Consider the following 57,671-nt stretch of genomic DNA (forward strand, 5'->3'; position numbering starts at 1 on the left):
GAAGAAATGTTTGACTTGCTCATTTGCTTTTTTGATAGTGTGTGCTCACTTAAAATTTAACGTTGGCGCTTTGTTTTGTTCAGTTTTCAAAGAGCGATTCGTTGTCGTTTCTCTCAGAAGCGACCTCTATAATGTAACACATTCCGTCACGTTTCGTCAACAACTTTTTTTAAAAATGTTTTTCACAGCTTGTTAGCTGTTTAAGTTGCTGTCTTAGCGACAAGAAATAATATACCATGTACTAAAAATGTTTGCAATATGTTTTTTAAAACTTTTTCAAAAAAAACGTTTCACCTATTTTCTTCTATATATTCTTTACACCAACACACCCTTATCCCTGCTTTCTGGGCCAAGCTAATTGTTTATGAATAAACGAAGCATATTTCCAAAGAAACACAAATAGTCATATATAGATATCTTTTTCCATGAGGTGAAGCAATGAATCTGCCATTAATCGGATTACTCATTTCTTACAGTATGACCCTTTACTTATTCAGTACCGCTTATTATGAAGCCATCAAGTTCAGCAGAGAAAAAGGCAAGGTGAATGGTACGACGTTTTTATTCAGCTTTACTTTCGCTTTGGTTTTCACACGGATCACCTATTTGTTTCACCCCTATTAAATAAAAGCAGTAAGTCGGGAGACTTACTGCTTTTATACGGAAACTTGCGCTTCTTCAAGTACCTTGCTTTTCTTTTCATCTTTTAAGAACATCATCAAACCACCCAATATGATGGTACCTCCCAGGACCTGCGTCCAGAGTATCGGTTCATCTAATATGAAGTAAGCCAGAATTGTCGCTCCCACCGGTTCAAGTAAGATTCCCATCGAAAGCGTCGAAGTGCTTAACCACTTTAGTGACCAATTGAATAAAGAATGCCCTAATAAAGTCGGGAAAATCGCAAGCAAAACGAAATAGACCCAATCGGAAGCAGGATAAGGCGCCAATGCCTCTCCCTTGAAGATCACATAGAAAAACAATGCGGCAGCACTGATTGCATACACGACAAATGTATATGTTATAGAAGAGATACGTTTTCGAACATTTTGACCAAACAGTAAATAACCGGTTACCAGCGCACATGCAATAAGCGAAAGAATATCTCCCCAAAGCGCCATACCGCTAATTCTCAAATCGCCCCAGCTAATGACGAGGCTGCCTGCTATCGCAATGATGCCGCTCAATATCGCCTTCATTGAAAATCTTTCTTTAAAAAACAGGTAAGCTCCGGCAAAAGCGAATAAAGGCTGGAGGGTGACAAGCACAGTTGAACTCGCGACCGATGTGTAATTAAGCGATTCAAACCATAAAATAAAATGAAAAGCCAAAAACACTCCTGCCGCAATCGAATACAGCCAATCCTTTTTTTCAATGAATTTAAGTTCATGACGGTATTTCATCAAGAAAACCGGCAACATAAGTAGGACGGTAAATAATAAACGGTAAAAAGCGATAACACCCGATGGAGCGGTCGCCAATTTAACAAGGATGGCCGAAAACGATACGGATGCCACACCGATTGCCAATGCTACATAGGGATTCACTTTTGGCATTTGCACTCAAATTCCTCCTTTCAAACGGAATTACATTTCATTGAACTCTATTCTACTATGTTAAAATCATTAGGGTAGTTTTTTTTGAAAAACGGGTATATGGCAACAGACGATCTTATTCTTCGATAATAATTCGGAAGTGGTGAAACAAAATGGAATGGACATTCGACCCTCAATCGGAACTGCAAATCCTTATCAAATTGGGAATTTCAGCTCTCCTTGGACTAATTATCGGACTCGAGCGAGAAATGAAACGAAAACCCGTAGGATTAAAAACAAGCCTGGTCATTTCAATCGTGAGCTGTTTATTAACGATCGTTTCCATGGAATCCGCTTATAAGTTCCCGGGGAGCGATGACGTAAATATCACAATGGATCCCTTGCGTCTAGCGGCCCAAATCGTTTCTGGCGTAGGCTTTATCGGTGCTGGCGTCATTCTCCGGCGGGACAACAACAGCATATCCGGTTTAACGACAGCCGCCATCATCTGGGGAGCTGCGGGAATCGGAATCGCCGTTGGAGCTGGATTTTTCCTCGAGGCCATAGCGGGCGTCTTCCTATTGATCATAAGTGTCGAATTGGTGCCCGCAATCGTCACCTGGCTCGGACCGATGAAGTTACGGCAAAAAGAAATCTTTCTGCAGCTGGTCGTACAAAATAAAGATGACATTGCCGTCGTACTGAAAAAAATCAAAGACGAAAAAATATTCATCAAAAACCTCAGAATCAAAGATGTCGCAAATGACAATCACCTTTTGACACTTAAAGTTCTGGTCGATCATAAAGTCAGAACATCGGAAGTGTATTACACCGTTTCCAACCTTAAGGAGATTGAAAGGGTAGAGATCGAAAATGCATAATTAAAAAACCGTTTGATTACCCTCAAACGGTTTTTTTATCATTTTTGCAAAAATCTCATATTTTATATTGACTTTTCGCCAAAATCCGATAAAATAATTATTGTACCTCAATTCGGGGCATTAGCTCAGCTGGGAGAGCGCTACGCTGGCAGCGTAGAGGTCAGCGGTTCGATCCCGCTATGCTCCATATCCGAAAACCCTTGCGTAGCAAGGGTTTTTTTCTTTGGCTTTAAAAAAAATACTTCATTGCGATCATATGAATCATCATAATCTACATAACATATTATAGGTTGTGTGCTTCAGCAGTGGGCTTTATCTACGGTGCTTAACCTTTCCGAAAGTATGAAACAATTTGCGATAAAATCATCGCGAAGGAGTTAAAGAATCCTTTCATTAACAAAGTGCCTACCTCCTTTAGAAAGTAGGCTCATTCAAATCCATTTTCAAAAAAGCATCGAAATAACTTATAGTGTTAACCATTGCAATGATTAATCAACTAACAATCCTTCAGGACAATCTATTCAAAAAGATGCGATAAGCTGTCCTAGTCTTCGAATTCCCTCGAATATTTCTTTCTCATTGGCATAACTGAACGAAAGCCGAACAAACTCGGTTCCATCGTTTTGATCCAAGAAAAAGTATTTCCCTGGAACATATGAAATACCCTCAGACAGAGCTTGTGATAATAAATGCGACGTATCCACACCTGGAATTCTCACCCATACAAAGTAACCACCATCTGGCACATACCATGAAACGGATTCTGGAAGAAATTGTTCCATCGAACGGATTAACGCATTACATTTAGAACGATACACATCTTTTAGTAGGTCAAGCCGTTTATCAAAATCGGCGTTTTCTAAGTATACAGCCATTGTACTTTGAGAAAATGGATGGTCTAAATCTTTTTTAAACCACTCTAAAGCCTTAATGAATTCACTTTCTCCTGCTATCCATCCAATCCGCATTCCTGGCGCAACAACCTTGGATAAAGACCCAACGTGGAGGACCCGCCCGCGTTCATCAATAGATTTTATCGGCACCGGATTTTTATCGAAGGATAATTCTCCGTACGCATCATCCTCTAGAATGAGAAAATCAAACTCGATGGAAAGTTCCAATAAATGCTTCCGGCGCTCAATTGTCATAGTCGTGCCAGTTGGATTTTGAAAGCTAGGGATAGTATAAAGAAAACGCGGGAGGGTTAGACCTGTACGCTTCCTTTCATCCAGCATTTCTTTTAATCGGCATGTTTGGAGCCCCTGTTCATCTATAGGTATACTGATAATCTGCTTCGTATAGTTCTGAAAAATCTCTAAAGCCTCCATATAGGTGGGAGACTCGACCGCAACGACCGCTTTATCATCAAGAAGAATGCGGGCAATGAGATCAATCCCCTGGCAAGCTCCTGATGTAATCAAAAGCTGTTCTTCCAAAATACAAATTCCACGCTCTGCCAATCTTTTCTGGATTTGCTGCTTCAGTTTTGCAATTCGTGGACTTCCAAGATAATGGAGCGGCAAATCCTGCTCCTCATCAAGAAGTTTTGCTACAGCTGCCTTGAGCTCCCCAGCAGGAACGAGTGCAGGATCAGGATAGCCTGAACTCAAGCGAATACAACCATCCGGCAGATCTGGCATCCATGCACCGGGCGGATCATTCTTAAGTGCCGCTTTAATGTTTTCAGAAAAAAAAGATTCAACATTCACTTCAACCATACACCTTTCCGTCAATGAAATCTTAATTGATACTCGTGATTTTTGAAGATAGCTCCCTTATTTTATATAAGCATAAATCTTTTGTAGAAACACTCTAAATTAATTTTAAATTTTCTCTAATGAGAGACAACAATCACTCTTTGCAAATTCCGGTGTCCCTTTTACAAAGACTTTCTTGGTCGCTCCAATGCAATCATAAATTATGTGTGTATGGATGAGGTCGTTATTTTTGTCATCAGTATCTGTTAAGCTGATTAAAAGAACGAAAAAATAAAGAAAGGCAGATCGTCCGCCTTTCTTCACTTTTTATGCAACTCATTGCATTTCTTAACCAATCGCTTCGGTGGCCGCACGTAAATAGGGCATTGCGACCTTGCCGCCATTCTCAATAATTTTAGCTTCCGTTAAATCGTAATTTTCCACTCCCATGGTACAAGCAAATGCATTTAACGCTTGGTGTGTTTCCGGCGGAGCACTATGACGCTGCATCAAAGCACCATCGATCCCAGGTTCATTCTCATCGCCAGTTACTGCTCCAAAGTAAGGCACTCCTGCATAATCACTCCAGTCTTGAAATGTCCATCCGAATACCTCTCCATAAAACTTCTTTGCCCGTTCCATGTCATTCACATGAATTTCGAATTCAAATTTCGTTTGTTCCGACCAACCGTTTGTATACCAAATATTTGCGAAACTATGCGTATATTTTTGTGAAAGTTGGACGAGACTGCTAGTAAATAATTCTAGGAGGTTATCAAAATGTTTAGATTCGGGAAGAGAAAGCCGCGGAGCAAGGTCGGTAAATTAATAGATAAGCACGGATATACACAAGAGGAGTTTGTAAGTGCGTCCGGAATCTCACGCAATACGATAAGCAGAGTTTGCAGCGATCCTAAGTATGTGCCGTCAGCCGGGGTTTTAAAGAAAATCATGAAGGCGGTTCGAAGTATAGAGGCTGACGCAAAGGCAGATGATTATTTTGATTTATGAACGAATAAAAAGCCCAAACAACGAAGGTCAGGGTTTTGTCTCATTCCCCGCTTATCTTGCGTACTGCTTCGGAAGGTACCCAGCCAACATCGCCAGTTTTCGTTAATTTAATCTAGGGCTGTGTACCTTCTCGTACGATGAACGTGAACGGCATTACTTCGTCTGTAGTTATTGGCCTCTCATCGGAAAAAATAAACAAAGATTTAAACACTAGAATTTCCATGCGAGTAAGCTTATTTAAAAAAAATGATCTACAACCTTTATTTTAATTTTTGAAGTTTACTCATGCACGACCTGCTTTATCAGGATAAAAAATTGATCATTTTTCCATTGAATGGATTGAATAAACTTACTAATCCTGATCCGCCTCCCGATTTCTAACTTTTCTGATTAAAGATGTTAGGTCGCTAATTTTCCCGGCTGTTTCCCGTTCCAATACCAGCTGTTGCCCAATGACGAGGGCTAATCTTTCTCCTTTTGCTCTTAATTTTGGATCATTTATGCTTTCCAAATCAGGAACATGAGCTAAACCCACCACTCGACGCATCATTTCACACCCCGCGTATCCAAGGGAATCCTGAAGCAAACGCAGCAAATAATCATCTTCATATCCCAGTAAGGACACATAAGAATCCCTTGCTTTTTCCTTCCACAAAGTTCTAAATTCTTCTTCAAAGATTGTCCAAATTTTCTCTACTGTATTTAATAAATAATCTTGGTATTCAATCCGTTCCTTTTGAATGAGAGTATGTCCTTCATGAGAGCAATAGTTGAGTAATAGATTAGCAATCACAGCTCCAATATCAAAACCCATCGGTCCATAAAAGGCGAACTCTGGATCAATCACTTTCGTGTCCTTTTCCGTGACCATAATGCTGCCTGTATGAAAATCTCCATGGATAAGTGCTTGAGTACGAGTGAGAAATCCTTCCTTTAACTTCGTGATTTCAAGTTTAAGCCGATCATGACCCCAAATTTCTTCTACAACTGCCTTAATTAGCGGGTTGAATTGATTCGTTTTTGCATCGTAATATGGATCAGTAAACACAAGATCTTCTGTAATTCTGCACATTTCAGGATTTATAAACTGCATTACTTTCTGCTTTTTACATTCAGGATCTAACGCTAAATCGGAAGTTAAAAACAGAGTTCTAGCTAGAAAAGCACCAATGTGTTTTGCAAAATAAGGATAACGATTACGGGCAATTAGGCCTTTACGCATAATGATATGTGTAGATAAATCTTCCATGACAGTTAACGCCAATTCTTTATCATGATGATAAACTTTTGGAACTGAACCAGGACAAATTCCATTTTGCATCATTAATGCTTCACTCTCAATACGTGCCCTGTCTAATGTTAATGGCCAAGACTCCCCAACTACGCGCGCATAAGGAAGTGCTTGTTTTATAATTACACTTTTTTCCGACGAATCTTGTTCCGTTATACGGAATACTAAATTTAGATTCCCATCCCCCATTTCCTTGCAAATTAGTTGAGCAGTCTCCGAAAATAAACCCGGAATCTTTTTAATATATTGCATTGTTTCTAGCTCACTAAGTATATGATAATTTAAATTTGCCATTAATCCCCTCTCCCCTTTCTAAGAGCTCTTTTCCTGAGTAAATTCAACTAGGGGTGAGCAACAACACTATTATAAGTAAGTTAAACAATTGTTTTTTTGAATTTACTCACTAAAAGGGTTATGTCATCATATGTTGTTTTTAAGAGAGTGGTGATTAATTATTCAAAATAACAATTTTATAATCAAAGCATCCCACCAAACGAATCACCTGCCAAATCAATTTTTCTCTATTATTCGGAAAAGTGAATGGGTTTATTTATGCGGGGTATGATGTTATTAATTTTGGACAAGGCATCCCTGACCTTCTCACAAGAAGGTTTCAAGAGCTTGTGGATACTTACGAATTACGATAGTGCCTTTTTGAAGAGCTAAAAATTCAATCGGCATGCTCCGGCTCCTAAAGGACCCTACTTTGCCTAACTGCCAGTACGAAAGGGATGGATATACAGCATTTACCGATGCCATTCAAGCAGTCGTTTCAGGTCGTTCACTGAAGGAAGCAGCAGAAGATTCTCCTGCACTTCGTTCGGCACTTAAAAAATGGGGTGCATGATAATCGTGGGTTCTTTCAAAAAAATTGTCATTTTTTGCGATTTTGATGGAACAATCACGAAAAATGACAACATCATCAATATTATGAAGTACTTTAATCCTCCTGGCTGGGAAAGAGTCAAGAATGATATTTTGGCTCAACGAATTAGTGTCCGAGAAGGAGTAGGACGCATGTTTTCATTATTACCTTCATCATTTCGAAAAGAAATCATCGATTATGCAATAGAACAAGCGGAGATTAGACCAGGATTTAATGAATTTATTCAATATTGCCAGGATAACAATATCCGCCTTCTGATTACTAGTGGAGGAATTGATTTTTTCGTTCTCCCTATTTTATCGAGTTATCCTATCCCCAAATATGATATCTATTGCAATGCCAGTGATTTTAATGACAAACAAATCAAAATCCTATGGCCCTTTTCTTGTGATTCAAACTGCAACAAAGACTGTGGAATGTGTAAACCTACTATTCTTCGTTCGCTTTCAACTAACGATTATATGAAAGTTGTAATTGGAGATAGTATCACAGATTTGGCAATTGCCGAATTGGCTGAACTTGTTATTGCACGAGATTTTCTTTTAGAAAAATGTAAAGAGCAGTCTCTTCCTTGTAAAGAATTTGAATCATTTTTTGATGTGATTAAAATTTTAAACCAAATTACTAATAAGTGTGGTGAAGACCCATAACTAAAAATGATTTTGAAAAAATTACTCTCGAAGCAATCGAAAAGGCCTTTAAAACATTACAAACAATTAAAGGAAGCTTATCGGAAAGAGGCTGGTTTCCAGCAACCAGCGGGAACCTGTCCATTCGTGTAAAAAATTCTTCGTTAGAGCTTGATCAGCCTATTATAGCAATAACATCTAGCGGAAAAGACAAATCGATAGATACTCCAGAAGATTTTATTTTAATTAATTCGCATGGGAATCTTGTGTTTCCTACCAACTTAAAACCTTCTGCCGAGACCTTGATTCATACTGCTATTTATCAATTAATCCCTAATTGTGAAGCAGTTTTCCATGTCCATACCATTTACAATAATCTCATTTCAGATCTTTATGGCGATCATGGAAAAGTTACCTTCACGAAACATGAAATCATTAAAGCATTTGATATTTGGAAAGAAGATGCTTCCATAACAGTTCCAATTGTAGAAAACTATGCTTCCATTCCTAAATTAGCAGAAGAAATCGGCAGAGTTATCCAACCCGGGGTACCCGGTGTATTAATCCGCAACCATGGAATCTACGTTTGGGGAGATAGTGACTTTACTGCTAAGCGTCATTTAGAGGCATTTGAATTTCTATTTGAATATCAAATTAAAATGTTTTTTCTGAAAAAATCCAACCAAACTTTTTAAAATTTTCAAAAAGGAGAATTTTACGATGGCAACAATTCGAATGCGCAATACCAATAGAAGATTAACACAAGAACAAGAGGTTAAAAGATTTTTGGATGAACAAGGTGTCCTTTATGAACATTGGGATATGAAAAAATTACCCAAGCATCTTTGTGATGAATTTATACTTTCGGACGAGAAAAAAGAAGAAATTCTTAGAGTCTTTGATGCGGAAATTAAATCCCTTGCACATCGACGCGGTTATAAAGAATGGGATATTGTTGCATTATCCGATGCCACTCCTAATTTAGACGAGCTTCTAAAGAAATTTGAACAGGTACATGTTCATACCGAAGATGAAGTTCGTGCCATCACTGCAGGAAATGGCATCTTTACTATCAAGGGGGATTCTGGTTATTTCGACGTAGAATTATCTGCTGGAGATGTGATTTCTGTTCCTGTTAACATCCCCCACTTCTTTACTTTATTGGAAAACCGTCAAGTAGTGGCCGTTCGTTTGTTTATTGATGCTTCAGGCTGGGTTGCCCACCATTATGATGATCCGGACTTCAAGTCGGAATAGTAACTGATCTATCGATTTAATCTAATTTATCTCTGGCAGCCTAGAGGCCAACGGTTTCCCCCGCTATTCTCTATACTTGTAAACCTAGTACAGCAAGGTTTTTTCTTGTTCTTGAACACATGAAAATCCCCCGCTTCCATTAGAAGCGGGGGATTTTCATCATTCTCGGATAATATGCTTATAGCTTGCGGTTCTTTTGTCCCTTTTAGACAAACCCTGCAGGGATTGTTTAAAAGGGACAAAAGGTTATGAATTCCGCCTCAGCTATTTTCGACTAACCATTTTCTTTATGAACTGAACCACAGGTGACACAATGGATTCATGTACATTCGTAAGGGCATAACCGATCAGCCCCATTATTATCAGGGCCAGTATTAATCCTATTATCAATCCTGATGTTTCTCTAAGTTCTTCAAGTACAGCATCCATTCCTTATCCTCCCCGGCTTGCCGATGCGGTTTTTTCACCCATTTTACTTCTGAAAGCTTCATTTATCGTTTTTTTCATCGTACATTGCACTCATTCCGTTAAATAAGGTTCATTATAACGTATTGGATGATTATGGTCGAGCTGCCACCTTTACACGCATTTATTGAGGTCTTTCACATCATCGCTTCCTGATGAAGTCTTTATTTCTAGCGTTTCTCTTTAAGTTAAAATATAAACCTTCGTTTCATCCGAACATTCAAGAAAAATTGTAAACCTTTTCATTTGTCCAAAACCGACAAACAAATGACACAATTATTGTTTTTTTAGAACATTGAGAATATTGTCGAAAAATCGTAAGCTTAATTTATTGAAATACATCTTCTTAGGGGGTGCGCTTTATATGGAAGCCATTACAAGGGACTTTTTCTTATTTTTATCTAAAAATAATCTGCTTAATAATATTGCTAAAAAAAGCGGAGGAAATTTTGCTGCTGGAAAGATCATTGGGGGAACTGATTTCCAAAGTTCCATTAAATTCATTAAACAACTTAATAATAGCGGCTTGTCAGTTACAGTCGACCATCTTGGGGAATTCGTTGATTCCAAGGAAGTGACCCTGGAACGTACGGCAGAATGCATCGAAACCATCGAAATGATCAGCAGGGAAAAACTTGATTCACAGGTTTCTCTGAAGATGACTTCTTTGGGACTTGATATCGATCATAAACTCGTGATTGAGAATATGACGAAAATTCTTGATACAGCCGAAAAACATAAAGTCATGGTCACGATCGATATGGAAGATGAAGTTCGCTGTCAGGCAACAATCGATATCTTCAGGCAGTTCAAAGAAAAATACAGCTGCATAAGTACTGTTCTACAAGCATATTTATTCCGCACAGAGAAAGATTTGGAGGACCTTGCCCAATATAAGCCATTCCTGCGTCTCGTAAAGGGTGCCTATAAGGAATCTCCCGAGGTGGCCTTTCCTGAAAAGGATGATGTAGACGAAAACTATAAAAAGTTGATCAAGCAAAGTCTTCTTAACGGAAATTATACCGCCATTGCCTCACATGATGACAAAATCATCGAATATACAAAAGAGCTGGCCAAGAAGTTTGACATACCAAATACACAATTCGAATTTCAAATGCTTTATGGCATGAGAAACAAGACCCAATACGAATTGGTCAAGCAAGGTTACAAAATGCGCGTCTATGTACCATATGGTCTGGATTGGTATGGATACTTCATGAGAAGGCTTGCAGAAAGGCCATCCAATATTGCCTTTGCCTTCAAAGGGATGGTCAGAAGCTAAATATACATTCAACATTATTAATTGCTACAAAAAATCTATTAAAAGGTGTGATTATCAATGATTTCATATAAACACGAACCATTTGTCGATTTTTCAAACGAGGAAAACAAAAAAGCATATCAGGAAGCACTTCAAACTGTTGAGGGCTACTTAGGGCAAGACTACCCTCTTTATATCGGGGCTGAAAAAGTGACGACCGATGAGAAAATCGTTTCATATAACCCTGCAGATAAGCAAGAGGTCATCGGCCGAGTATCGAAAGCGAACAGGGATCTTGCTGAAAAAGCCATGCAGGAAGCTGTTACCGCTTTTGAAAGCTGGAAAAAAGTGAAGCCGGAAATCCGCGCTGACGTTTTGTTCAAAGCGGCTGCCATCATTCGCAGACGCAAACATGAATTCTCTGCGTTATTGACGAAAGAAGCGGGAAAACCTTGGAATGAGGCTGATGCGGATACAGCGGAAGCAATCGATTTCCTTGAATTCTATGCCCGTCAAATGCTGACACTTAAAGATGGTGTGCCTGTTCAAAGCCGTCCGGGAGAATTCAACCGCTATGATTACATTCCATTAGGAGTAGGCATCATCATTTCTCCTTGGAACTTCCCATTCGCTATCATGGCAGGTACAGCTGTTGCCGCTATCGTTACTGGTAACACAATCCTGTTGAAACCAGCTTCGACTACTCCTATCGTTGCTGCGAAATTCGTTGAAGTGATGCTTGAAGCAGGCCTTCCAGCAGGTGTGTTGAATTTCGTTCCAGGAAGCGGAGCCGAAGTGGGCGACTACCTGGTTGATCATCCAAAAACACGTTTCATTTCCTTCACAGGTTCACGTGATGTAGGTCTGCGCATTTACAAACGTGCTTCAGAAGTGAACGAAGGCCAAATTTGGCTTAAGCGTGTCATTGCTGAAATGGGCGGAAAAGATACTATTGTTGTCGACAAAGAGGCAGATCTTGAATTAGCCGCTCAATCGATCGTGAAATCTGCATTTGGCTTCTCTGGACAAAAATGTTCTGCTTGTTCACGTGCTGTCATCGTCGAAGATGTATACGATCAAGTATTAGATCGCGCTGTTGAATTAACAAAACAACTTACAGTTGGTAATCCTGTAGAAAATCATTTCATGGGTCCAGTTATCGATCAAGCTGCATTTGACAAAATCATGAGCTATATTGAAATCGGGAACCAAGAAGGACGCATTCTGACTGGAGGAGAAGGAGATAGCTCTACAGGCTACTTCGTTCAACCGACAATCGTTGCTGATGTCGATCCGCAAGCCCGCTTGATGCAAGAAGAAATCTTCGGACCAGTCGTTGCCTTCACAAAAGCGAAGGACTTTAACGAAGCTCTTGAGATTGCCAATAACACTGAATACGGTTTGACTGGGGCTGTCATTACGACAAATCGCCTTAACATGGAAAAAGCACGCGAAGAATTCCATGTAGGGAACTTGTATTTCAACCGCGGCTGTACTGGTGCAATCGTAGGTTATCAGCCTTTCGGCGGGTTCAACATGTCAGGAACTGATTCCAAGGCAGGCGGACCGGACTACTTGCAGCTTCATATGCAAGCCAAAACAACATCCGAAACGTTCTGATAATGTTCCATTGAGCAATTTGGAAGATGATTTGAACCCCCTATGGTTTCCGTATCCTCCATTCTGGATACGGAAACCAAAATGAAGTTAAATGGAGGAAGTGACACATAGGTTGCTTCCTCTTTTAAAACAAAAAATTATATATTTCAACATGAAGGGAGTCTTTTATGGATTACGCATTAATAATTTCGATCAGCATTTACATGGCTGGCATGCTTCTCATCGGTTACTTCGCTTACAAAAGGACTTCCAATTTAAATGATTATATGCTGGGCGACCGGGGTCTTGGTCCTGCTGTCACTGCATTGAGCGCCGGTGCCGCTGATATGAGCGGTTGGCTTTTAATGGGTATGCCTGGTGCCATGTTCGCAACAGGACTAAGTTCAATTTGGATTGTAATCGGTCTCACATTAGGAGCCTATATGAACTGGCTGTATGTTGCACCTAGATTGAGGACCTATACGGAAGTCGCCAATAACTCGATTACGATCCCCGCTTTCTTGGAAAATCGTTTTGGCGAGGGCTCACAGATCTTAAGGCTCATTTCAGCTTTGGTTATCCTCGTATTCTTTACCTTTTATGTTTCTTCCGGAATGGTATCCGGCGGAGTCTTATTCCAAAGTACATTTGGCCTTGATTACCATACAGGCCTATGGATCTTGACAGGCGTCACCGTTGCCTATACTTTATTCGGTGGATTCCTGGCAGTAAGCTGGACAGACTTTGTTCAAGGGATCATCATGGTTGTCGCCTTGGTTCTTGTACCAATCGTCACCCTTTTCCACGTTGGCGGTTTCGGTCCTGCGATTGACACTCCACGTTCCATTGATCCTGCTCTGTTGAATATTTTCACGGGGACGAGCTTTTTAGGAGTCATCTCATTATTTGCTTGGGGACTGGGTTACTTCGGACAGCCGCATATCATTGTCCGCTTTATGGCCATCAGTTCTATTAAAGAAATCAAGAAAGCCCGTACTATCGGGATGGGCTGGATGATTTTCTCCAGTATCGGTGCCATGCTGACTGGATTCATCGGTATCACGTATTTCCATCAGAACAACCTGAAGTTAGCTGATCCTGAAACGATTTTCATAGAGTTAGGGGAAATACTATTCCACCCGCTTATCACTGGTTTCTTGATTTCCGCAATACTGGCAGCCATCATGAGCACGATTTCTTCGCAGCTTTTGGTTACGGCCAGCTCATTAACGGAGGATATGTACAAAACCTTCTTCCGTCGTTCCGCTTCAGATAAAGAGCTTGTTTTCCTGGGCAGACTTTCCGTACTGACCATATCCGTCATAGCGCTCATTCTCTCTTGGGAACAGAATGACACGATTCTTGGACTTGTCGGGTATGCTTGGGCTGGATTCGGATCTTCATTCGGTCCATTGGTCATACTGAGCCTCTGCTGGAAACGAATGACAAGATGGGGCGCTTTAGCCGGGATGATCGTTGGTGCCGCTACTGTAATTTTCTGGTCGATGGCAGGATTATCCGATATGATGTATGAAATGATTCCTGGTTTTGGCGCAAGCTTGATTGCCATCATCCTGGTCAGTCTTCTAACAGCGAAACCATCAAAAGAAGTAGAAGCGAAATTCGAAGAATTCGAAAAAACTTTAAAACAAAAATAAAACCCCTAAAAGGAACGGTATTTTTCATATACCGTTTCTTCTTTGTTCTTCTTCCCCCCTATACACATCATCCGTTTAAAAGTATTATTAAACTAAGTTGTCATATACTTCAAAAAATAACAGGGGGCCATATATGTCATTAGAAAAAATTCTGACTCTCACAAACATCAACGATATAACGGATATGGTCAGCACTTATTTAAAAAAACCAGTCGTCATCGAAAATGACCAATTTTTATTGCTGGCATACAGTTCATATTATATCGAACACTTCGACCAAGCCAATCGGCAAACCATCTTCACAAAGCATTGGCCGATTCCAATTCTGGAAAAATTTATGGATGAGGGCATTGTCGAACAGCTTAAAACGGTGGAGCATCCATTTAGGGTCAAGCAAATCGAGGAAATCGGATTAAATCAAAGAGTCGTAGTGAGCGCCGTTCATAAAGGACAAGTCTTCGGATTCATTTGGGTCCAAGAAACGGAAATGATGACTGATTCCGATTTGGAATTTTTACATGAAGTTTCCCATCATATCGGCAAGCTCCTTTATCAGAAAAAACAGATAAACATGAAAAAAGATGAAGAAAAAAATGAGTTTTACCAAAAGGTCATTGATGAAGTCTATCAAACGGAAAACCAAATAAAATGGGAAGCCGCCAATATGAGTCTTCTCATCCCGGAAACTTTCCTTGTCAATGTCTTTACCATCGCTCAATCCGATGCGGAACATTTCGATGAATTAACGGATACAGTCAGTCTATTCGCCAATGCATTGAATCATTTTACACATGTATTCACAAACCAATTGAAGATTATCGTCTTAATTGGCAGCAACGGAAAAGGGAAAGACCTGCTTACCGATAGCGCCAATGATTTAACGAACACCGTTCTTTCCCAATTCAATGACAAAAAGGTATTCCCGGGAATCGGAAATGAGTACTCTTCGATTCTTCAATTAAGAAAATCCTATCTCGAAGCCTTGGAAGTGATCAACGCAGCCAAGTTCATCGGTGAACCTGAACAGCTTCCCTTCCAATATAGCAAGCTTGGGATTTTCCGTTACCTCGAAATGATCTCCAACCATCATACTAAAACGAATTATATCAATACGGATTTAGAGCTTCTTCAAAAGAAGGACCAGGAAAGCCAGACAAAACTCCTTCAAACACTGGAAATATATCTGTTGAACAATTGCCGGATCAAACCGACAGCTGAACAGCTATACATTCATACCAACACATTGAAATATAGATTGAATCAAATAACCGATCTCACCTCCATCGATTTTGATGACTTTCATTCGAGAATGCAACTATACATCGATTTACAGCTTATAAAGCAGAGATCTTAAAGACCATCCTGTTTTTGGGTTCGGGAGATTAAATAAGCTAAGGAGAGAAGAAACGCGGCTGGGTCTGCCGTTTTCCTCTCTCCTTATACATTGTTGTACTTCTTTAACGCTAAGTTTAAGTTTTTATATAATTTTATGGAAAGATTCATTTTTTATGTTTAATGGAAATCGGTTACCATTTATACAAGTTACCTTCCAAGAGATCTTTCAAAGTGGTATTATCCAGCAATTCTGCCACTTGATCTCTGATCAGTGCCCAAAGAGGTTTTAATAAACAGTTATTATCTTCAAGGGGACAATATTCATATGCTGTAATGCTTACACAACTCATAGGGGCAAGCGGTCCTTCCAAGTCCCGAATTACGTTTCCAATGATAATCTTATTGGGCAATTCCTTTAAGGTATACCCTCCGCGGACTCCCCTTTTACTTTTTACATAACCGTGACTTTTCAAATGCAATAGAATTTGTTCCAGATATTGGGGAGACACTAATGTCTCATTCGCAATATCTTTTATCTGCATGAGTTCTTCTTGGTTCTTTGCTAAAGCTATTAAAGCTCTTAATGCATATTCCCCCTTACTTGAAACCTTCATATGATGATCACTCCCAGCCATTCCCCTTTATATCAGACTATTTTATGGTTGACGATTATATACGTGGAAATTTGTGTCTATTTCATTATTGGGAATGCACATCTATATCATTTATTCATACTATATTTCAGGAAAGTCGACAAAGTTAATCATGTTACTTCGGAATCAATTTAAATCATTAAAAAGAAAGGAGTCGAAAAGATTTCAGATTTAATTTAACTATTAACCCCCTCAAATAAAGGGGACAAGTCCAGCTTCCTGACATTGAAAAAATGAACGCTATCTTATTTGTAAGGAGACGAGAAAGAATGGATTTTTTAGAGACTATCAAATGCACTTTCGATAACTTATCCTCGTATAATGAGGTTAATATAGTACATGCCGTTCAATCTTTAAATCTAACATTTAATGATGTTTCTAAGTACGTTACTGAACCGAAGGATTTAGAATACGGAAGAAATGTTATTTACAGATCCGAAAATGTCGAAGTAATTGTTATTCATTTACCTAGTATGGCCAAAACTTTTATCCATGATCATGGATTGTCTATTGGATGCATTTTTGTAGTGGCTGGAGATTTTCTAAACGTATTATATAAGTTAGAAAACAAAGAATCTTATCCTATTTATGATCGAATCGAGGAGTTTTCCCAAAATGAGATCCTCCTTGTTAAAGAAGATACCATCCATATGATGTATAATCCCACCACTTCACCTGTTATTACATTTCATATATACACTCCACCATTAAAAGGCGGAACAACTTATCCTTCCCCATGAAACAATCCCCAGATTCATTTTCACTCAAATATACGAGCGTATTGAATAACCTTATAAATATAAGAATGTCATTTTCACAATCAAAAAAATTCCCATAGTTTCACAGGAGGATGCTATGAATTCGCAAAGCAATCAATTTATTCAAAGCTTGCAAGACGGAAGAAGTGTTTGGTTAGATGGAACAAAAATTGATGTCACAACCGATGAGAACTTCATTGGTACTTTAACTACGATTTCCAATTTATTTAATATGATTGATGATCCGCAAAAGAGAAACTTGGTAAGCTATCCTAGCCCCAAAACGAAAAAGTTCGTCCATTCAGCCTTTTTAGTTCCACACTCTTATGATGATTTACTGCAGAGGAGGATAGCTTTTGAAACTTGGAGTCAAACAACTGATGGTGTGATGAGCCGTTTATCAGACTATGCAAGATCAAGACTAACAGGATGGTATGCATCGCGAGAGGACTATAAAAAGTTTGATGCACACTTTCCACATAAAATTAAAGCTTATTATGAAGAAGCAAGAGATAAGAATCTTTTTTTAAGTGTCGTCCAACGAGATCCTCAAATTAATCGTGCCAATCAATCTTTCAAAGATATAAATGATCTAGGATTATTAAGAATTACAAAAAAGACGAGTGATGGTGTTTTCTTAAGTGGAGCCAAAATGATTGGTACTGCAGCACCATATTCGAATGATATAATCGTTTATCCCCTCGCAAATCTGCAAGAAGAACAAAAATCCATAGCTCATATGCTTATTGTTGCGGCCAACTCTCCCGGATTGCATATGGTTTGCCGGGAATCATTTGCTGCAAATCAAAGCAAAACAGTAGATTCCCCTCTAAGTTCAAGGTACGACGAGATGGATGCTTTATTAATTTTTGATAATGTATTCGTCCCTTGGGAACGTGTTTTACTGTACGACAACCCAGATGCTTTGTTACAAATTAAATTAAATTCCGCATCAAATGGCTTAGCATATCATCAAGCAATTGTTCGATTATTAACTAAACTGGAATTCGTTACGGCTATAGCTTGCGAAATTGCTGAAGCAATAGGGGCCGATGTTTATCTGCATGTTCAAGAAAAAATAGGAGAACTACTAATCCAAGTCGAGACGATCAGAGCTTTATTGATAGCTTCAGAAAGGGAAGGAAAGCTAGATCAATATCAAACGTTCATCCCAAATTTTACGTATATTGAAACAGCCAGAAACCTTGGGACCAAATATTATCCCCGTGCCATAGAGATCTTACAACTCATAGGAGCAGGAGGATTCATTCAAATTCCCTCAAGTGTCCAGGATTTTCAAAGTCCCTTATCAGATTTGCAGAAAAAATATTATAAAGGAGTGAATCTGGAAGCAGAAAAGAGAACAAAACTATTTAAATTAGCGTGGGATCTTGTTGGGAGCCCTTTAGGGTCAAGGCATGAATTATATGAACGTTTTTACGCAGGAGATCCAATACGTAATATAGCTAATCAGTATAATAATTATGATAAAAAAAGATTTAAACAAATGTTAGAAAAGTATTTAGATGATTAATAGATTTGCTGACAAAAATCTTCGCTTGAATCTAGGCGAAATCGGTAAAGGTATTTGGAAAAGCTTGTTTAAGTGTAGACAAGCTTTTTATTAATGGACATATTTATCCTTTGAGTAAAGTTTCCGACTGGCGGCGCTAACCAGCTCCTTCAAAAAACTTATAAAGCAGAGATCTTAAAGAGCGTCCTGTTTTTGAGTTCGGAGATTCAATAAGCTAAGGAGAGAAGAAACACGGCTAGGTCTGCCGTTTTCCTCTCTCCTTCTCATGTTTCACCCATTATCTTTCTAAAGGTTTACAGTTTCGTTTTGTTACGATTTACTAGATTCACCTTATACGGAAACTTTATGGGTCCCAGTACGAACGAACTCCATGATTTCCTCTTTCGATAGTTTACTAAGACCTAACGTTTCAATGGTTCTTCCACTTTGCGGAGTGCCGCCAACAAGAATCCCCCCCAAGGTGATCATGGAATCCATCATTGGTGTGTCTAATCCAATATGGTCGGCAATTGAAGCGAATGTTCGCAAACCAAAAGGAATGTCTTCGGATAAATAACGTGATTGTAAAGAAGTCGGTCCTTTAATCGGTGTCAAACTGCGGCTTCCATTTAACACTTCCCAGGTTGTTCCTTTTGGACCATACCCTGATGTATGGAGAAGTTCAGCGATTGTCATCAGTTCCAAACCAAACCACTTCCCAATTTCCAATCTCTCTTGATCCAACTGCTCCATCACCCGAATGACGGATGGAGTCATCCCTTCTTCGTATATATAGAATTCCCCGTTTGAACGCTCAATTCGACCAGCATTCAAAATCGTTCCAGGCGGATGATCGATTGGGTTCATACTGCTCAAACCAGCCTCAAGCACATTGCTAACAGGTGTGATGGATAAAATATCAGCAAGCAAAGCCGTTGCCCATTCAGTACGAACGGAGGGAAACACCCCTATTTGCACATTGATTTTCACATTCACCCTTACTTTACCTGGTCCCTCAAGTCTTGTCGCATATGGAAGGGTATCCGATTCAGCCAGCACAACATCCCGATTCACCCCTAATTCATTCCAGATCCTCACAAACTCCAAAGATCCCAGCGTTCCTGGCAGGAGAACAACCAATTGATCTGAATTCACTTTATCCGCCAATAAATTCGCATAGTCTTTATGTGCAAAAGCCGGTACTGCAACAAGGATGATTTCTGCCCCTTTTAATGCTTGGTCGATGTCACTTGTGACCATGGCTATTTCCGCTGTTCCCTTTACTACTTCACCAAGGCATTCAATCCGTTTCGTTGTAAATACATGCTGCATGGCATGACTGAATTTCTCCATTTCAAACAGTCGAACTTCATGTCCAGCCAAACTTAAATCAGCCGCTAATGTATGTCCTCCATTACCCCCACCCAAAACAGCCACAGATCTTTTCATGAACATTTCCCCCTTCATATTTTTCATCCATATTTCATGCTTGTAATTGTTCTCTACGCACAAATCTTTTTTCACTTCTTTATGACATCCTCTATATAATGTTTTGTACAAACTATACCTGTCATAAGAGTGACTACGATTAATAACGATGGAATGAAATAAAGCAGAAAACTATATAACATCATTTTCAAGCAGCTCCTTATCCACCTTATTTGCAGGTTTTCCCGCTTCGTTGTTTTTCGTTAGTGAAAGGGCGATAAAAAAGGAAATTGCATTCGCGGTGAATCCCGGAACGACCCCAGATAAACCAAAAGGTTCATGCAGGGCAAAGGTCCAAACCAAGGTGATGACCGCCCCAACGATGATCGAGCATATACCGGCTGCTGCATTACGGATCTGCCACATGATCCCCATCACCAATGGGCATACGATGGTCGGTGCCCAAAGGTAATAAGAATATTCCAAGGCAGCGATTATACTTGGAACATTGATGGCAAAAATTAAAGAAGCGACCCCAACGGCCACAGTCAAGACTCTTCCCATGAATAATTCTTGCTTATCCGATATTTTTCTCCTTCTAAAAAAAGGATAAATATCCCGCATGAAAGAAACCGTTGTTGCATTTAAAAAGGAACTTGCCGTGGACATGATGACCGCTAATAGTGCAGCAACTGCCAATCCGGTCACACCCACAGGCAAAAGTTCTTTCACTATCGTCGGCAAAGCATTATCCGTTTGGATTCCAGGGAATAACACATAGGCGATTAAACCTAGTGAACCTGTGATGAAAAAAAATCCAAAAGAGAAGAACCCCGAAATGATATAACCTTTCCTGGCTGTTTCCGGATCTTTTGACGAGAAAACTCGTTGTGTGTAAGGAGGAATCAGCGCTTCTCCTAAGAGAAAGGTGACGAACAATCCAATAAAGGTAGCTAGTTCCCAATTGCCTAAAAGGGTAAAATGAACATCAGGGATTTTTTCGATTAAAGTTTCAGTACCGCCCACCGCAAACAATCCAATGATAAGAGAAAGAGGCAATATGACACCTAGCAGGACAAATTGAACGACATCCGTTTGAATGACCGCCATGACTCCTCCAAAAGAAGTATAGAGAATCACCGAGCCCATCCCAATCAGTATCCCTATGATCGGAGGTATATCCAGAATTACATTAAGCATGGTTCCTAACGCTAAAGCCTGCCCCCCTATAATCCCCGTACATAACCCCACTGAGAGAATCCCCGTCACTAACTTCGCTTTTTTGCCATAATGCCTTTCCATGATATCCCCAACGGTTTGAGCTCCTTTATAGGCTTTTAACCGCGGTGCAATAAAATAGCCAATTAATATACTGGCAATCCCATACGCACAAAAAGCGAACATAAAGACATACCCATCTTTATAAACATTTCCCGCCATTCCCGTTGAGGCCCCTCCACCTAATACGGAAGCTGCCAAACTGGCAAAAAGAATGGTCCAAGTCACTTTCTCTCCTGCAACATTATAGTCTTTAACGGTTTGGATACGCTTACTTGTTTGATATCCGATAATGCCTATGATTGTGAAATAACCCACAACAAAGATCCAATCTACGATTCCCATATCCCTTCACCCCTTTATTCTATTATTCCAAATCAGTTTCTCCCTCTCTCTAATTTGAATTATAGGGGTTCGGTGCCTCTCAAGGCATCGTAATGACCGCCTAATTATCGCTTTATAAATGAGGCGTTGGATTGTGCTATCAGCACAAAGCTAATCCGATTTTCTTTCCGGTTCAAGTATCTGCATCAGTTTAACCGCAAGGTAAAGCTCCAACGCCTCTTTGAAGTTCCGTAAATTACTTCCTGTTATTTGTTCTATTTTGTTCAATCGATAAAATAAAGTATTACGATGGATGTTCAATTCTTTGGATGAATTAATCGGGCTCAAGCTAGATTCACACCAAGCTGTAATTGTACGGAATAATTCATCATGATCTGGGTACTCCGTTAATTTCGTAATGGTTTCTTCGACAAAATGCTGTGCAGTACTTTTATGTATATAGGATAACAACTCTTCCAAAACAAAATCTTTTATATAAAAGATATCCGGGTGATCCGTCATTTTCTTTCCGATTCTAAGTGCCCTCCAAGCAGCATGGTAGGATTCATTCAGATCGGTTAAGTTACTTCCAATGGTTCCTATGCCGATTGAAGCGTCAATTCCCAACTCCTTTAATACTGCAATAAGCAACTTACATTTCTTTTTAATCATTTCAGGAATATCTTCATCATGGATTTCACCATCCAGCATATGAAAGACAACATATTTATCAGACCCCAAAGACACCGTTATATCCTGATTATTCGAGAAGATGTTTTTTATTTTTGATTCTATGTTTATCTTTAAAGATTGAATATATATTTCAGGTGAATCCATCTTTAACGCTTGGTGATGAATTTCGCTGGTAATGTGATTGAATTGAAAGAGATCGATAACAAACGTTATCCGGGGCGGTTTTAAATCATACCCCAATTCCCTGCCGCGAGTCAGCAGTAGCATTTCATCAATTTGGTCATGGTCAAAAGCGGCGATTTCATTAACGAGACTCTGTAAAGCCCGTTCACGCAGCAGGGAAGATTTATTGATGATTTCCTCTCGCAATAGAATCTCGGCATATTTTTTAGCTAACATTCCAAACTTCGATACTTCATTAGGATATCCCGTGATGCCTAATGTCCCAACATATTCCCCTGATAATTCAATAGGAATAGTAATTCCAGGTTTCACTCCCTTTAATGTACTCGATACCAGTTCATTGTGAGTCATTTCCTTACGACGAAAAATGGCTCCAAGAGAAGCTTGATGCAATGTGCCGATTCTCGATTTATCACTTGAACCAAGCACCATTCCGTCTTTATCCGTAATAAGCACATCATGGCCGATTACTTCACTGGTTATGTTCGCAATTTCTTGAGCTAGTTTAGCTAACATATTATCCCCCTAGTTTATGGAAAAACTATAAAAAACCAGCTCTCAATTACCTTGAGCTGGTTTTTTATGTATCTCATTATATTAAATTATATAAGGGCATCCTTAAGAAACATTTTCCTTGTCACCGGTGTATTCATGCTCCCAAAAATCGGCGTTTTTTATGCCTAAAGCTTTGGGATTGAAAACCGGATCGACCCCTGCCTTCTTTTGCTTTTCGTAATCCTTTAACGTAATAAGCGCCGGTTTAGCAAGAATTAAAATGGCAATGACATTGAGCCATACCATAATGCCTAAACCCGCATCCCCTAATGCCCAAGCCAGCTCTGCCGTACGGACGGATCCATAGAAACTAGCCGCCAGGATGATGAGCTTCAAGGCGAACATGGCCCATTTACCATTCCGGTTGCGCATTAAATAGGCGATATTGGTTTCAGCAATATAATAGTAGGCCATGATCGTCGTAAAGGCGAAGAAGAAAAGGGCGATTGCAACAAATCCAGCACCAAAACCTGGGATAACGCTATCGATTGCCGCTTGTGTATACCCTGGACCAGGTGTTACATCTCCCAAATTATTGACGATATATGAACCATTTTCCGCTTGTGTATTATACATGCCTGTAAATAAAATCATGAAGGCCGTAGCGGAACAAACGAACAATGTATCGATATAAACCGAGAATGCTTGGACAAGTCCCTGCTTTGCCGGATGTGATACTTCAGCCGCAGCCGCCGGATGAGCGCCTGTCCCTTGGCCGGCCTCATTCGAATAAACGCCGCGTTTCACTCCCCAAGCAATCGCCATGCCAATGATCCCCCCAAATGCAGAATCCAACCCGAAGGCACTTCTGAATATCAAAGAAATGACTCCTGGTAATTCAGTGATATTCAATAGGACGATGACAACAGATAGCAATATATAACCTAGAGCCATGAAAGGCACGATTAAGGTTGCAGCATTAGCTATCCGTTTTACACCGCCGAATATAATGAAGCCCAGTAAAAGGACGATTGCCAAACCAGTGAACACCGGTTTGATGCCGAATGCATTTTCCACCCCGGCAGCAATCGAATTGGATTGAACACCTGGCATAAGGATTGCCATGGCTATAAGGGCTGCAAATGCAAAAAGAACAGCAAACCACTTCCACCCTATCCCCTTTTCAATATAATAAGCAGGGCCTCCCCGATATTGTCCATCCTGTTTGACTTTATAAATTTGAGCTAAAGTGGATTCCACAAATGCACTAGCCGCTCCTATGAAGGCGATGGCCCACATCCAGAAAACTGCACCGGGACCGCCAAAGGCGATAGCCGTTGCCACTCCTGCAATATTACCTGTACCCACCCGCCCTGAAAGGGCTATTGATAAAGCCTGGAATGAAGAAACCCCCGCTTCCGAACTTTTGCCTTGGAACATCAAAACGACCATTTCCTTAATATGCCTCACTTGCAGAAACCGGGTTAAAATAGTGAATAATAAACCTACTCCCAATAAAATATAAATGACTGGTGCACTCCATAAAACCCCATTTAAAGCCGTAATAAAATCAGACAATAAAGCTCCCCCTTTATATTTTGAAAATTCTAATTTATCTTTTAATGATTATATTTCATCTTGATGGATTAAACAATAGTTTTCGCGTCAGGAAACCTAACATGAACATTTTTATTTTTCCACTTGCAAATGCCCCGATAATCACATTCCGAATTCAAAAAAACGCCAGCGATTCCGCCGGCGTTTTTTACATATAGGTCAAGATACTTTAATCGCACCCAATATTTCCTGTTCCAATTGATTGGTTCTCTCCATTTTTGTTGATTCCGTCCATCCAAAATATCCAGCCATATAATCGATCACTGCATGTTTATGCGTTTGGACTAAATCGATATCGAATAACAGTGTCCCCGTCCTGCGGAAAAAGAAATCCACTGGAGTTGCGGCCATTTCATGATCTAGTGCGTATTTCAGCTGTACGAACAATTTCTGCGGAAGGCCGCTGCTTGCTCCTCCGTCTCCTTCGCTTTTTGCGATATCGAATAACACAGGTGCGTTGGAGCCGTACATGGCCAATATCGCTTCGGAGTCCTTTACAGGGAGTCCTGAGTCAACCCCCATTTGAATATGTTGCTTGATATAATCGGAGAAGTTGCTTGATCCCCCGACATCCCCTCCCGAAATCGGCATGCCTTTAGTGCTGCTGGCTGGGTAAGTTTTATTGGATTGCTGGGCAAGCTTCCCTGCCAAAAGGTCGACCGTCGTTTTTGCCATTTTGCGATAACCGGTCAATTTCCCTCCCGCAATCGTGATAAGGCCAGAATCGGACTCCCATATTTCATCTTTCCTTGATATCTCAGAAGGATCTTTCCCTTCTTCAAGAATCAACGGCCTTACCCCAGCCCAGCTAGATTCGATATCATCATCCGTAATGTTCACTTCCGGAAACATATAATGTATGGACTTTAATAGATAGGCACGGTCTTCGGAAGTAACGGTCGGCACTGCAGGATCACCATCATAAAAAGTGTCCGTAGTCCCTACATAAGCTTTACCGGCTCTCGGGATGGCAAAAATCATCCGGCCATCAGGCGTATCAAAATAAAGCGCCTGCTTCAACGGGAACTTCGATTGGTCGATGACCACATGAACACCCTTGGATAACTTCAGCGTTTTCCCTTGTTTCGATTGGTCCTTCTCACGAATGGAATCCACCCACGGACCCGCTGCATTAATGACTTTGTCTGCGTATATTTCATAAGCATCACCTGAAAGTAAATCGGCAACTTGGACGCCGTTCACCTTACCATTTTCATATATCAATTGGTCTACTTTTGTATAATTTATCGGTGTTGCACCTTTATCGACCGCCGCCTTCATGACTTCAATCGTAAGACGTGCATCATCTGTACGATATTCAACATAGTAGCCTCCGCCCTTCAGTCCCTCTTTCTTAACGAGAGGCTCCCGTTCTAGTGTTTCATCCACCGAAAGCATTTTCCTGCGTTCAGCTTTTTTAACCCCCGCAAGGAAATCATATACCCGAAGTCCAATAGAGGTACTGAATTTCCCGAAGGTGCCACCTTTGTGCATCGGTAACAGCATCCATTCCGGCGTGGTCACATGCGGTCCATTTTCATAAACGATTTCTCGCTCTTTACCAACCTCGGCAACCATTTTTATTTCAAATTGCTTCAAATACCGCAATCCGCCATGAACAAGTTTTGTCGAGCGGCTTGAAGTACCTGCTGCAAAGTCCTGCATTTCAACCAAAGCCACTTTCATTCCACGGGTCGCTGCATCCAGGGCAATCCCTGCACCGGTAATTCCCCCACCAATGACAACCACATCATATTTCTCTTTTTTAAGAAGTTCGATCGTTTCTTCCCGATATATATTTGAAAACCTCATCCCTGATTCCTCCTTAAAGTATTGCATTCTATAGTTTTTTGTATGAATTCTGCGTTTACAGGTGAATTCTGCACTTTTACTCGTGAATTTACACGGTTTACTCGTGAATTCTCGCTGTTTACTCGTGAATTCTCGTTATTTACTCGTGAATTCGCGCTGTTTACTCGTGAATTCTCGCTGTTTACTCGTGAATTCTTCTCTTACTCGCGAATTTACGCTGTTTACTCGTGAATTCTTCTCTTACTCGTGAATTCACACGGTTTACTCGTGAATTCTCACTGTTTACTCGTGAATTCTTCTCTTACTCGTGAATTCTGCACTTTTACTCGTGAATTAGCGCTGTTTACTCGTGAGTTCGGTCATTATATTCAATTGGTTCATTTGTTCGCAAAGTTTATATAGATATTAATATCCCTAATCTGCCATTAAAAACAAAAAAAGAGACCATAAATGCACATTATCGAATTAACGATAACGCATTCATGGTCTCTCCTGTTCTCCGGCCGAGTTATTAACTTGATTTCATTATAGCATACTCCTGCTCATTTGAGAAAGAATACATCTTGTTTTTTATTTAAACGCCATAGCGGCATGTACAGCTTTTTTCCAGCCTTCATATAATTTTTCACTATTTTGCTCTTCCATGGATGGTTTAAAGGTTTTGTCTACCGCCCATTGCCGGGAGATTTCTTCTTGATCCTTCCAATACCCGACAGCAAGGCCAGCTAAGTATGCAGCACCTAATGCTGTAGTTTCGTTTATGGTCGGCCTCTCGACGGGCACACGTAATAAGTCGCTTTGGAATTGCATCAAGAAGTCATTCTTGACTGCCCCGCCATCAACTCTTAATGTCTGCAGCTCGATTCCTGAATCCGCCTCCATTGCATCAAGGACATCCTTCGTTTGATATGCAAGTGATTCAAGTGTGGCACGAATGAAATGTTCTTTGGATGTGCCGCGCGTCAAACCAAAAACGGCTCCCCGCACTTCGCTGTCCCAATATGGAGTACCAAGTCCTACAAAAGCCGGTACCACATATACTCCATCCGTACTTTCCACCCGTTTTGCATAGGCTTCGCTGTCCTTGGCATCATGCAGCATCCGCAGACCATCGCGCAGCCATTGGATGGCGGAGCCAGCTACGAATATACTGCCTTCCAGTGCATATTCGACCTTCCCATTCAATCCCCAAGCAAGGGTCGTCAATAGTCCGTGTTCGGAGCTGACAGCCTTGGCTCCTGTATTCATGAGCATGAAGCAGCCTGTTCCATACGTATTTTTAGCCATTCCTTCATTAAAACAGGCTTGGCCGAATAATGCTGCCTGCTGATCACCGGCTGCCCCGGCGATCGGAATCGATTGGCCGAAGAAATGATATTCGATCGTACGAGCATATTCCTCAGAGGAAGGCCTTACTTCCGGCAGCATCGACTTTGGTACAGTCAATATCTCAAGCAGTTCTTCATCCCATTTCAGTTCATGGATATTGTACATCAATGTCCGGGATGCATTGGAATAGTCCGTTACATGAGCCTTGCCTCCTGATAGCTTCCAGATCAGCCAAGTATCGATGGTACCGAATAACAGCTTGCCTTCATCCGCCTTTTGTCGTGCCCCTTCCACATTATCGAGGATCCATTTCACTTTCGTTCCGGAAAAATATGCATCTATCAACAATCCCGTTTTATCCCGGAATAGATCATTAAGTCCCTTTTCCTTCAAATCATCACAGATTTCACTTGTTTGCCTGGACTGCCATACAATCGCATTATAAACAGGGGTACCTGTTTCCTTATCCCAAACGACTGCCGTTTCACGCTGATTAGTGATCCCGATACCGGCAATTTGCTCTGGCTTTACACCGGATTCAGATAGTACACCTGCAATCACCGCCAGGATCGATCCCCAAATCTCATTGGCGTTATGCTCAACCCAGCCTGGTTTAGGGAAATGCTGCGTGAATTCCTTTTGGGAGGAATGGACGATTTCCCCCTTTTCATTAAATAAAATCGCCCGCGAACTTGTTGTTCCTTGATCTAATGATAAAATGTATTTTTCCATTGTGTATGCCCCTCCTTTTAATTAACTGGCGATATTTCTGCTATCCAATTCATGTGACTGTTTTTTACCAAAAGCATAGGCTAATATCAATAGTACCAGGCTTGCACCCAAAACAGACCAAAATCCTGCTGTTATTTCCCCCATAAAGAATGCTTTATAACAAACGGCACCAAGTGAACCTCCAACAATCGGTCCAATGACCGGAATCCATGAATAGCCCCAATTGGAATTGCCTTTACCCGGTATCGGCAGCAAAAAGTGAGCGATGCGCGGCCCCAGGTCCCGGGCCGGGTTAATGGCGTATCCTGTCGTTCCCCCAAGTGACATCCCGATCACGACAATCAATAACCCGACTGCGAATGGGTTTAGACCCTCTGTAAAATCATTGGCACCTATAAATAATAATCCAAGAACAAGGATGAAAGTTCCAATCATTTCACTTAATAGATTTGAAAATGTGTGCGGGATCGCAGGTGAAGTCGCGAACACACCAAGCTTCGCTCCTGGATCATCCGTAGCTTTCCAGTGTGGCAAATAGTGCAGGAATACTAGAGTTGCGCCCAGGATTGCGCCAATCATCTGGGCAACGATGTAACCGGGCACATCACTCCAAGGAAATTCTCCAATAATGGCAAAACCTACTGTGACCGCCGGGTTTAAATGCGCCCCGCTTATGGACCCCACTGCAAAAACACCCATAGTAACGGCCAATCCCCACGCAATCGTGACAACGATCCAGCCGGCATCTTTTGCATAGGAACCCTTTAAGGATGAACCAGCCCCAATACCTGCTCCGAATACAACTAATATCATCGTGCCTAACACTTCTCCCCAAAATGGAGTCATGATAAAACCCCTCCCCTGATAAATTTTTAAACCTTGCCAACAAATAAAAGGAGATCCACAGCAGAACTATCTTCATAAATAAATTATGAATAGATCTGTTGTGAATCTCCTAGTCTCCGTCACATATATTAACTTGTACTGTAAAATATACTAGGTTATGAAAACGCTGTCAATATTTTGTGAAAAATTAATCTGTTTTTCTGTAATTTTTTTCAATTTTCCCCTATTAGACGATATCCCATAATTCAGTTTTGGATGTGGTGATCGACGAAGCTCCAGCATCAAGGGCATTCAGGACTTCATCCGAAGTACGTATGAGGCCGCCTGCAAAAATCGGTGTCTGCAATCGTTCCTTCACTTCTTTTATCATCCATGGCATGGCGCCCGGCAATACTTCGATATAATCCGGCTTGGTTTTCTGCACCAGCTTATAACTTTTCTCAAGCGCATGTGAGTCTATTAAAAAGATTCGCTGGATGGCAATGACCCCCTTTTGCTTCGCCTTCAATATAACGCTTGATTTAGTCGAAATCAGCCCATAGGGATTATATTCCTGGCAAATGAATTCTGTCGCGTACTCATCACTTCTTATGCCATGGATCAAATCGACATGATAAATCATTTTCTTATTATGCTGTTTTGCCATCATACTTACATTTTTCAATTGTGATATATGCAAATCAAGAAACACACCTATTTCATAGGAACTTTCTAGAAATCTTTCAAAATCCTTCATGCTTGCTGAAGCAGGCAAAATCTTTTGATCCATCATTATCCTCCTCATTCCCAGAAAAACTCAAAACTTCAAGTTATTTAGTATATTTTAAAGAGCTTGATTTATCAATCACATTTTTTTCATGCCCAATCTCACCATAACACTAAAATACCTGGCACTCCCTTTATAGATTACGGATAAGGTTGTATGTAAAATATCCCTTAACTCATAAAGAAAGTTTCATTTTCAATGCACCTTCGACAAGTTCATACGATTTAATTGTACCCACCGGAATTTTTCTCACGATGTTCCAAGCATTAACATTCATTTTGATCGTTCTTTTTTCAAATTCAAAAAATGGCGGTCTGTTAAATATCCTTTGGTTGATGAAATTCCTGTCAATTGGTTCCATTTCCACTAATTCAAATGAAATCGTTCTTTTTTCCACATGATCCGGTTTTAATGTAATCCGGAAAGCTACGTTTTTCTTAAACATCATTTTTTTCACTTCCATCGTTCCGGAAAGCACCATATGCTTTGGCGTAATCTCGACTTTAATATCCTGACCAGATGATTTCATTTTTATGATTCTCTCTATCATAGCTTCAGTTACCGTTATCGGTATGCCACTTTTGAATGGACTCATCCTTGCATTCCCTCCCCACTCAAAGCATATGCCTGATTCCCGGGTGCCGTTAACATTTCAGCGTGAATTAATAAACGGTATATTCTAAATATTCAACCTCCAACGCTTGACCTTTGTAAAAACTACCTGTATAGTCATAATTAATTTAATAGACAACTCTTATCCAGAGAGGTGGAGGGACTGGCCCTTTGATGCCTCAGCAACAGACTGATCATGTACTGTGCTAATTCCAGAAGTGTAAAAACTTGAAGATAAGAAGAGTATATAGCTTTGTTGCCAACACCTCTTCTTATTTTTTAAGAAGAGGTTTTTTATTTTTAAAAGGAAAGAAGGAATGCAACATGTCAATCACATTAACGAAAGCACCATTCAGGGCCGATCACGTCGGAAGTTTATTAAGACCGGAACGTTTACATATTGCCAGAAAGCAATTCAGGGAGGGTACCCTTTCAGCAGAGCGGCTTCGTGAAATTGAAACCGAAGAAATCAAACGGATTGTCGATAAGCAAATTGAAGTTGGATTAGAGGCTGTTACGGACGGCGAGTTCAGACGAACATGGTGGCACTTTGACTTCCTCGAACATTTAAATGGCATCGAGGGATATGTGACTGAAAAAGGTCTCACATTCGATGGTGTGGAAACAGAGAGATATAACGTTCGCAATACCGGGAAGGTTTCATTCAATCCTGAACATCCCTTCATTAGTGATTTCATTGAATTGAACAAAATCGTGAACGGACGTGCCATTGCCAAGCAAACCATTCCCAGTCCGAATCAGTTATTTGCTGCAGGCATTCATAATGAAGACATCTACCCTGATATTGAAGATTATGCAAATGATATCATTAAGGCGTATCAGCATGCTTTGAAAGCCTTTTATGAAGCAGGTGTGCGTTATCTTCAATTGGATGATGTATATATTGCCAGACTTTCAGCTCCGGATTTCCAGTTCAAAGATGGAAAATATACGAGGGAACAGTTAATTGATCTTGCACTTCGTGTCATTAATGGAGCATTGGAAGGCAAACCAGAAGACCTTGTCGTCACTACCCACCTATGTCGCGGAAACTATCAGTCGACTTGGGCGTTTGAAGGAAGCTATGCCCGTATCGCCCCAACTTTATTGGCAAAGGAAAAAGTGGATGGATTCTTCTTGGAATATGATGATCAACGCTCAGGGGATTTCAAACCATTGGAATACATTCCAAATGGCGGTGCACAGGTTGTACTGGGTGTCGTCACTTCAAAAAATGGCGAAATCGAAGACAAGGAAGCTGTTAAGGCACGCATTAAAGAAGCCTCGCACTTCGTTCCTCTCGAACAATTATGCTTAAGCCCGCAATGTGGCTTTGCCTCCACCCATCACGGCAACAAACTGACCGAAGAACAGCAATGGGAAAAGCTGAAATTCGTCGTTGATGTAGCAAAAGAAGTATGGGAATGATTTTTTTGCGGAAACTTTAATACTGATTTACAAGATTCAACAACCTAATCGGCATTATATAAGCGTGCCGATTAGGTTTATACTTAAATCCTAAAACTGAAAGCAAACAAAAAAAGAACGGCCAGCACGTTCCCTTTTTTACTTGCAGCTATCATCATCAGCATCATCCATTTTCTTCACAAATATATCATCCGTCACCCTATCTTCCAGCTTGTTCCTCAAGGCCAATTCCGCAGCCTTCCCATCACTAGGCGATCCGTCCGAGAAATACATCGGAAACAAGGAGAAAAACATAACATAGAAAGAAAAATAGATGAATTGATACCAGATTACCGAGCTGTCCAGGATATTCTGATACACTAAGCTATATATGATCAGCATGCTGATTAAATTAAAGATAGCCCCCCCTAAATATATCAGCGTATTCGTCAATCGATTATCATGTTTCAATCCCTTGAACTCGCAAGTCCCATTCCAAAAATAATATTTCCTCACCTCTATGTTCCTAAAAGCAAAAAGTTTATTACCACAACCGATCAAGATTTTCTTTTCTGATCCCCCAAAGATCGTAACAAAGAAAATATGCCCGCTCAAATGTATCAGCGTAACGATCGGCATGATCAAAAAAAAGGAAAATAGAAATTTAATGATATCAGAGAGACCAAACATGTTTAATCACCCCTCCTTACCAGAGCATTTTCAGGATGCTACTCTGATACCCTGCCCACACTAGTTATAACTAGTAAATTTTCACAGTAGTAATATGTTGCTTTCCACATGTGATAAGAGGATAATTTGTTCTCTTCTGCTTAATCCGGCCTACCACCGATTAATTCGACCTATCTCCAGCTATATTCGACCTATCTCAGCTTTATTCGACCTTCTCCCAATGATGTCGACCTTCCTCCTGCTTTTTCCGGCATTCAAAAACAGGCTATCTCCTTCCAAAAAACTCGGAAAAGTGATAGCCTTTACATCTTTATTTAGCGATTGGGGGTGCGAAGAATTTCTGCGTTGTTTTGTCCTGGCCTCAAGCCTGCATGTTTATATTCAGGGGTGAAAACCGATGTTTTGATCGGGCAGGCGATTTGCTTCTGGACATTTCCTTTTCCGTCAGGTACCTCGACGATCATTCCCCTCTCCTTCAATTGGGGGTGTTCGGCCGCTTCGGTGAAGGTCAACACTGGTTCTGCGCAGGCCTCAAAATCAGCGAATATTCCCTGCCATTCTTGAAAATCTCTTTCAAGGAAAGCAAGTCGGATGGCCGTTTTAAATCTGATTCCGCTTTCTTCATCGCTTTTCATGCTCAGTTCATACAATTCGGGTGCACCGATCGCTTCGCATAATGCTTTTCGAAATGGGGGCTCAAGGCTCCCTACCGAAAAATGGCGTCCATCTTTCGTTTCGTAAAAGTCATAAAAGGACCCTCCGTTCAACATCATTTTTTCTGGTTCAAGCTCGAGGCCCCCTTGTAAATTCAAAGGTGCGGATATGGCATTCAAGGTAAAACTGCAGTCGGTCATGCTGATGTCGATGGCTTGGCCGAATCCCGTTCTTTCCCTGTGAATGACTGCAGATAATATACCGATAACAGCATGCAATGAGCCTCCGGCAAGATCTGCTATTTGGGTTCCGTTTTTTGCCGGTCCGCCCTTTTTCGTACCGGAATAGCCTGATAAGCCAGCAATCGAAATATAATTAATATCATGTCCCGGTCGGTCTTTATAGGGACCAGTCTGGCCGAAGCCCGTGATGGAACAGTAAATCAGCTTTGGATTGATTGATTTTAATGCCTCATACCCCAGTCCCAGACGTTCCATGACACCTGGACGGAATTGTTCAATGACGATATCGTATTCCTTCACTAGGTTTTTTACGGATTCGATTGACTCAGATTGTTTTAAATCCAGTGTGATCGACTTCTTCGATCTGTTAAGATATTGGTTCACACCCCATGAATCCTTTGCTCCCGGCCTCTCTACCTTCAAAACATCCGCTCCTAAATCCGCTAGCATCAAAGTGGCAAATGGGCCTGGCAGTAACGTTGAAAAGTCCAATACTTTTAAATGAGTCAATAAGGTCATCAGCCGTGCACCTTCCCTTTCCATTGAAAATATTAAAAGCTTTCCCCGTCGTTCTGTACATTCAATTTTGCAGAGATTACGATTATCATATAACACCTCTCATCGGATATGTATAATTTTCCATTCAACAAAAATAAAAGCGGAATCGGCTTCCTAGCTTTTTGATTATGAGCCTAAAAAGTAAAAGCCGGACAATTTAATACTGCATTGTCCGGCTGATTTCACTTTAAGGTAGTTCATTCATATTTTTTGTCAAAGTCAAATTCGACTTCATCAAGTTTAACGAATTTAGTTTTTCTTATCAGTTTATAGCCAAACCATAAACCAAGGAAAAGCGGGATTCCCAGGTATGCAGCTATAACACTGCCCCAATCGATCTGGTCTGAGAAAAAGGCTTGGATATTTTGGGACAGGATGACGATCATGCCAATTGCAATGGCAAAGATCGGACCTATCGGAAACCATAATGCCTTATATGGCAGCTTCTCCAATGAATGGCCTTGAGCGATGAATGCTTTGCGGAAACGATAATGGCTGATGGAAATGCCCAGCCAAAAGATGAATCCTGTAATTCCAATGGCATTCATTAACCAAATATACACTTTACCATCACCGAATACGGAAGCTAAAAAGGCTAGCATACCGATGGAACATGTCAAAATCATTCCTGCAACCGGTACCCCTCGTTTATTAAGTCTTGCAAAAATACGCGGTGCTTGGCCATCTTTTGCCATGGAATATAGCATACGCGTAGATGCATATAGACTAGAGTTACCTGCTGATAACACCGCTGTTAAAATGACTGCATTCATAAGTGAAGCTGCAAAGGCTACTCCAGCCTTTTCAAATATGAGCGTGAATGGGCTTACCATGACGTTATCGCCTTGTAAACTTGAGCTTGTATAAGGGATAAGCAGTCCTATCACAAAGATTGCCAATACGTAAAAGAGCAGGATTCTCCAGAAGACACTTTTAATGGCCTTCGGTATATTCCGTGCAGGATCTTCACTTTCACCGGCAGCCACGCCGACGATTTCAGTACCTTGAAAAGAAAAGCCGGCCGCTATGAACACGATGAAGACACCCATGAACCCACCCGGGAATGGCGCGTCATCGACGGTGAAGTTTTTAAATCCTACTGCTTCGCCGCCCATAATGCCGATAATCATTAATATCCCAACGATTATAAAAATAACGATGGCTGTAACTTTTATGAAGGAAAACCAGTATTCGCCTTCACCATACCCTTTAACCGATAAATAGTTTAATAGGAAAATGAGCACCAAGAATGATGAACTCCACAACAATGATGGACTATTCGGAAACCAGAATTTCATGATCATTGTTGAGGCTGCCAACTCTGCCGCTATCGTCATCGACCAATTGAACCAATACGTCCATCCCAAGGCAAACCCAAATGCCGGATCGACGAATTTCGATCCATAGGTACTGAATGAGCCGCTTGTCGGCATGAATGCTGCCAGTTCCCCTAAGCTCGTCATCACAAAGTACACCATTGCCCCAACTAAGGCATAAGCAAGTAATGCGCCGCCTGGTCCAGCTGTATGAATGGCTGCCCCGCTGCTGAGGAACAGCCCGGTGCCAATAGCCCCTCCAATGGAAATCATCGTTAAATGGCGGGATTTTAAACCGCGCTTTAGTTCTTGTCCTTCTTGCTGTGGAGGATGCAAGATGTCATGTTCTTGTTTTGGTATCATAAATTTTCATCCCTTTCTATATAAGCGCTTTCAATATGGAGAAATCCATTTAATAAATTTTCCTATTTCATAGACTTTCAAATAGACCTAATTTACAATTCGAATTCCTTTTCTGAATATATGCAATTTTCATGCCAAATTTATAAAACGCAATATTCAACAAATCATCAAAAAAATCGCCTTAAATAGACAAATTCTTTTGCACTTTACGCCACGTTTTTTTGCACATTACGCCATGTTTTTTTGCACTTTTATTCATTTGGTTCAATTTTAATACATATTACTAAAAGAATATATTCAAAGAATATTTCTACTAAAAACCATTTTTCTCCATTTTATTCCTTTAAATGTCATATTTTTTTCAAGTTTTCTCTATTTGATAATAAATATGAAACGATGTAAAAATGAGGTATTCTCATGAAGGAGTTGAGTGTTATGAAAGGTAAGGTATTTTTAGGAACTGCACTATCCATCGGTCTATTATTTTCTGCTATTCCCCATCAAGAAGCCTTAGCGGCAAAAAATGTGTTAAGTGTTGAAAAGTACAATAAGCATAAGGATTCGCTAGAATACAAGTCTGGGAAACTTACGGACCCATCAAAGCAAACGGCAGAAGATATCATTCTTACCTTTTTTGATGAAAACAAAAAGTCTTACAAGCTAGAAAAGCAAAAGGCGAAAGACTCCTTCACGATTCAGAAAGAAAGCAAGGATGAATTAGGCAATACCGTCCTTAGATTGCAACAAACCTATAAAGGCGTACCTGTATGGAATTCCACACAAGCAGTATTGATTGACGCTAAAGGTGTATTGACCGTCGTATCCGGTACGGTTGAAGCCAATCTAAACACGAAATTAGCCAAAAAGGCTAAAAAAGGCATCAGTAAATCCGAAGCTATCAAAATAGCGGAAGCGGATCTTGGGTTCACTCCTGCCTATGAACAATCACCTGAATCTGACCTATATGTATACGCAAATGAAGGCAAGGCCGATTATGTATATAAAGTCAATTTGAAATTCTTAAGTCCGGAACCAGGAAATCATAATTATTTCATTTCAGTCAAAACGGGTAAAATCCTGAATAAATATAATACACTAGATGAAGTGACGGGAACCAATTCCGTCGGAACGGGCACGGGCGTCTTAAACAACACCGTGTCGCTGAACACTACCTTATCCAACGGTCGATACTACTTACAAGACAATACACGCGGTAAAGGCATCTACACTTATAATGCCAATAACCGTTCAAGATTGCCTGGTACACTCTTTTCCAACACAACAAATGCTTTTACCACTTCTGCCGATAAAGCTGCGGTGGATGCCCATTATTATGCGGGTAAAACCTATGATTATTACAAATCGACATTTGGACGGAACTCTTATGATGGAAATGGAACCATCCTGAAATCAACCGTACATTATGGCTCAAGATACAATAATGCTTTCTGGGATGGTACCCAAATGGTTTACGGTGATGGAGATGGCACGACGTTCATCCCATTGTCCGGGGGTCTCGATGTCGTTGCACATGAACTGACGCATGCGGTGACTTCCTCGGAATCGAATCTTACCTATCAATATGAATCCGGTGCTTTGAATGAAGCGATATCTGATATTTTTGGCACCGTTGTAGAATTTAAGAATCAAAGTGCCAAAGCCGATTATTTGGTCGGGGAAGATATTTACACTCCTAACATTTCCGGTGATGCACTCCGCTCGATGGCTAATCCAACATTGAATGGTGACCCTGACCATTATTCGGACCGTTATACAGGAACGGGTGATAATGGCGGCGTTCACACGAACAGCGGAATCATTAATAAGGCAGCTTATTTAATCTCTGCAGGCGGAACCCATCATGGCGTGAGTGTATCCGGGATCGGCATTGATAAACTAGGAACCATCTTTTACCGGGCAAACACAACTTATTTAACTACCTCGTCGACTTTTTCACAAGCCAGAGCGGCAGTCATACAATCAGCCTCTGATTTATACGGATCAAGCAGTGCTGAAGTCACAGCAGTCAAAAATGCCTTTACAGCTGTCGGTGTGAATTAAGAGATTTATCTATATGACCGGCACCTCCCTAGCTTCACTTCTAGCGGAGGTGTTTTTTCTTATGCGGGGCTATCCCGATAATTTGAGCAGTTCGCTACCTTTTTTCGGCCTTCAAGTGAAGAATTCCGTCCTTTGGTACGGGGAGAGCCTCAATAAAAACAATCTTGTCGTTTGCTAAAAATGATTAATTCCGTAAAATAGTTGCTTTTCTTCTTATTAACTGTCAAGCTTAGATGATCTGGACTATATTGAATAGAACAAGTAGGTGACGAACATGATTGAAGTTAAAACTTCCACACTCAGTGATGGTGAGTTCAATAGAGGCGTATTCGCAACACGGGATATTAAAAAAGGTGAGCTTTTGCATGAGGCACCTGTCATTGCATATCCAAACGAGGAGCATGTTTTCATAGAGAAGACATTGCTGGCTGATTATGCGTTTGAATATGGTATAAACCATACTGCCATGCTTTTAGGCTATGGCATGTTGTTTAATCATTCTTATACACCCAACGCTACGTATGACATAAACTTCAAGAATCATACGTTTGATTTCTTTGCTTACACCGACATAAAAGCAGGAGAAGAAATCCTGATTAATTATAATGGTGAAGTCGATAATGAGGATCCGCTTTGGTTCAATAAAGAAAATGATGGTGAAGATGAAGCTGAATGATCATTGATCATTCATGAAAGCACTTGTACTTTTGAAAGACCTGTCCAAGGGTCTTCAAAAGAAGCGGGTGCTTTCCTTTTTCCTTTTACCTGCTTGATGAATTCACTGCTGGATTTTACTAAAAGGATATAAGCAATAAAAAACCCCATTAAGAATAACTTAATGGGGTCATTTCACGTTAACGTACGGATGGGTTACTTGATTTCGTTTTGGTTATTGATTGGAATTGGCCCTTAACCTTATCAATGGTTTCTGGTGTGGCTAGAGACCTTATTTGACTCATCGTTTTTTCACGGGTTTTCTTATTGCGCATTAAAAATGCGGCTGCTCCTATCAGGACGGTTCCAAGCATTTTGTTTGATGGCATGTTAGTTTCCTCCTTCAAGTTAGTCCTATATAGTATTCCCCCTATCAGCTAATTTAAACAAAAGCATATTTTTGAGAGAGCGGTTTCGCTTTTATTCATCCTCGCTCAGGCTTTCGATAAACTTTATGCTTTCGGGATTTTTCACGACTTTTTCAGCTTGATCCGGGTCAGCTTTCGTTTGCTTCATGTTGTTAAGTTTATATGTCAGCACTCTTTTCACTGACTCGTCAATTCTATCCATTGGAACTTCCCCTGCTTTTACTGCTTGCAGTAATCCGTTATAAACCTCAAGCTCATGGGAATATTCATGACAGACAAGTAATAAATCAGCTCCTGCAAGGATTGCCTGTTTCCCCATCTCTTCATAGGAGAAATACTTGTTCACAGCACCCATTTCCAAATCGTCTGTAACGACAAGTCCTTCATATTTAAGTTTCCCCCGAAGCAGGTCTTCGATGATGATTTTGGAAAGGCTTGCTGGTTTTTCTTTATCATAGGCTGGATATTTAATGTGGGTCACCATCACGAAAAACTTTTGGTTATCCAGTTCACTTATGATTTGCTTGAAAGGATAAATATCCGAATTTTCCAGATCAAGTTGGTTTGCCTCCACGGATGATGTTTCGACATGCGGATCGATTTCGCTGCGTCCGTTTCCAGGAAAGTGCTTCAATGCACCAGTTATCGATACATCGTTCAAGCCTTGAATGGCTTTCTTTCCGTATTGATACACCTTTTCCGGATCTTGTCCCAATGAACGCTTATCCGTTTTCGATAGATCAAGAACAGGGGCGAAATTAATGTTAATCCCCATGGAGCCCAGTTCTGTCCCATTCAATTTGGCCACTTTGTACACGTCTGTAACAGATGCATTTTTTCCAAGGTCCTGTTGCGCAGGGAGGGGCGATACCCTTTCCTTCATCCGAATGATGTCCCCGCCTTCCTGATCGATGGCCACCATCAACGGAAGCGAATGGGTACTTCGATCGGCCGTTTGCTGAAGCGAATTGGATAGCCTAGCCACTTGTTTAGGGGATTTCATATTGCGGTCAAAATAAATGACGCCCCCTATATGTTTTTGTTCGATAAGCTCCGTAATTTCACTGCTCTTTTCGGTTCCCTTGAAACCGACCATCATAAGCTGTCCGATTTTTTCTTCAAGCGTCATTTTTTTCAGCAATTTTTCTATTCTCTCATGATTATCCGCACCGGCGTCTTTCCCTTTTTCCGCTCTGGAATTCACATCCATATTCAACTGAATGAACACCACTGTAAAAGCGAGAATTGCGATGAGGAAAAGACCCCAATATATATTTTTTTTATTCTTCATGCTTTGACCTTCATTGACATTTTCTCTGTCCTTCCTTGATAGCCCTTTTATTGATTTCGCTGCACACTTCTTAATCATGTTCATAAAGTGACAATTCTATATCATCATTGCGGATTTTTTTGAATAAAGCATTAGCCGCGTACCATACTACAAACATAGCCTAATTAAAAGGAGATGCCCCCATGAACGGAATCTTTAAGAATATTGCCGTCACCTTCAGTCATGCAGTCGATTATGCAAAAGAAAAAATAACGGCCATTACAGGAACAACTTCTGTTACGATAACGGAATTGAGTGAGCACATCATCAATCAGCCTGAAACAAAACTAATCAGGAAAAACCTTTTAGGTATACCTTTTTCTTTTTATCATTTACAAAAAGAAGACGTTACGTACTATTTGGAAATGAAAAGCTCACAGGTTCTCCAGTTGGATGTTCAAGCGCATAATCATACGATTGTGTCTTACAGGTCTTATAGAGATAAATCCAGCTTGCCCACGGCCATTAGATTTCCTAAAACCCTTCTATCCGAATGACTTCGTTACAAAAATAAAAAAGCTGATATCCCCTGCATATGGGGTTATCAGCTTTTTTCAAATCTTATAGGGAGAAAAAACGGTCTCTTTCACTTGAAATCCATTTCTCTGCATCTTCTTCATCCTTTTTAACCAAGCGGTTAACGAGGATATCATGCCAAATGTAATTTTCGAGAAAATTGATATGAATGGGATCATCTGTGTAAAACGCCGTTTCCCTCGTTTCGGGAGAAGGGCCGTAAATCGTCTCCTTGCCATCGATGGATAAGATGAACCATTTATTTTCTCCGATATTTTCCACATAGCTTGTTTTTCGATGTATATCTATACCTGATAATGGGTTTTCAACCTGAAATGCAATCCCCTTGAGAGTGCAATGACCGGCGACCCCTTTTAGTTCTTGTTCAAGTTTTCCATACATCTCGTCCCATAAGGAAACCACCACCCTTTTCTCGGCTTTGTGAATCAAAGTACGGCAGAAGGATAGGATGTGCCCTTCACCCTTAAGGGTCATTACACGATTGTCAGACATCGGTTCGATTTCCTCGAATTGCTTTAGTGTATGGCTGATGGATTGATAGGTATTGTTCCATTTTGATTGAACCGATTCCAAAAAAACATCGACTGGTAGCGGTGAATATTGTATCGAGTCATTGATTTCCTCTTTTAAGACGATTCCTTCTTCTTGCAGTCCATTTAATATTTCATAGATACGGGCCCTTGGAATTCCTGATTCCTTGCTTACTTGATAGGCACTGGTTGGGCCTTGGCGAACCAAAGAAACATAAGCCTTTGCTTCATATTGACTAAACCCGAGAGACTGTAGTTTTTGAATGATATCTTGCATAGTACCTCCTAGTGCTTTTAGTAAGTTATATGCCTATCATACCAAATCTCTTATCGAAATCTATTCGATTTCAATCGGTATGACTCATAATATTCTTATTTACAGAACGGTTTCTATTAGTTACTATCTAAATAGTGACTAATTAAAAAACTTGGGTTATGACTTCAGCAAAACAAGCAATCCAGCCATAATGCCATTGATACGGAGGCTTCTTAGATGGAAGATATACAAATTTCAACACTTTTGCTGCTGATGTTTTTCGGATTTTTGGCAGCATTCATTGATTCTGTGGTCGGCGGCGGTGGCCTGATTTCCATACCCGCTTTATTATTTTCAGGACTTTCCCCGTCAGCAGCGATCGCAACGAATAAGTTAGCAAGTTCCATGGGGTCTTTAACAAGTACCATTGCCTTCATTCGCTCAGGTAGAGTTGATTTCAAATTGGTTTCCAAGCTTTTCCCACTGACTTTCATAGGTTCCCTGCTAGGGGCTTGGGTCGTCAATTTCGTCTCACCTGAATTATTAAAGCCAATGATCTTGGTTCTATTAATAGCTATTGCCATTTATACCTTTTTTAAAAAGGACTGGGGACAGAAATCGACTTACCATAAACTCACATGGCAAAAGACTGCACTATTTGCGTTCGCTATATTTGCCATTGGTTTTTATGATGGTTTTTTGGGCGCTGGAACGGGATCTTTCATTTTGTTTGCCTTTTTAATGATTGGCTTTGATTTTTTGCACTCTGCAGGAAATGCAAAATTTTTGAACTTCGGAAGTAATTTGGCAGCACTGATCATGTTCATATTCCTTGATACCGTCAACTTTTCCTATGGAATACCGATGGGGATCTCCATGATAGCAGGAGCATTGGCCGGTTCTAAATTTGCCATTAAGAAGGGAGTGGCATATGTAAGAGTATTATTTATCATAGTAACCGTCATTCTGATCATGAAAAATATAATGGATTACTTAATGGGCGGCTAATTTTTTAAAAAAATAGAATTCAGCACCTGATTCCCGCCACAGTATGTGACATATAGGAATTATTTGGGTATATGATAGGTATAGACTGTGTGGAAAGGTGTGGTTGGATGATTGAAAAGTGGAATGGCGAAGAAATGGCAGATGTATCAGGGCAAACCATTGTGATTACTGGTGCCAATAGTGGGCTTGGCTTCGAAACGGCTTTTGCACTGGCTGGTAAGGGGGCAGAAATCATCCTTGCTGTCCGGAATGCTTCAAAGGGAGAAAAGGCGGTCGATAGAATCTTATCGGTCCACCCTAAGGCAAATGTACGTGTGATGCAGTTGGATTTAAGTGACTTAAGCAGCATTCGTCATTTTACTGATTCCTTTCAGGAAAACTATGACTCACTCTCCGTCCTCATCAATAACGCAGGTGTGATGATTCCGCCATACAGTAAGACGAAAGATGGTTTCGAGCTGCAATTCGGCAGCAATCATCTCGGACATTTTGCTTTGACAGGTCTCCTTCTTCCGCGAATCCTTTCTACGCCAAAATCGCGTGTGGTCACATTGAGCAGTTTGGCCGCCATCAATGGATATATAGACTTTGAAAATCTAAATGGTGAAAACGGTTATAAACCAATGAAATACTATGGGCAAAGCAAGCTTGCCAATCTACTCTTCGCCCGTGAGTTACAGAACAAATTCAACCAGCATGGTGCAAGTCAGATCAGTGTTGCCTGTCATCCGGGCCTTTCCCATACTAATCTCATGTCACGCGGATCGGGCAAACCCATAAATAGATTCGTGCATTTCCTTTCGAAAACCATCACCCAGCCGGCAAGTATGGGAGCATTGCCTACCCTTTATGCCGCAACGGAACCTACATTAACAGGCGGGGAGTATATCGGACCCGATGGAAAGAAGAGCAGAAAAGGCTTTCCTAGAAAAGACGATATCATCGATACCTTATATAATGAAGAAACTTCGAAAAGATTATGGGACATTTCAGAAACCTTGACAGAGGTCAAATATCGTTTCACTGTAAGCATTACGCCAAATTGACTCTATATTTCCCCTGTTTCCTCATGTACAGTGCAAAAAAAAGAGGGAGCATCATGCCCCCTCTTTTCGCTTCCATCATTCAGCGTCAAAAACTTCGACTTTTTCCATTTTGTCGCCATTTTTCATAGCTTTGGCTGTTTCAAGTCCAGATGTCACTTTACCGAATACTGTGTGAACACCGTTAAGATGCGGTTGTGGTTCGTGCACGATAAAGAATTGGCTTGAGCCTGTATCTTTTCCGGCATGTGCCATAGATAGGCTTCCTGCCTCATGTTTATGAGGGTTTCCTTCTGTTTCACATTTGATTTGCTTACCGCTACCGCCTGCGCCTGTTCCTGTTGGATCTCCGCCTTGGCTTACGAAACCAGGGATGACACGGTGAAAGACCACGCCATTATAAAATCCTGTGTTTGCCAAGTTTTCGAAGTTAGCCACTGTGTTCGGTGCTTCGTTCGGGAAAAGGTCGAATTCGATTTTTTCTCCATTTGCCATAAGTATGTATCCTTTTTTAGCCATGTAAAACATCTCCTTTAATATGAACTGAATCAAATCTAATAGTACCATTTTTAGAAGCAGAAAGAAAAGCAAGCGCTACTTATTTCGAATTGTATCATTATACATTCCTATATTTTTTCTTTTATAATGGGGTAGATTCATCATTATAAGGGGGAACGTACCATGATTCAGCAATTTGATGCTTTAGTCGTGAACAAGCAAGATGATCAATTCACCGTTAACATTCAGCAACTATCACTTGATGATCTACCTCAAGGCGAAGTGCTCATCCGTGTTCATTATTCCGGTGTGAACTATAAAGATAGCCTTGCAGCCATTCCGAATGGAAACATCGTCAGCAGCTATCCGATCGTTCCGGGCATTGATATGGCTGGTGTTGTCGTTTCATCTGAGGATTCCCGCTTTAAAGAAGGAGACGAAGTCATTGCGACCTCCTACGGGATTGGCGTTTCCCAATCAGGAGGCTATAGTCAGTTTGCCCGTGTTCCTGCAGAGTGGATCGTCCCGCTACCTAATGGCCTTACAATGAAAGAGGCGATGATCATCGGAACGGCCGGTTTCACTGCAGCACTATCGGTTCTGCGATTGGAAGAAAATAACCTCACCCCTGAGCAAGGGAGCGTTCTCGTCACTGGTGCAACTGGCGGGGTTGGCAGTTTCGCTGTCTCGATCCTTTCCAAACTTGGCTATTCCGTTGAGGCGAGTACAGGAAAAGAAACGGAACATGGATACTTGAAGAAAATCGGTGCGGCGACCATTGTATCGCGAGAAGATGTATATGATGGCAAGCTGCGGGCACTGGGCAAGCAGAAGTGGAGCGGGGCGGTAGATCCCGTCGGCGGTGAACCGCTAGCATCGGTCCTTAGCCAAATCAAGTATGGCGGGGCTGTGGCGGTCAGTGGATTGACAGCTGGTACAAGCCTTCCTGCCACCGTCTTTCCTTTCATCCTAAGAGGGGTTAATCTTCTTGGGATCGATTCGGTCAATTGCCCGATGGATACAAGATTGAAAGTTTGGCATCGCCTTGCCACCGACTTTAAACTGGAGCATTTAGAACAGCTCGTTCAACAGGAAATTACACTTGAAGAATTGCCTGACGTCCTTCCTACCCTATTAAAAGGGGAAGCAAGAGGCAGAACGATCGTTAAGCTATGAACCAAAAAGTGACGAGAGCATGGCTTCTCGTCACTTTTCATTGTGAACTTTCATTGATAGGGAGACTGATATCTACAATCGTCCCTTGTCCCACTTCGCTGCTGAAATGAATTTCCCCATTATGCTCATGGATGATTTTAGTGCTGACCATGAGCCCAAACCCTGTTCCTTTTTCAGATGTGCTATAAAAAGGCTGGCCTAGATGCTTCATGCGCTCATTTGAGATTCCGCAGCCTTGATCAATGAACCGGATCATTGCAGAGTCACCTTCATGGTTTAACTGTATATGAAGTTTGCCGCCATTCGGCATGGCTTCTATCGCATTATTGACGACATTCGTGAATACTTGTTTTAACTGATTCGGTTCGCCAAAGACAGATGCCGAATCCGCATTATATTCCTTGATGATTTCGACATCATTCAATATCGCTTGAAACTCGGCTAAAGTGATCACACTATCCAAAATATCGTTAAGCTGAAAGAATTCACAAACCTTCGCTTCTGGCTCTGCTAAACTTAAAAACTCATTGGCCAGGTTTTCGATTTTTTCTACTTCACTGACGATCATTTCAAGATAGTCCTTTTGCTCAGGGTCTTCCCTTAATAATTGTAAAAATCCTTTGACCGTAGTTAATGGATTTCTTATTTCATGTGCGATGCCCGCAGCCATCTGTCCTACCGCCGATAACATATTGGATTTACAGAGCAGCTCTTCGGTCTTTTTACGCTCCGTAATATCCCTGCAAAATACCTGTATGGCCGGTTGACCTTTATATATAATCGGAAGACCGAGTGTTTCTCCATAAAATACTTGTCCGTCAAGTCGAATGAACTTTTGTTCCAGTAATCCAACCGCCTGATGATCGTCCCTCATGATCTCGATTCTTTTTTGTACACTTTCCCGGGACTCCAGGTGAACGAACTGAAAAACCGATTTACCGATAATATCTTCCACACCATCCATCCCAAGCATTTTTGCCCCCATGGGATTCATATACTCTATTATCCCATTGCGATGTACAAAAATCGCTTCAGGTGACACCTCAACTAAACTGCGATACCTTTGCTCACTTTCCTTCAAGGCAGCTTCAGCAAGTTTTTGATTCGTGATGTCCCGATAAACGAAAACGAGTGCACACGGCTCATTTTCATCATTACGGATATTGAACAGGGAAATGCTTACATCGATTAACTGGCCATCCTTCCTTAACCTGACCGTTTCAAAGCCTTTCCTTTGTACCCCTGCCTTAATCTGGTCATGCAATTCATTGACTGAATCCTTCAAGAAATCAGGAATAATTGGAAACGGCATGCCTCTGAGCTCATCATTCGTCCAACCGAAAAACTCTTCAAAAGCTTCATTCACTTGAAGGGTCTTTCCTTTCAGATCAACAATGGAAATGGCGTCCGGGTTGTTCTCCATGAAAGACCTAAATTTCTCGGTATTATCCTCCGGCTGTTCTCCCATTTGCCCTTGTCCATAATTAATAAGCCTTTTACTCATCAATTTTTTTATTCCTTTCTTATCCGGAAATTTACAGTCTCAATTTTACAGTATCAGTAAATCATTTGCCAGTTTTATCATATGATTTTTCCAACTTAAGGATTGATGCACAAAGAGGCTAAACCCCAATAAGGTTCAGCCTCTTTCTTAAAATGTATTATAAATATTTGGACATTCTGTACCTGTTGGTTCATAAAAGCAATGGAGCTTGAAACGTCCAACCAGCGGCTGATTATACCAGGTTGCCGGACAATCTCCCGGTGGCCTGAAATACCAAAGGCTAAATTTCGAGGGCCATATCCTTTCACCATTTACACTGCGGCGTGCAAGCCTTTTTTCCCTGTCCCTTGCCCGCTGATAAAAATACCCCTTCTGTACAGCTTCGAAGGCATGCTCCTGATAGATCATGTCTGGAATCGTCCTCAGCCCTTTGAAATCGGAACAATTCGACCTAATCCGATTGATCCCTACATTACCGATCATCAACATGCCCTGATCACCTTCGCCCTCGCCTTCCGCCCTAAGCAATCTTGCCAATAAGGCTATATCGGCATCAGTGTGCTTTACAACGGCCATTCCATCACCTCCACTTTTTTTATCCTATGCCTCGGAGATGGAAAAATACTCCGTTTATTAACAAAATCTTCATATGGAGTACACGTCCTATCAATAATACAACCCTATACTTAAGTAAGGCTGGATAGCACGCGTGGCTATCATGGTATTTGGCGAAGGCGGGGCCAATACTTTCTTTATACATATAAAAAAGGCGGCACATATTGTGCGTCTCGGACTGTAGGCAAACTCGATGAAAGTCGAGTTTATCTACAGTTTTTTAAGGGTTTGTACAATTTGCCTTCAGGCACTCGCTTAACACAAAAAGGTTTCGGAATGGTGTCATTCCGAAACCTTTTTGTCTGCAAACTGAGGCGCACACATTGTGCCGTCTTTTATCTTGTCATTCTTTCGCTTCAAATGCCGCTTCAAACGCCAATGATACCTTTTCGAACTCTTCATCCGATTCGATATCGAGCAGTTCACCTTCGCCTTCGACCCTGAAAAAGAAAATATCTATATCTTCATCTGTATCCTCTTCAATATCTTCAAGCAAACCTACTGCAACATATTCCGTTCCTTCTACATCCAATGAACCTAAAACCTCAACTTCATGGCCTTCATCACTGTCATCAGTAAGGGTGAAAATTTCACCTTCACGAATTTTTCCCATACTACCTCTCCTCTCATATCCATTAATAATGGAGTTGTTTCCATAGTATATCTACTATTCCATTTAGAAACAAATTTTTGCCCCGGAAAATGTTAAATTTCATTCCTACACGAAAAGAATCATTCAATAGTTATTATGGAAGAAAAGTATTATCCTATAAGCCAATTCTCATTTTTCATTATTTACCAATACTTTACCTTTTTTAACATCATTTAAAAAATTATCTAAAAACGGCTATAAAAATGTAATTTAATTCCGAATAATCTTATATATACTAATATTAGCAAATTGAATCTGGATTTAAAGAAGGAGGAAGATTTCTTGGCTGTGAAAAGGGTCGATCACATTGGCGTTGTTGTAAAAGATCTTGAAAAATCCATCGCCTTTTATCAAGATGTACTGGATTTAAAATTAAAAGCACGCATGACTCATACTAATGGGGTAATCGAACTGGCATTCCTGGGTTACGAAGAGTCGGACGAAACAGAAATAGAATTGATTCAGGGATATAGCGACACACTGCCATCCGAAGCAACGATCCACCATTTTGCCATTACTGTGGATGATATCGAAGAAGAATATGCCCGGATCAAAAGCTTGGATAACACCGAGTTGATTGATGAAGAGATCGTCACCCTTCCAAATGGTTATCGCTATTTCTACGTATATGGACCGGAAAAAGAGTGGATTGAATTTTTCCAAAGGTAAAAAGCATACTAAAGCAGAGTCTTAAAGACTTCTGCTTTAGTATGCTTTTTCAATATTTTAGCAAAATTCACAGATAAAAAACCTTTCTTTACCTTAACTGAAGTAATTTCTTAATATACTGCATTTATCCTAAAAGTAATAATATTTTTGGAGGTATGCATTTTGGGGAAAATGAGCAAAAAGGTAGCAGGAATTACGTTAGCGGGAGCGGTAGCCATTTCATCACTGGGTATTTCAACAATGAAGGAAGATGTTCAGGCAAAAAACAAGAAAAAAGAACCAACAAACGTCATCATGATGGTGATGGATGGCACAAGCACAGGAGCCACAACCCTTTCAAGGTGGTATAAAGGCGATAATCTAGCCATGGACGAAATGCTTTCAGGCGGCATGCGTACATACTCTGCTGAATCGGCCATTACTGACTCAGCTCCTGCAGCAACAGCGCTTGCGACAGGAAATAAATCCAATGATAAATTTGTCGGTGTCCTGCCAGCCGTCGTTAATTCTCCAGGGCTCGATCCGGTAAATCCGAAAAATGCCCATAAACCAGTCGCTAACGTTTTGGAGGGTGCGAAACAAGCCGGAAAGGCTACTGGCATCATTTCTACATCTGAAATCCAGCATGCTACACCTGCAGGCTTCTCCGCTCACGTGACACATAGAAGCAATTATGGTGATATTGCGGAACAGCAGGTTTATCAGGGGATTGACGTCGTTTTGGGAGGGGGCAAGGAATCCCTTTTACCAGGTAAAACAAAAAATGCAAGAATTGATGGAGAAAACCTTTTGGAAGTGCTTGATGAAGACAAATATGATTTTGTTGAAACCCGTGACGAGCTGTTAAACTCTAAATCGAATAAAATTTGGGGAAGCTTTGCACCAAGTTCCCTGGCATATGATTTAGATCGTGAAACAACAAAGCCAAGTGAGCCCTCTTTGGCTGAAATGACCAATAAAGCCCTTAAAACCTTGAAAAAAGATAAAGATGGCTTCTTCTTATTTGTCGAAGGAAGCAAGATTGACTGGGCTGCTCACGGAAACGACACGATTGGAATGATTAGTGATACTTTAGCTTTTGATGATGCAGTGAACGAAGCCCTTAAGTTTGCAAAAAATGACGGAAACACGATGGTCATTGCTGTAACGGACCATGGGAACAGCGGAATTACAATGGGTAACGTAAACACGAACTCCTCCTACCCTGAAACACCCGTATCAGCCTATATCGATCCATTAAAGAAAGCGAAGATGACTGTTGAAGGAGCTTTAAGTAAGTTAAAATCAGATCATTCCAATCTAAAAGAAGTTGCAGCACTGTATGGACTTGATGATCTGACTTCTGAAGAAACAGCAAAACTTACCTCTTCTAAAAACGTAGGTGCTGAAATGACAAAGCTGCTTGCTAACCGTGCCAACATTGGCTTTACAACAGGCGGTCATACAGGGGAAGATGTTTTCCTATATTCTTATGGCCCTTCAAAACCGACTGGATTAGTGGAGAATACAGATCTCCCTAAAAAAATGGCCGAATTCATGGGCTTTGATTTACAAAAATTATCGAATAAACTATACATGAATGCTAAAGATTCCTTTGAGAAAAAAGGATATTCTACCCGTATTGATGTGACAGACCCGAATAACCCAGTTTTCGTAGCGAAAAAGGGGCAGCAAAAAGTGGAGTTGCCTGCAAATAAGAATATCGTTATCAGTAAGACTCCTAAATCCACTAAACAAAAGAAAATAAATGCTATCACCGTTTACAACGGAAAAGACTTCTATATTTCTGAACAAGCATTAAAGGCAGTCAAGTAAGCATCACTTCTTTATAATGATGTAGGAGCCCTTGTTTAACAAGGGCTCCTTTTCTTATGAATGATCTATGCAGTACTTGATCTCTTCTAATGAAAGACTGACTTTAATCCTTAAATCACCTTTCTTCTCCCCGCTTCACCAGCTTGACTTTTTGACACCCGGCAGTTGCCCTTTATGAGCAAGTTCCCTAAAAACGATACGTGACATGTTGAATTTGCGCATATATCCACGGGGCCTTCCCGTTACTCCACAACGATTGTGAACCCTTGTCGGCGAAGAGTCACGAGGGAGTTTGGCCAATGCGGCATAATCCCCTTTCTCCTTCAATTCCTTTCTAAGTTTTGCATACTTTTCGACCATTGCCAGCTGTTTTTCCGCTTTTATCACTTTGGATTTTTTCGCCATTTTAATTCTCCTTTTTTAAAAATCTTGATTTTATAAAATCTATAAACTATTCACAATTCGTTCTGCTGCCTGTCTTGCTCCCGATATATTCCTCGAAATTGGTCCCATTTCAAGTTCAGCCAATGCGCCCGTGACATATAAACCAGGTCCCCACTGCAACGACTGCGATACAATCGGATAACCACATTCCGCACAGCGTAAATCATGCGACCGGATGACTGGCGTCAGCCAATCCTTCCCTGGCATTGATGACTTAAAGCCGGTCGCTAAAAGGATCGTCCCTGTTTGTTGAATGAGCTTTTCGTTTTTATCCCTGAGGCTAATATGCCCGTCCCTCCACAAAGCGCTTTTCACTTCTTCATCCATGACACGCAATAATCCCTGTTTAACCTGATTCATCAGCGCTCTATGTAAGTCAGGTGGTATGGAACCCTTATTACGGGCCTTGATAATGGTCTCGCGTCTTTTTTGATAGCTTGTTATAGCACGGAAAGGACGCTGTTTTTTCGGCCCCAACCAACCAGGATCACTGTCGAAATCATGAATTCTAAAAGGATGCCGCTTTAGCAGCGTTACGTCTTGGGGATAGATATTACTCAGCTTCAAAGCAAGATGGATAGAAGATATGCCTCCCCCAATGATCGTGATTGGTCCTTTTAATTGTGTCAGCTCCGGAATATTTTCATCGAATATGTGATAAACGGAACCCTCATGCTTTTGTTTTAATTGCTGTGCCCACTCAGGCCAATAAGGCTGTTCACCAATACCAATTGAAATCACAAGTTTTTGTCCTAAAAGCCGTCGCTTGTTTTGCAATTGGATTTCCCAGCCCTGTCCCGTTTTGCAAGCAGAGGTGACTTCCCCTTGCACCCATGCCTGCTTAATGGATAAATCATCAGCCAAGTGAACACAATGTTCATTGAAGGATTGTAGGGATGGCCGCTTATATTGGCCGTAAAAGTTATTGTTCCAGTCTGCTTTTTCCACATATTTCTGCAGGCTGAATGGATTTACATCCAGATGATGTACGGATGGTGAACGTAAATATGGCATTGAAATGACTTCCGTACAATGCTTCCATCTTGCCAATGGTTCTTCATTTCTATCCACAATCGCCAGCTGGTCCACTGTCGTTTTTCCTGACTTAAGTAAAAATGCAGCCATCGTCATCCCTTGAATGCCTCCGCCAATAATGATCCATTCCAACATGAACTTCACTCCTTTTATATCCATCCTCTTCAATAAAACATAATCATTACGATTTAAGCCTCAAAATTACTTCGTTTCACGGTGAAGCGTGTGTTTCTTTAATCGCGGGCAGTACTTCTTCAATTCGATCCTGTCCGGGTTATTCCGCTTGTTTTTCGTTGTGATATAATTGCGATCCCCTGATTCTGTGCATGCTAACGTAATGTTTACTCTCATTTTTATTTCCTCCTAAAGTTTTTTAATGAACGCTTTCCGTAAATGCAGGCAATCGATCTTCATACAAAGACCAATCCTGCTGCAACTCTTTTTCCGTCAATAAGCATTGATCTAATTCAGTTTCGATTTCCTGTTGATTCATTTGAATGCCAATCATCACCAGCTCCGTCATCCTGTCACCGTATACTTCATTCCACCGTTCCAATAATTCAGGTGCTTCCTTTAAAATTTGGCGCTGTTCATCCTCAGGGTATGCTGCGATCCATTTACCGGCGGCTTGTAAAGTTAATGACGGTCCTGCCTGCGATAGCAAACCTGCCGTATCATTTCTCGATGCCAGCCAAAGGAAGCCCTTTGCCCTTACCACTTGTACGGGCCAGTTTTCTAACCACTCCATCAGCCTCTCGGGATGAAACGGTATTTGCCTTCTGTAAACGAAGGATGAAATCCCGTACTCCAGGGTCTCCGGGATATGCTCTTCATTCAATTCCTTTATCCAGCCAGCCCCTTGGCTTGCCTCATCAAAATCAAATAAATGTGTATTCAATACATCCTTTAGCGGTACCTTGGAATGGTTTGTTTCGATGATCCTCGCATTCGCATTCATTTTATGAAGAACCGCTTTTAATTCCTCAACGGCGTCAGCGTCCATTAGATCGATTTTATTTAACAGGATGACATTGGCGAACTCTATCTGATCTATTAATAGATCGACCACTTCCCTGCCATCGGCAGCATCAGTTGCCTGCATCCTGTCAATAAGTGTTTCTCCGGAAGTGAAGTCTTGCCAAAAGTTATACCCATCAACAACGGTGACCATCGTATCAAGCCGGCAATATTCCGATAAATCAATTCCCATGCTTTCATCAACATAGGTGAAGGTTTGGGCTACAGGTACCGGTTCGCTTATCCCAGTCGATTCAATCACGATGTAATCAATGTCCCCTTGTTTCGCCAATTTCTCCACTTCAATCATCAAATCCTCACGAAGCGTACAGCAAATGCAGCCATTCTGCATTTCCACCAGTTTTTCATCCGTCCGGGTAAACCCTCCCTGTTTGACCAGCGAAGCATCAATATTGATTTCACTCATATCATTAACGATGACGGCAACCTTTAGGTCATTCCGATTTTCAAGAATATGATTCAAAAGCGTCGTCTTTCCCGCACCAAGGTATCCACTCAATACCGTAACCGGAATTTTCTTCATCTCCATCCCTTACCACTCCTTTACCTGATTTCTTTGCTGCACATAAATCAAAATCATTACGATTTAAACATCGAAGCCATCACACATGTAAAAACACTCTCTAATAATAAAACGTAATCATTACTATTTGCAAGTTTTTTTCAAAATTGCCTCCGAATACTTTTTCTGAACAAATGTAATCACTATTGCTCCGACACTGCAGCATGTGCAATCACGGATAAATGAAAGGTGCTGACATTCTTAATGAAACTAAAAACAAAAATTAAATGGAAGCCCAATCACACAAACATCATGTGTAATGAACCTCCATTGCAGTTTTATCATTTATTGTACTTCCATATTGACAAGCTGCTGTACAACAACGTTTCAATATCCAATACATTTTTCTTTTTCTTTGTTGTAATTCAAAAAAATTATTGGTTAATGAGCTTATTCCGCCATTTCCCACCCTGAAGATGTTACTGTCTTTTGTTCAAAAGTTTCAATCTCTCTCTGTTTCGCCAGTTTAGAAGCTTGTGACATGGACCACGTTAAATTCCCAAAGGCAATCACTGTCCCGATCGAGATAACTAACACCTTTTTACAAAGTATTTTCTTCAATAGCTTCCTCCTGAGAATGTATTGGAATACTCTAAATATAAACCAACATTGTTAACCTAACATGTAGCTGCTGTAAATGTACGAAATTATTTTTGTACATATGTAAACACAAAAAAGCTGAGTGCATATGCAGTCAGCTTTTCATAGGTATTTCTTATTTATAAAACGCTTTGTCGACGTTGTATTTGGCATGAAGTTTATTGATCATGTACGTTTCATAGATTTCACGTTCCATAGCGTCTTCAACTATAAGAATGTCAATTTTCTTGACTTCATTACGATGATCTTTAATCGGAGAAACATTATCCTCGAAATGCTTCTTGACCCTTGGTCTTAATTTACGAGCTTTCCCGACAAAAATCAGCTCATCGTTTTCATTGTAAAACAAGATGATGCCGCCTTTATCACGGGGAATCAAATGAAAATCGATAAACCCGTAAATTTCAGGAATGACAGGTTCGTCTCCTTCTATAACTTGCTTTCTTTGTTTGATGCTTATATCCGCTGCAGGGATTTCAATTTTAATCATTACAATTCACGTCCTCTATTTGTATAAGGTGAAACTTTCAATCGGAATCAAAACTCCGGTTTCACGCCAAGCTCATCACTTTAATCTTAAAGGTAAATGGTATCATAATTTTGAATGAAAAGCCATGTATGCCTTGATTTGTTTAGATGAACTATATTTAATATAAAGAAGAAGACTCGCTAAGAGTCTCCTTCTTTGTCGGGAATATCCGTTACCACCTGTGAGCCTTTGCATTGCTTCTTAGTATAATGTTTGTTTGCGATTCTTGCGTATGGCCATTAACTTGAGATTTTGAACGCTTAGGTCTTGTCCAATTATGGTGAAACTTTTGAGAATGTGGATCTAATTGATCTTTATAGCTCATTCTGTGTCACCTCATCATTAGGATTTGGATATTCCGTTCAGTGATAGTATTCCCCATCACTTGTTCTAGTATTTGATTTTTATAAAGATTCATACGCCATATTCTTTAAAAAGCGAATTCAACTGATTTGCCTTTTGCAAGGACTTCCCCTTCTTCATTTACCGCATCACTTGTCATGAGGGATATGCCCTTTATGTTTCCATCATTTAGAATGAAACCAATGTTTCCGCTTTTTGAACCGTTTCCTTCTATTTCACCAGTAAGTTCTTCCAAGTAAAACTCATCTTCCCATGTCAGATGTTCTCCTCTGTCCGTTTCAAGGAAAGCAACTGGGGAAAACTTAATTTTTTTATCCGTATTGTTTTTGATTTCCACGTTCACTTTTACGATATCGAAATCTTCATCATGCGTATAGCCGTGGAAGAAATCAATCATGCTGTAATCCGGAGTGGCATGCATCACTTTCATTTCTTTGACTTTAACCTCGATCGGGCCAACATTCAGCGTTTCATTCACTTTTTTATAGGCTTTCAAAGTTAATTCGCCTTTGGCATCAGAAACATTCTGACCGATTTGGTTCAAGTTTATATCATCAGGAAGCTGTGGATTCGGAACATAGACATCCTTTTTTTCCAGTGGTCGTGCAATTTCCTCTGTTTTATCTTTAGCTGTCGTTTCTTCTTCGTAAGCTGGTTGGGTATTAAGAGCGCCAAATGCCGTTAATAACAGGGCACCAATCATCAGTCTGTTCATTGAATTCCTCCCTGAAGTGTAATTACTTCTTTAATAGTTCAAAGATGATTTTGGCCTGATCCGTGTTATCGACCTGCCCCGCAAAACGTTCTTTATATGGGCCGTATGCGTAGACCGGAACATCTTCACCCGTATGTCCCCCAGTAGTCCATGCAGTATTGGTCCGATTGTCGAATATGGCTTCGATGGCATTATCGACGTTCGTCACATTTTTTGATTTGGCAGCTTCAGTAACCGTTTTGATTTCACCGTCAGTTAGCTTCACTTCATTTTGGTTAATATATTGCTTTAACGTCTTTTCAACATCGGCCCCTTTGACGATGGCATCCGCCATGAAGTCAGGAGTGCTTTTGGCTGCCTTGATCGGCTCACCGTACCAGTTATATATTCCTTTGGCTCCGATCGAGAATCCTCCTGTAGAGTGATCCGCAGTAGCCACCACTAAGGTATGTTTGTCTTTCTTCGCGAATTCCATGGCTGCTTTGCATGCTTTTTCAAAGTCTTCCATTTCACTCATTGCACCTACGATATCATTATCATGTCCGGCGTTTCACTTGGGCGGTCAATCATTTTCGGGAGTCCTTCAGAAGCGAATAAACCAAGGACCTGTTCATTTTTGTCCTTAAGCATTTGATTTTTATCAGTCACATAACTGTAACCGTCTTTTTCGAAGGCTTTCGCCAAATTGACATCAGGCCGGACAAAATTGGACTTCCCACCGCCCAATAGGACGTCAATTTTATGTTTGCCCTTGATGCCAACCAAGTACTTATCAAAATCTGTCCGTTCTGCCACCTTCGTACCCGGGTTAGCTTTTAAATACCGGTAAGCGGAGGTATAGGAAACACCCATGCCGTCACCGATCAGGAAAATCACGTTCTTGATTTCCGGTTCTTTTTTTGCGTTATCCTTTGCCGAAACACGATCCGCAGCGGACCATGATAAACTTCCAAATGCTAATGCCGAAACGAGTGTAATGGGTAAAACCTTTTTACTCCATGTGCGATTCAAATCTTTTCTATTTAATTTAACTATAGGTGAAGAAAATGAACTCAATGTCAAGGCTATGTAAAAAAGCAGCAGGATAATTGTTAAAACAAGGTAAAGGCAGCAATGTCACGAATTGTATGCACTTTTATGAAGTTGTTGGTTATTCAGGAAAATCATCAGTAGTGGGGGCATTTTACAGGCTTTAGAGGGAATGAAAAAGATTTGGTTAACACCAACGTGGGTAAGTGATCTTGAACAGGGTTCTTTACAATCAATGTCTTCAAATCGGGGGCATTTGTTAGGATTTTAAAAGTGCTAAAGGGGAAAAGAAAATAAAGCATCCAATCAGGATGCTTTAGAGTCAGACTGTAGGCAAATCCGATGCCTACAGTTTTTTCTTTAATAACGTTCCAGTCGTTTTCAGAAATCCGCTCCCTTTTCGCGACTGACTGAAACGCTCCATTCAAAGAGCGCTTTTTTCACTATTATTTCTCTACAACTAAACATTCCAAAGCACGGGCCGCATTCACTCTCGCCACCTCGATTGAATCGGCAGATGACAGGGCGACTGCCACCCTTCTGCCTGCCTTTGTAACAGGTTTTCCGAAAAGACGCACTTGTGTATTAGGTAAAGCCAAAGCCTTTTCAACACCGACTATAGAATATTCCGATAACTCTTCTTGAGCTTTTAATGGACGGCTGGCACCTGGGCTGATCAGCTTGATTTCCGGGATGGGAAATCCTAGAATCGCCCGAATATGAAGGGCGAACTCGGACAAATTCTGAGTCACTAATGTTACTAGTCCCGTATCATGCGGACGTGGGGAAACTTCACTGAAATAGAC

55 protein-coding genes, 1 tRNA gene, 2 pseudogenes and 1 riboswitch (1 of these 59 running past the window's edge) are annotated in these 57,671 nt (G+C 40.8%); of the genes and pseudogenes, 23 read left to right on the top strand and 35 right to left on the bottom strand.

Translation table 11 applies throughout. The annotated features are described in order from the left end of the window. Positions 1-438 precede the first annotated feature (438 nt). On the top strand, positions 439-624 hold the full coding sequence (locus ACIQZD_RS14355; protein ID WP_101223533.1) for a hypothetical protein: 186 nt from the start codon (positions 439-441) through the stop codon (positions 622-624). A 32-nt stretch (positions 625-656) separates the two neighbouring features. Here ACIQZD_RS14355 and ACIQZD_RS14360 read toward each other — a convergent pair whose 3' ends face one another. Continuing rightward, entirely contained in the window at positions 657-1,556 is a 900-nt protein-coding gene (locus tag ACIQZD_RS14360; protein WP_402904815.1) for a DMT family transporter, read from the bottom strand. Between the two features lie 152 nt (positions 1,557-1,708). Here ACIQZD_RS14360 and ACIQZD_RS14365 point away from each other — a divergent pair, with 152 nt between their 5' ends. After that, entirely contained in the window at positions 1,709-2,416 is a 708-nt protein-coding gene (locus tag ACIQZD_RS14365; protein ID WP_402903776.1) for an MgtC/SapB family protein, read from the top strand. Between the two features lie 114 nt (positions 2,417-2,530). Further along, positions 2,531-2,603, top strand: a tRNA-Ala gene (locus tag ACIQZD_RS14370). A gap of 334 nt (positions 2,604-2,937) precedes the next feature. Here the strand turns inward: ACIQZD_RS14370 and ACIQZD_RS14375 are convergent. Together ACIQZD_RS14375 and ACIQZD_RS14380 are read right to left on the bottom strand one after the other, a co-directional pair. Beyond that, positions 2,938-4,125 carry an aminotransferase-like domain-containing protein gene (locus tag ACIQZD_RS14375; RefSeq protein ID WP_402903779.1) on the bottom strand — a complete coding sequence of 396 codons (1,188 nt, stop codon included), beginning with the start codon at positions 4,123-4,125 and terminating at the stop codon, positions 2,938-2,940. Between the two features lie 369 nt (positions 4,126-4,494). Continuing rightward, positions 4,495-4,818: pseudogene (locus tag ACIQZD_RS14380) on the bottom strand (VOC family protein); the annotation flags it as partial. 75 nt (positions 4,819-4,893) lie between these two features. Between ACIQZD_RS14380 and ACIQZD_RS14385 the strand changes: the two are divergent. Then, positions 4,894-5,124, top strand: coding sequence for a helix-turn-helix domain-containing protein (locus tag ACIQZD_RS14385; protein ID WP_137019568.1), 231 nt, complete (start codon positions 4,894-4,896; stop codon positions 5,122-5,124). A gap of 352 nt (positions 5,125-5,476) precedes the next feature. Here ACIQZD_RS14385 and mtnK read toward each other — a convergent pair whose 3' ends face one another. Then, entirely contained in the window at positions 5,477-6,709 is a 1,233-nt protein-coding gene (gene mtnK, locus ACIQZD_RS14390; RefSeq protein ID WP_402903783.1) for an S-methyl-5-thioribose kinase, read from the bottom strand. Between the two features lie 412 nt (positions 6,710-7,121). Between mtnK and ACIQZD_RS14395 the strand changes: the two genes are divergently transcribed. From ACIQZD_RS14395 to ACIQZD_RS14410, 4 genes are read left to right on the top strand one after another with little or no spacing between them, the layout of a single operon-like run. Then, the gene (locus tag ACIQZD_RS14395) at positions 7,122-7,262 is read left to right on the top strand and encodes a hypothetical protein (protein ID WP_402903786.1); all 141 of its coding nucleotides are present in this window, start codon (positions 7,122-7,124) and stop codon (positions 7,260-7,262) included. Positions 7,263-7,267: 5 nt separating this feature from the next. After that, the gene (locus ACIQZD_RS14400; RefSeq protein ID WP_402903789.1) at positions 7,268-7,951 is read left to right on the top strand and encodes a 2-hydroxy-3-keto-5-methylthiopentenyl-1-phosphate phosphatase; all 684 of its coding nucleotides are present in this window, start codon (positions 7,268-7,270) and stop codon (positions 7,949-7,951) included. Between the two features lie 35 nt (positions 7,952-7,986). Then, positions 7,987-8,625, top strand: a complete 639-nt coding sequence (locus tag ACIQZD_RS14405) for a methylthioribulose 1-phosphate dehydratase (protein ID WP_402904816.1) — start codon at positions 7,987-7,989, stop codon at positions 8,623-8,625. A gap of 25 nt (positions 8,626-8,650) precedes the next feature. Further along, positions 8,651-9,187 carry a cupin domain-containing protein gene (locus ACIQZD_RS14410; protein WP_402903792.1) on the top strand — a complete coding sequence of 179 codons (537 nt, stop codon included), beginning with the start codon at positions 8,651-8,653 and terminating at the stop codon, positions 9,185-9,187. A gap of 264 nt (positions 9,188-9,451) precedes the next feature. Here ACIQZD_RS14410 and ACIQZD_RS14415 read toward each other — a convergent pair whose 3' ends face one another. Then, positions 9,452-9,616: a hypothetical protein gene (locus ACIQZD_RS14415; RefSeq protein WP_402903795.1), complete on the bottom strand. Its 165-nt coding sequence runs from the start codon at positions 9,614-9,616 to the stop codon at positions 9,452-9,454. Between the two features lie 400 nt (positions 9,617-10,016). On the opposite strand from ACIQZD_RS14415, the gene ACIQZD_RS14420 reads away from it, so the two are divergent. The 4 genes from ACIQZD_RS14420 (at position 10,017) to ACIQZD_RS14435 (ending at position 15,524) form a co-directional block, all read left to right on the top strand. Then, on the top strand, positions 10,017-10,934 hold the full coding sequence (locus ACIQZD_RS14420) for a proline dehydrogenase family protein (RefSeq protein WP_350300382.1): 918 nt from the start codon (positions 10,017-10,019) through the stop codon (positions 10,932-10,934). A 57-nt stretch (positions 10,935-10,991) separates the two neighbouring features. After that, positions 10,992-12,533: an L-glutamate gamma-semialdehyde dehydrogenase gene (gene pruA, locus ACIQZD_RS14425; protein ID WP_402903800.1), complete on the top strand. Its 1,542-nt coding sequence runs from the start codon at positions 10,992-10,994 to the stop codon at positions 12,531-12,533. Positions 12,534-12,700: 167 nt separating this feature from the next. Beyond that, entirely contained in the window at positions 12,701-14,170 is a 1,470-nt protein-coding gene (gene putP / locus ACIQZD_RS14430; RefSeq protein WP_402903803.1) for a sodium/proline symporter PutP, read from the top strand. Positions 14,171-14,303: 133 nt separating this feature from the next. Further along, the gene (locus ACIQZD_RS14435; RefSeq protein WP_402903806.1) at positions 14,304-15,524 is read left to right on the top strand and encodes a PucR family transcriptional regulator; all 1,221 of its coding nucleotides are present in this window, start codon (positions 14,304-14,306) and stop codon (positions 15,522-15,524) included. Positions 15,525-15,696: 172 nt separating this feature from the next. Here the strand turns inward: ACIQZD_RS14435 and ACIQZD_RS14440 are convergent, their stop codons facing one another. Beyond that, positions 15,697-16,119, bottom strand: a complete 423-nt coding sequence (locus ACIQZD_RS14440; protein ID WP_402903809.1) for an RrF2 family transcriptional regulator — start codon at positions 16,117-16,119, stop codon at positions 15,697-15,699. 308 nt (positions 16,120-16,427) lie between these two features. On the opposite strand from ACIQZD_RS14440, the gene ACIQZD_RS14445 reads away from it, so the two are divergent. Then, the gene (locus tag ACIQZD_RS14445) at positions 16,428-16,898 is read left to right on the top strand and encodes a cysteine dioxygenase (RefSeq protein WP_402903812.1); all 471 of its coding nucleotides are present in this window, start codon (positions 16,428-16,430) and stop codon (positions 16,896-16,898) included. A gap of 115 nt (positions 16,899-17,013) precedes the next feature. Beyond that, positions 17,014-18,450, top strand: a complete 1,437-nt coding sequence (locus ACIQZD_RS14450; RefSeq protein ID WP_402903816.1) for a 4-hydroxyphenylacetate 3-hydroxylase family protein — start codon at positions 17,014-17,016, stop codon at positions 18,448-18,450. Between the two features lie 330 nt (positions 18,451-18,780). Here the strand turns inward: ACIQZD_RS14450 and ACIQZD_RS14455 are convergent, their stop codons facing one another. The 9 genes from ACIQZD_RS14455 to ACIQZD_RS14495 all read right to left on the bottom strand — a co-directional run bounded on the left by ACIQZD_RS14455 (position 18,781) and on the right by ACIQZD_RS14495 (position 30,527). After that, a complete protein-coding gene (locus ACIQZD_RS14455) occupies positions 18,781-19,878 on the bottom strand; it encodes an NAD/NADP octopine/nopaline dehydrogenase family protein (RefSeq protein WP_402903821.1) in 1,098 nt (365 codons plus the stop codon). Positions 19,879-20,049: 171 nt separating this feature from the next. Beyond that, positions 20,050-21,480, bottom strand: coding sequence for a sodium:solute symporter family protein (locus ACIQZD_RS14460; RefSeq protein WP_402903826.1), 1,431 nt, complete (start codon positions 21,478-21,480; stop codon positions 20,050-20,052). Between the two features lie 150 nt (positions 21,481-21,630). Continuing rightward, entirely contained in the window at positions 21,631-22,851 is a 1,221-nt protein-coding gene (locus ACIQZD_RS14465) for a CdaR family transcriptional regulator (RefSeq protein ID WP_402903829.1), read from the bottom strand. A gap of 102 nt (positions 22,852-22,953) precedes the next feature. After that, on the bottom strand, positions 22,954-24,408 hold the full coding sequence (locus tag ACIQZD_RS14470; protein ID WP_402903832.1) for an alanine/glycine:cation symporter family protein: 1,455 nt from the start codon (positions 24,406-24,408) through the stop codon (positions 22,954-22,956). A gap of 198 nt (positions 24,409-24,606) precedes the next feature. Beyond that, positions 24,607-26,259: a glycerol-3-phosphate dehydrogenase/oxidase gene (locus ACIQZD_RS14475; RefSeq protein WP_402903835.1), complete on the bottom strand. Its 1,653-nt coding sequence runs from the start codon at positions 26,257-26,259 to the stop codon at positions 24,607-24,609. A 570-nt stretch (positions 26,260-26,829) separates the two neighbouring features. Then, the gene (gene glpK / locus ACIQZD_RS14480; protein WP_283899189.1) at positions 26,830-28,320 is read right to left on the bottom strand and encodes a glycerol kinase GlpK; all 1,491 of its coding nucleotides are present in this window, start codon (positions 28,318-28,320) and stop codon (positions 26,830-26,832) included. Positions 28,321-28,341: 21 nt separating this feature from the next. Continuing rightward, positions 28,342-29,166, bottom strand: coding sequence for an MIP/aquaporin family protein (locus tag ACIQZD_RS14485; RefSeq protein ID WP_402903840.1), 825 nt, complete (start codon positions 29,164-29,166; stop codon positions 28,342-28,344). 226 nt (positions 29,167-29,392) lie between these two features. Then, complete coding sequence (locus ACIQZD_RS14490; RefSeq protein ID WP_048683275.1) at positions 29,393-29,935, bottom strand: glycerol-3-phosphate responsive antiterminator; 543 nt, start codon at positions 29,933-29,935, stop codon at positions 29,393-29,395. A gap of 172 nt (positions 29,936-30,107) precedes the next feature. After that, on the bottom strand, positions 30,108-30,527 hold the full coding sequence (locus tag ACIQZD_RS14495; protein ID WP_402903843.1) for a hypothetical protein: 420 nt from the start codon (positions 30,525-30,527) through the stop codon (positions 30,108-30,110). 156 nt (positions 30,528-30,683) lie between these two features. Then, a riboswitch (SAM riboswitch) is annotated at positions 30,684-30,785 on the top strand. Between the two features lie 83 nt (positions 30,786-30,868). Between ACIQZD_RS14495 and ACIQZD_RS14500 the strand changes: the two genes are divergently transcribed. Further along, positions 30,869-31,972 carry a 5-methyltetrahydropteroyltriglutamate--homocysteine S-methyltransferase gene (locus ACIQZD_RS14500; protein ID WP_402903846.1) on the top strand — a complete coding sequence of 368 codons (1,104 nt, stop codon included), beginning with the start codon at positions 30,869-30,871 and terminating at the stop codon, positions 31,970-31,972. Positions 31,973-32,110: 138 nt separating this feature from the next. Here ACIQZD_RS14500 and ACIQZD_RS14505 read toward each other — a convergent pair whose 3' ends face one another. The 3 genes from ACIQZD_RS14505 to ACIQZD_RS14515 all read right to left on the bottom strand — a co-directional run bounded on the left by ACIQZD_RS14505 (position 32,111) and on the right by ACIQZD_RS14515 (position 35,774). Continuing rightward, positions 32,111-32,641 (bottom strand): hypothetical protein, encoded by a 531-nt coding sequence (locus tag ACIQZD_RS14505; protein ID WP_402903849.1) that lies wholly within the window; start codon positions 32,639-32,641, stop codon positions 32,111-32,113. Positions 32,642-32,955: 314 nt separating this feature from the next. Continuing rightward, positions 32,956-34,056 carry a CaiB/BaiF CoA transferase family protein gene (locus tag ACIQZD_RS14510; RefSeq protein WP_402903852.1) on the bottom strand — a complete coding sequence of 367 codons (1,101 nt, stop codon included), beginning with the start codon at positions 34,054-34,056 and terminating at the stop codon, positions 32,956-32,958. A 236-nt stretch (positions 34,057-34,292) separates the two neighbouring features. Continuing rightward, entirely contained in the window at positions 34,293-35,774 is a 1,482-nt protein-coding gene (locus ACIQZD_RS14515; RefSeq protein ID WP_402903855.1) for an amino acid permease, read from the bottom strand. A gap of 435 nt (positions 35,775-36,209) precedes the next feature. Here ACIQZD_RS14515 and ACIQZD_RS14520 point away from each other — a divergent pair, with 435 nt between their 5' ends. Both ACIQZD_RS14520 and ACIQZD_RS14525 read left to right on the top strand, forming a co-directional pair. After that, positions 36,210-37,835 (top strand): M4 family metallopeptidase, encoded by a 1,626-nt coding sequence (locus tag ACIQZD_RS14520; protein ID WP_402903858.1) that lies wholly within the window; start codon positions 36,210-36,212, stop codon positions 37,833-37,835. 274 nt (positions 37,836-38,109) lie between these two features. Next, the gene (locus ACIQZD_RS14525; protein ID WP_034310428.1) at positions 38,110-38,511 is read left to right on the top strand and encodes an SET domain-containing protein; all 402 of its coding nucleotides are present in this window, start codon (positions 38,110-38,112) and stop codon (positions 38,509-38,511) included. Between the two features lie 178 nt (positions 38,512-38,689). Here ACIQZD_RS14525 and ACIQZD_RS14530 read toward each other — a convergent pair whose 3' ends face one another. Then, complete coding sequence (locus ACIQZD_RS14530) at positions 38,690-38,878, bottom strand: hypothetical protein (protein WP_101223561.1); 189 nt, start codon at positions 38,876-38,878, stop codon at positions 38,690-38,692. A 91-nt stretch (positions 38,879-38,969) separates the two neighbouring features. Beyond that, positions 38,970-40,208 carry a beta-N-acetylhexosaminidase gene (nagZ, locus tag ACIQZD_RS14535; RefSeq protein ID WP_402903861.1) on the bottom strand — a complete coding sequence of 413 codons (1,239 nt, stop codon included), beginning with the start codon at positions 40,206-40,208 and terminating at the stop codon, positions 38,970-38,972. A gap of 182 nt (positions 40,209-40,390) precedes the next feature. On the opposite strand from nagZ, the gene ACIQZD_RS14540 reads away from it, so the two are divergent. Next, on the top strand, positions 40,391-40,744 hold the full coding sequence (locus ACIQZD_RS14540) for a hypothetical protein (RefSeq protein WP_402903864.1): 354 nt from the start codon (positions 40,391-40,393) through the stop codon (positions 40,742-40,744). A 64-nt stretch (positions 40,745-40,808) separates the two neighbouring features. Here ACIQZD_RS14540 and ACIQZD_RS14545 read toward each other — a convergent pair whose 3' ends face one another. Next, positions 40,809-41,591, bottom strand: a complete 783-nt coding sequence (locus ACIQZD_RS14545; RefSeq protein WP_402903866.1) for a TrmB family transcriptional regulator — start codon at positions 41,589-41,591, stop codon at positions 40,809-40,811. Between the two features lie 216 nt (positions 41,592-41,807). On the opposite strand from ACIQZD_RS14545, the gene ACIQZD_RS14550 reads away from it, so the two are divergent. Together ACIQZD_RS14550 and ACIQZD_RS14555 are read left to right on the top strand one after the other, a co-directional pair. Beyond that, positions 41,808-42,578 (top strand): TSUP family transporter, encoded by a 771-nt coding sequence (locus tag ACIQZD_RS14550; RefSeq protein ID WP_402903869.1) that lies wholly within the window; start codon positions 41,808-41,810, stop codon positions 42,576-42,578. 107 nt (positions 42,579-42,685) lie between these two features. Then, the gene (locus ACIQZD_RS14555; RefSeq protein ID WP_402903872.1) at positions 42,686-43,624 is read left to right on the top strand and encodes an oxidoreductase; all 939 of its coding nucleotides are present in this window, start codon (positions 42,686-42,688) and stop codon (positions 43,622-43,624) included. 75 nt (positions 43,625-43,699) lie between these two features. On the opposite strand, the gene ACIQZD_RS14560 is transcribed toward ACIQZD_RS14555, so the two are convergent. Continuing rightward, positions 43,700-44,140 (bottom strand): peptidylprolyl isomerase, encoded by a 441-nt coding sequence (locus ACIQZD_RS14560; RefSeq protein WP_063234129.1) that lies wholly within the window; start codon positions 44,138-44,140, stop codon positions 43,700-43,702. Between the two features lie 162 nt (positions 44,141-44,302). Between ACIQZD_RS14560 and ACIQZD_RS14565 the strand changes: the two genes are divergently transcribed. Next, entirely contained in the window at positions 44,303-45,295 is a 993-nt protein-coding gene (locus ACIQZD_RS14565; protein WP_402903876.1) for an NADPH:quinone oxidoreductase family protein, read from the top strand. A 37-nt stretch (positions 45,296-45,332) separates the two neighbouring features. On the opposite strand, the gene ACIQZD_RS14570 is transcribed toward ACIQZD_RS14565, so the two are convergent. The 3 genes from ACIQZD_RS14570 to ACIQZD_RS14580 form a co-directional block, all read right to left on the bottom strand. Beyond that, the gene (locus tag ACIQZD_RS14570; RefSeq protein ID WP_402903879.1) at positions 45,333-46,799 is read right to left on the bottom strand and encodes a PAS domain-containing sensor histidine kinase; all 1,467 of its coding nucleotides are present in this window, start codon (positions 46,797-46,799) and stop codon (positions 45,333-45,335) included. Between the two features lie 147 nt (positions 46,800-46,946). Next, positions 46,947-47,375: a cell wall hydrolase gene (locus ACIQZD_RS14575; RefSeq protein WP_137020264.1), complete on the bottom strand. Its 429-nt coding sequence runs from the start codon at positions 47,373-47,375 to the stop codon at positions 46,947-46,949. 382 nt (positions 47,376-47,757) lie between these two features. Then, on the bottom strand, positions 47,758-48,027 hold the full coding sequence (locus ACIQZD_RS14580) for a DUF1292 domain-containing protein (protein ID WP_137020263.1): 270 nt from the start codon (positions 48,025-48,027) through the stop codon (positions 47,758-47,760). Positions 48,028-48,348: 321 nt separating this feature from the next. On the opposite strand from ACIQZD_RS14580, the gene ACIQZD_RS14585 reads away from it, so the two are divergent. Together ACIQZD_RS14585 and ACIQZD_RS14590 are read left to right on the top strand one after the other, a co-directional pair. Then, complete coding sequence (locus tag ACIQZD_RS14585; RefSeq protein WP_253512541.1) at positions 48,349-48,735, top strand: VOC family protein; 387 nt, start codon at positions 48,349-48,351, stop codon at positions 48,733-48,735. Positions 48,736-48,906: 171 nt separating this feature from the next. Next, on the top strand, positions 48,907-50,550 hold the full coding sequence (locus ACIQZD_RS14590; protein WP_402904818.1) for an alkaline phosphatase: 1,644 nt from the start codon (positions 48,907-48,909) through the stop codon (positions 50,548-50,550). A gap of 135 nt (positions 50,551-50,685) precedes the next feature. Here the strand turns inward: ACIQZD_RS14590 and rpsN are convergent, their stop codons facing one another. The 10 genes and pseudogenes from rpsN to purT all read right to left on the bottom strand — a co-directional run. Beyond that, positions 50,686-50,955, bottom strand: a complete 270-nt coding sequence (gene rpsN, locus ACIQZD_RS14595) for a 30S ribosomal protein S14 (RefSeq protein ID WP_350300407.1) — start codon at positions 50,953-50,955, stop codon at positions 50,686-50,688. Positions 50,956-50,994: 39 nt separating this feature from the next. Continuing rightward, the gene (locus ACIQZD_RS14600) at positions 50,995-52,164 is read right to left on the bottom strand and encodes a SidA/IucD/PvdA family monooxygenase (protein ID WP_402903887.1); all 1,170 of its coding nucleotides are present in this window, start codon (positions 52,162-52,164) and stop codon (positions 50,995-50,997) included. A gap of 66 nt (positions 52,165-52,230) precedes the next feature. Continuing rightward, the gene (gene rpmG / locus ACIQZD_RS14605) at positions 52,231-52,380 is read right to left on the bottom strand and encodes a 50S ribosomal protein L33 (RefSeq protein ID WP_034310390.1); all 150 of its coding nucleotides are present in this window, start codon (positions 52,378-52,380) and stop codon (positions 52,231-52,233) included. Positions 52,381-52,402: 22 nt separating this feature from the next. Next, positions 52,403-53,596 carry a GTP-binding protein gene (locus ACIQZD_RS14610; protein WP_402903890.1) on the bottom strand — a complete coding sequence of 398 codons (1,194 nt, stop codon included), beginning with the start codon at positions 53,594-53,596 and terminating at the stop codon, positions 52,403-52,405. A gap of 423 nt (positions 53,597-54,019) precedes the next feature. Beyond that, positions 54,020-54,190, bottom strand: coding sequence for a hypothetical protein (locus ACIQZD_RS14615; RefSeq protein WP_156500230.1), 171 nt, complete (start codon positions 54,188-54,190; stop codon positions 54,020-54,022). A gap of 154 nt (positions 54,191-54,344) precedes the next feature. Continuing rightward, complete coding sequence (locus ACIQZD_RS14620) at positions 54,345-54,725, bottom strand: nucleotide excision repair endonuclease (RefSeq protein ID WP_402904820.1); 381 nt, start codon at positions 54,723-54,725, stop codon at positions 54,345-54,347. 205 nt (positions 54,726-54,930) lie between these two features. Further along, positions 54,931-55,083, bottom strand: coding sequence for a YpzG family protein (locus ACIQZD_RS14625; protein ID WP_072272311.1), 153 nt, complete (start codon positions 55,081-55,083; stop codon positions 54,931-54,933). Positions 55,084-55,188: 105 nt separating this feature from the next. Beyond that, positions 55,189-55,836, bottom strand: a complete 648-nt coding sequence (locus tag ACIQZD_RS14630) for a DUF4352 domain-containing protein (protein ID WP_402903893.1) — start codon at positions 55,834-55,836, stop codon at positions 55,189-55,191. Positions 55,837-55,858: 22 nt separating this feature from the next. Continuing rightward, positions 55,859-56,847 (bottom strand): annotated as a pseudogene (locus ACIQZD_RS14635) (alkaline phosphatase). A gap of 464 nt (positions 56,848-57,311) precedes the next feature. Then, positions 57,312-57,671: the 3' portion of a phosphoribosylglycinamide formyltransferase 2 gene (purT, locus tag ACIQZD_RS14640; protein WP_402903896.1), read on the bottom strand. The gene runs 798 nt beyond the window's last position; only the last 360 of its 1,158 coding nucleotides appear in the window; the start codon falls outside the window, past its right edge; the stop codon is at positions 57,312-57,314.

The sequence above is a fragment of the Peribacillus sp. NPDC096447 genome (assembly GCF_044762725.1).
In the GTDB taxonomy this organism is placed as follows: Bacteria; Bacillota; Bacilli; order Bacillales; family DSM-1321; genus Peribacillus.

Excerpts from the sequence above, each read along its gene's own strand:
- ACIQZD_RS14355 (WP_101223533.1), top strand. The coding sequence starts at position 439 with ATGAATCTGCCATTAATCGGATTACTCATTTCTTACAGTATGACCCTT.
- ACIQZD_RS14360 (WP_402904815.1), bottom strand. The coding sequence starts at position 1,556 with ATGCCAAAAGTGAATCCCTATGTAGCATTGGCAATCGGTGTGGCATCC.
- ACIQZD_RS14365 (WP_402903776.1), top strand. The coding sequence starts at position 1,709 with ATGGAATGGACATTCGACCCTCAATCGGAACTGCAAATCCTTATCAAA.
- ACIQZD_RS14385 (WP_137019568.1), top strand. The coding sequence starts at position 4,894 with ATGTTTAGATTCGGGAAGAGAAAGCCGCGGAGCAAGGTCGGTAAATTA.
- mtnK (WP_402903783.1), bottom strand. The coding sequence starts at position 6,709 with ATGGCAAATTTAAATTATCATATACTTAGTGAGCTAGAAACAATGCAA.
- ACIQZD_RS14410 (WP_402903792.1), top strand. The coding sequence starts at position 8,651 with ATGGCAACAATTCGAATGCGCAATACCAATAGAAGATTAACACAAGAA.
- ACIQZD_RS14415 (WP_402903795.1), bottom strand. The coding sequence starts at position 9,616 with ATGGATGCTGTACTTGAAGAACTTAGAGAAACATCAGGATTGATAATA.
- ACIQZD_RS14420 (WP_350300382.1), top strand. The coding sequence starts at position 10,017 with ATGGAAGCCATTACAAGGGACTTTTTCTTATTTTTATCTAAAAATAAT.
- pruA (WP_402903800.1), top strand. The coding sequence starts at position 10,992 with ATGATTTCATATAAACACGAACCATTTGTCGATTTTTCAAACGAGGAA.
- putP (WP_402903803.1), top strand. The coding sequence starts at position 12,701 with ATGGATTACGCATTAATAATTTCGATCAGCATTTACATGGCTGGCATG.
- ACIQZD_RS14435 (WP_402903806.1), top strand. The coding sequence starts at position 14,304 with ATGTCATTAGAAAAAATTCTGACTCTCACAAACATCAACGATATAACG.
- ACIQZD_RS14440 (WP_402903809.1), bottom strand. The coding sequence starts at position 16,119 with ATGAAGGTTTCAAGTAAGGGGGAATATGCATTAAGAGCTTTAATAGCT.
- ACIQZD_RS14445 (WP_402903812.1), top strand. The coding sequence starts at position 16,428 with ATGGATTTTTTAGAGACTATCAAATGCACTTTCGATAACTTATCCTCG.
- ACIQZD_RS14450 (WP_402903816.1), top strand. The coding sequence starts at position 17,014 with ATGAATTCGCAAAGCAATCAATTTATTCAAAGCTTGCAAGACGGAAGA.
- ACIQZD_RS14455 (WP_402903821.1), bottom strand. The coding sequence starts at position 19,878 with ATGAAAAGATCTGTGGCTGTTTTGGGTGGGGGTAATGGAGGACATACA.
- ACIQZD_RS14460 (WP_402903826.1), bottom strand. The coding sequence starts at position 21,480 with ATGGGAATCGTAGATTGGATCTTTGTTGTGGGTTATTTCACAATCATA.
- ACIQZD_RS14465 (WP_402903829.1), bottom strand. The coding sequence starts at position 22,851 with ATGTTAGCTAAACTAGCTCAAGAAATTGCGAACATAACCAGTGAAGTA.
- ACIQZD_RS14475 (WP_402903835.1), bottom strand. The coding sequence starts at position 26,259 with ATGAGGTTTTCAAATATATATCGGGAAGAAACGATCGAACTTCTTAAA.
- glpK (WP_283899189.1), bottom strand. The coding sequence starts at position 28,320 with ATGGAAAAATACATTTTATCATTAGATCAAGGAACAACAAGTTCGCGG.
- ACIQZD_RS14485 (WP_402903840.1), bottom strand. The coding sequence starts at position 29,166 with ATGACTCCATTTTGGGGAGAAGTGTTAGGCACGATGATATTAGTTGTA.
- ACIQZD_RS14490 (WP_048683275.1), bottom strand. The coding sequence starts at position 29,935 with ATGGATCAAAAGATTTTGCCTGCTTCAGCAAGCATGAAGGATTTTGAA.
- ACIQZD_RS14495 (WP_402903843.1), bottom strand. The coding sequence starts at position 30,527 with ATGAGTCCATTCAAAAGTGGCATACCGATAACGGTAACTGAAGCTATG.
- ACIQZD_RS14500 (WP_402903846.1), top strand. The coding sequence starts at position 30,869 with ATGTCAATCACATTAACGAAAGCACCATTCAGGGCCGATCACGTCGGA.
- ACIQZD_RS14505 (WP_402903849.1), bottom strand. The coding sequence starts at position 32,641 with ATGTTTGGTCTCTCTGATATCATTAAATTTCTATTTTCCTTTTTTTTG.
- ACIQZD_RS14510 (WP_402903852.1), bottom strand. The coding sequence starts at position 34,056 with ATGACCTTATTGACTCATTTAAAAGTATTGGACTTTTCAACGTTACTG.
- ACIQZD_RS14515 (WP_402903855.1), bottom strand. The coding sequence starts at position 35,774 with ATGATACCAAAACAAGAACATGACATCTTGCATCCTCCACAGCAAGAA.
- ACIQZD_RS14520 (WP_402903858.1), top strand. The coding sequence starts at position 36,210 with ATGAAAGGTAAGGTATTTTTAGGAACTGCACTATCCATCGGTCTATTA.
- ACIQZD_RS14525 (WP_034310428.1), top strand. The coding sequence starts at position 38,110 with ATGATTGAAGTTAAAACTTCCACACTCAGTGATGGTGAGTTCAATAGA.
- ACIQZD_RS14530 (WP_101223561.1), bottom strand. The coding sequence starts at position 38,878 with ATGCCATCAAACAAAATGCTTGGAACCGTCCTGATAGGAGCAGCCGCA.
- nagZ (WP_402903861.1), bottom strand. The coding sequence starts at position 40,208 with ATGAAGAATAAAAAAAATATATATTGGGGTCTTTTCCTCATCGCAATT.
- ACIQZD_RS14540 (WP_402903864.1), top strand. The coding sequence starts at position 40,391 with ATGAACGGAATCTTTAAGAATATTGCCGTCACCTTCAGTCATGCAGTC.
- ACIQZD_RS14545 (WP_402903866.1), bottom strand. The coding sequence starts at position 41,591 with ATGCAAGATATCATTCAAAAACTACAGTCTCTCGGGTTTAGTCAATAT.
- ACIQZD_RS14550 (WP_402903869.1), top strand. The coding sequence starts at position 41,808 with ATGGAAGATATACAAATTTCAACACTTTTGCTGCTGATGTTTTTCGGA.
- ACIQZD_RS14555 (WP_402903872.1), top strand. The coding sequence starts at position 42,686 with ATGATTGAAAAGTGGAATGGCGAAGAAATGGCAGATGTATCAGGGCAA.
- ACIQZD_RS14560 (WP_063234129.1), bottom strand. The coding sequence starts at position 44,140 with ATGGCTAAAAAAGGATACATACTTATGGCAAATGGAGAAAAAATCGAA.
- ACIQZD_RS14565 (WP_402903876.1), top strand. The coding sequence starts at position 44,303 with ATGATTCAGCAATTTGATGCTTTAGTCGTGAACAAGCAAGATGATCAA.
- ACIQZD_RS14570 (WP_402903879.1), bottom strand. The coding sequence starts at position 46,799 with ATGAGTAAAAGGCTTATTAATTATGGACAAGGGCAAATGGGAGAACAG.
- ACIQZD_RS14575 (WP_137020264.1), bottom strand. The coding sequence starts at position 47,375 with ATGGCCGTTGTAAAGCACACTGATGCCGATATAGCCTTATTGGCAAGA.
- ACIQZD_RS14580 (WP_137020263.1), bottom strand. The coding sequence starts at position 48,027 with ATGGGAAAAATTCGTGAAGGTGAAATTTTCACCCTTACTGATGACAGT.
- ACIQZD_RS14590 (WP_402904818.1), top strand. The coding sequence starts at position 48,907 with ATGAGCAAAAAGGTAGCAGGAATTACGTTAGCGGGAGCGGTAGCCATT.
- rpsN (WP_350300407.1), bottom strand. The coding sequence starts at position 50,955 with ATGGCGAAAAAATCCAAAGTGATAAAAGCGGAAAAACAGCTGGCAATG.
- ACIQZD_RS14600 (WP_402903887.1), bottom strand. The coding sequence starts at position 52,164 with ATGTTGGAATGGATCATTATTGGCGGAGGCATTCAAGGGATGACGATG.
- rpmG (WP_034310390.1), bottom strand. The coding sequence starts at position 52,380 with ATGAGAGTAAACATTACGTTAGCATGCACAGAATCAGGGGATCGCAAT.
- ACIQZD_RS14610 (WP_402903890.1), bottom strand. The coding sequence starts at position 53,596 with ATGGAGATGAAGAAAATTCCGGTTACGGTATTGAGTGGATACCTTGGT.
- ACIQZD_RS14625 (WP_072272311.1), bottom strand. The coding sequence starts at position 55,083 with ATGAGCTATAAAGATCAATTAGATCCACATTCTCAAAAGTTTCACCAT.
- ACIQZD_RS14630 (WP_402903893.1), bottom strand. The coding sequence starts at position 55,836 with ATGAACAGACTGATGATTGGTGCCCTGTTATTAACGGCATTTGGCGCT.